At 56.4% G+C, this 57671-nt stretch carries 53 protein-coding genes and 3 pseudogenes (1 of these 56 running past the window's edge); 28 read left to right on the top strand and 28 right to left on the bottom strand.

Translation table 11 applies throughout. The features are described 5' to 3' along the window. The 5 genes from BM395_RS22190 to BM395_RS22170 form a co-directional block, all read right to left on the bottom strand. A protein-coding gene (locus BM395_RS22190; RefSeq protein ID WP_090515722.1) for a DEAD/DEAH box helicase crosses the window boundary here: on the bottom strand, window positions 1-4366 show its 5' portion. It extends 1160 nt beyond the left edge of the window; the window shows 4366 of its 5526 coding nt (coding positions 1-4366); it begins with the start codon at window positions 4364-4366; its stop codon lies beyond the left edge, outside the window. Continuing rightward, window positions 4363-5106 carry a hypothetical protein gene (locus BM395_RS22185; protein ID WP_170860637.1) on the bottom strand — a complete coding sequence of 248 codons (744 nt, stop codon included), beginning with the start codon at window positions 5104-5106 and terminating at the stop codon, window positions 4363-4365. The genes BM395_RS22190 and BM395_RS22185 overlap by 4 nt, the downstream gene beginning before the upstream one ends. 307 nt (window positions 5107-5413) lie before the next feature. After that, window positions 5414-7291 (bottom strand): hypothetical protein, encoded by a 1878-nt coding sequence (locus BM395_RS22180; RefSeq protein WP_090515716.1) that lies wholly within the window; start codon window positions 7289-7291, stop codon window positions 5414-5416. Further along, complete coding sequence (locus tag BM395_RS22175) at window positions 7275-8951, bottom strand: competence protein CoiA family protein (RefSeq protein WP_141124124.1); 1677 nt, start codon at window positions 8949-8951, stop codon at window positions 7275-7277. Before BM395_RS22175 ends, BM395_RS22180 begins: the two co-directional genes overlap by 17 nt. A 19-nt stretch (window positions 8952-8970) precedes the next feature. After that, window positions 8971-10200 (bottom strand): Druantia anti-phage system protein DruA, encoded by a 1230-nt coding sequence (locus BM395_RS22170; protein ID WP_090515711.1) that lies wholly within the window; start codon window positions 10198-10200, stop codon window positions 8971-8973. Window positions 10201-10718: 518 nt separating this feature from the next. Between BM395_RS22170 and BM395_RS22165 the strand changes: the two genes are divergently transcribed. The 3 genes from BM395_RS22165 (at window position 10719) to BM395_RS22155 (ending at window position 11663) form a co-directional block, all read left to right on the top strand. After that, window positions 10719-11012 (top strand): hypothetical protein, encoded by a 294-nt coding sequence (locus BM395_RS22165; protein ID WP_090515709.1) that lies wholly within the window; start codon window positions 10719-10721, stop codon window positions 11010-11012. Then, window positions 10976-11287 carry a hypothetical protein gene (locus BM395_RS22160; RefSeq protein WP_170860636.1) on the top strand — a complete coding sequence of 104 codons (312 nt, stop codon included), beginning with the start codon at window positions 10976-10978 and terminating at the stop codon, window positions 11285-11287. Before BM395_RS22165 ends, BM395_RS22160 begins: the two co-directional genes overlap by 37 nt. Before the next feature lie 76 nt (window positions 11288-11363). Next, window positions 11364-11663: a hypothetical protein gene (locus BM395_RS22155; RefSeq protein WP_141124123.1), complete on the top strand. Its 300-nt coding sequence runs from the start codon at window positions 11364-11366 to the stop codon at window positions 11661-11663. Window positions 11664-11821: 158 nt separating this feature from the next. Here the strand turns inward: BM395_RS22155 and BM395_RS22150 are convergent, their stop codons facing one another. Next, window positions 11822-13321, bottom strand: a complete 1500-nt coding sequence (locus BM395_RS22150; RefSeq protein ID WP_244529031.1) for a DEAD/DEAH box helicase family protein — start codon at window positions 13319-13321, stop codon at window positions 11822-11824. A gap of 121 nt (window positions 13322-13442) precedes the next feature. Between BM395_RS22150 and BM395_RS22145 the strand changes: the two genes are divergently transcribed. From BM395_RS22145 to BM395_RS22130, 4 genes are read left to right on the top strand one after another with little or no spacing between them, the layout of a single operon-like run. After that, window positions 13443-15470 (top strand): type I restriction-modification system subunit M, encoded by a 2028-nt coding sequence (locus BM395_RS22145; RefSeq protein WP_090515702.1) that lies wholly within the window; start codon window positions 13443-13445, stop codon window positions 15468-15470. Beyond that, entirely contained in the window at window positions 15467-16795 is a 1329-nt protein-coding gene (locus BM395_RS22140) for a restriction endonuclease subunit S (RefSeq protein ID WP_090515699.1), read from the top strand. Before BM395_RS22145 ends, BM395_RS22140 begins: the two co-directional genes overlap by 4 nt. Then, window positions 16795-20052: a type I restriction endonuclease subunit R gene (locus tag BM395_RS22135; RefSeq protein ID WP_090515696.1), complete on the top strand. Its 3258-nt coding sequence runs from the start codon at window positions 16795-16797 to the stop codon at window positions 20050-20052. Before BM395_RS22140 ends, BM395_RS22135 begins: the two co-directional genes overlap by 1 nt. Before the next feature lie 4 nt (window positions 20053-20056). After that, window positions 20057-21325 (top strand): ISL3 family transposase, encoded by a 1269-nt coding sequence (locus BM395_RS22130; RefSeq protein WP_090515692.1) that lies wholly within the window; start codon window positions 20057-20059, stop codon window positions 21323-21325. A gap of 15 nt (window positions 21326-21340) precedes the next feature. Here BM395_RS22130 and BM395_RS22125 read toward each other — a convergent pair whose 3' ends face one another. After that, the gene (locus BM395_RS22125; protein ID WP_244529030.1) at window positions 21341-21934 is read right to left on the bottom strand and encodes a hypothetical protein; all 594 of its coding nucleotides are present in this window, start codon (window positions 21932-21934) and stop codon (window positions 21341-21343) included. A gap of 219 nt (window positions 21935-22153) precedes the next feature. Between BM395_RS22125 and BM395_RS22120 the strand changes: the two genes are divergently transcribed. The 3 genes from BM395_RS22120 to BM395_RS22110 all read left to right on the top strand — a co-directional run bounded on the left by BM395_RS22120 (window position 22154) and on the right by BM395_RS22110 (window position 23620). After that, window positions 22154-22387 (top strand): hypothetical protein, encoded by a 234-nt coding sequence (locus BM395_RS22120; RefSeq protein WP_090515689.1) that lies wholly within the window; start codon window positions 22154-22156, stop codon window positions 22385-22387. Window positions 22388-22568: 181 nt separating this feature from the next. Then, entirely contained in the window at window positions 22569-23234 is a 666-nt protein-coding gene (locus tag BM395_RS22115) for a hypothetical protein (protein WP_244529029.1), read from the top strand. 29 nt (window positions 23235-23263) lie between these two features. Continuing rightward, the gene (locus BM395_RS22110; protein ID WP_090515687.1) at window positions 23264-23620 is read left to right on the top strand and encodes a hypothetical protein; all 357 of its coding nucleotides are present in this window, start codon (window positions 23264-23266) and stop codon (window positions 23618-23620) included. 379 nt (window positions 23621-23999) lie between these two features. On the opposite strand, the gene merR is transcribed toward BM395_RS22110, so the two are convergent. After that, window positions 24000-24398, bottom strand: coding sequence for a mercury resistance transcriptional regulator MerR (merR, locus tag BM395_RS22100; RefSeq protein ID WP_003089120.1), 399 nt, complete (start codon window positions 24396-24398; stop codon window positions 24000-24002). A 74-nt stretch (window positions 24399-24472) separates the two neighbouring features. Between merR and BM395_RS22095 the strand changes: the two genes are divergently transcribed. Genes BM395_RS22095 through BM395_RS22085 form a run of 3 tightly spaced genes read left to right on the top strand, consistent with a single transcriptional unit; the run spans window position 24473 to window position 25331 of the window. After that, complete coding sequence (locus BM395_RS22095) at window positions 24473-24823, top strand: mercuric transporter MerT family protein (RefSeq protein WP_003089115.1); 351 nt, start codon at window positions 24473-24475, stop codon at window positions 24821-24823. 12 nt (window positions 24824-24835) lie between these two features. After that, window positions 24836-25111 carry a mercury resistance system periplasmic binding protein MerP gene (merP, locus tag BM395_RS22090; protein ID WP_003150552.1) on the top strand — a complete coding sequence of 92 codons (276 nt, stop codon included), beginning with the start codon at window positions 24836-24838 and terminating at the stop codon, window positions 25109-25111. 7 nt (window positions 25112-25118) lie between these two features. Continuing rightward, complete coding sequence (locus BM395_RS22085; protein WP_003089113.1) at window positions 25119-25331, top strand: GDCCVxC domain-containing (seleno)protein; 213 nt, start codon at window positions 25119-25121, stop codon at window positions 25329-25331. A 12-nt stretch (window positions 25332-25343) separates the two neighbouring features. On the opposite strand, the gene BM395_RS22080 is transcribed toward BM395_RS22085, so the two are convergent. The 3 genes from BM395_RS22080 to BM395_RS22070 are packed head-to-tail and all read right to left on the bottom strand — an operon-like array spanning window position 25344 to window position 28990. After that, complete coding sequence (locus tag BM395_RS22080) at window positions 25344-28337, bottom strand: Tn3 family transposase (protein ID WP_003299771.1); 2994 nt, start codon at window positions 28335-28337, stop codon at window positions 25344-25346. A gap of 3 nt (window positions 28338-28340) precedes the next feature. Beyond that, on the bottom strand, window positions 28341-28751 hold the full coding sequence (locus BM395_RS22075) for a putative toxin-antitoxin system toxin component, PIN family (protein ID WP_003150546.1): 411 nt from the start codon (window positions 28749-28751) through the stop codon (window positions 28341-28343). After that, a complete protein-coding gene (locus BM395_RS22070; protein ID WP_003089107.1) occupies window positions 28751-28990 on the bottom strand; it encodes a ribbon-helix-helix domain-containing protein in 240 nt (79 codons plus the stop codon). The genes BM395_RS22075 and BM395_RS22070 overlap by 1 nt, the downstream gene beginning before the upstream one ends. A 201-nt stretch (window positions 28991-29191) precedes the next feature. On the opposite strand from BM395_RS22070, the gene BM395_RS22065 reads away from it, so the two are divergent. Further along, window positions 29192-30121 (top strand): recombinase family protein, encoded by a 930-nt coding sequence (locus BM395_RS22065; protein WP_003150544.1) that lies wholly within the window; start codon window positions 29192-29194, stop codon window positions 30119-30121. 3 nt (window positions 30122-30124) lie between these two features. Here the strand turns inward: BM395_RS22065 and BM395_RS22060 are convergent, their stop codons facing one another. From BM395_RS22060 to BM395_RS22025, 8 genes are all read right to left on the bottom strand, one after another. Continuing rightward, entirely contained in the window at window positions 30125-31153 is a 1029-nt protein-coding gene (locus tag BM395_RS22060) for a porin (RefSeq protein ID WP_090515683.1), read from the bottom strand. Window positions 31154-31300: 147 nt separating this feature from the next. Next, on the bottom strand, window positions 31301-32662 hold the full coding sequence (locus BM395_RS22055; RefSeq protein WP_028688849.1) for a purine-cytosine permease family protein: 1362 nt from the start codon (window positions 32660-32662) through the stop codon (window positions 31301-31303). Between the two features lie 646 nt (window positions 32663-33308). After that, entirely contained in the window at window positions 33309-34253 is a 945-nt protein-coding gene (locus tag BM395_RS22050; RefSeq protein WP_023662939.1) for an electron transfer flavoprotein subunit alpha/FixB family protein, read from the bottom strand. Further along, entirely contained in the window at window positions 34254-35018 is a 765-nt protein-coding gene (locus BM395_RS22045; RefSeq protein WP_023048095.1) for an electron transfer flavoprotein subunit beta/FixA family protein, read from the bottom strand. 56 nt (window positions 35019-35074) lie between these two features. Continuing rightward, entirely contained in the window at window positions 35075-36313 is a 1239-nt protein-coding gene (locus BM395_RS22040; RefSeq protein ID WP_023048094.1) for a CaiB/BaiF CoA transferase family protein, read from the bottom strand. A 26-nt stretch (window positions 36314-36339) separates the two neighbouring features. Further along, on the bottom strand, window positions 36340-37542 hold the full coding sequence (locus BM395_RS22035) for a 3-oxoadipyl-CoA thiolase (RefSeq protein ID WP_023048093.1): 1203 nt from the start codon (window positions 37540-37542) through the stop codon (window positions 36340-36342). Between the two features lie 9 nt (window positions 37543-37551). After that, window positions 37552-39093 carry a 3-hydroxyacyl-CoA dehydrogenase gene (locus tag BM395_RS22030; RefSeq protein ID WP_023048092.1) on the bottom strand — a complete coding sequence of 514 codons (1542 nt, stop codon included), beginning with the start codon at window positions 39091-39093 and terminating at the stop codon, window positions 37552-37554. Window positions 39094-39096: 3 nt separating this feature from the next. Next, window positions 39097-39882, bottom strand: coding sequence for an enoyl-CoA hydratase (locus BM395_RS22025; RefSeq protein ID WP_023628973.1), 786 nt, complete (start codon window positions 39880-39882; stop codon window positions 39097-39099). 236 nt (window positions 39883-40118) lie between these two features. On the opposite strand from BM395_RS22025, the gene BM395_RS22020 reads away from it, so the two are divergent. The 4 genes and pseudogenes from BM395_RS22020 (at window position 40119) to BM395_RS22005 (ending at window position 43302) form a co-directional block, all read left to right on the top strand. Further along, entirely contained in the window at window positions 40119-40985 is an 867-nt protein-coding gene (locus BM395_RS22020; protein ID WP_023048090.1) for an IclR family transcriptional regulator, read from the top strand. 61 nt (window positions 40986-41046) lie between these two features. Next, a complete protein-coding gene (locus BM395_RS22015; protein WP_023048089.1) occupies window positions 41047-42201 on the top strand; it encodes an acyl-CoA dehydrogenase family protein in 1155 nt (384 codons plus the stop codon). Between the two features lie 214 nt (window positions 42202-42415). After that, window positions 42416-42871 (top strand): annotated as a pseudogene (locus tag BM395_RS22010) (IS5 family transposase); the annotation flags it as partial. Between the two features lie 233 nt (window positions 42872-43104). Next, window positions 43105-43302: a tautomerase family protein gene (locus BM395_RS22005; protein ID WP_023048087.1), complete on the top strand. Its 198-nt coding sequence runs from the start codon at window positions 43105-43107 to the stop codon at window positions 43300-43302. A 39-nt stretch (window positions 43303-43341) separates the two neighbouring features. Here the strand turns inward: BM395_RS22005 and BM395_RS22000 are convergent, their stop codons facing one another. Further along, a complete protein-coding gene (locus BM395_RS22000) occupies window positions 43342-44286 on the bottom strand; it encodes a LysR family transcriptional regulator (RefSeq protein WP_023048086.1) in 945 nt (314 codons plus the stop codon). 88 nt (window positions 44287-44374) lie between these two features. Between BM395_RS22000 and BM395_RS21995 the strand changes: the two are divergent. The 3 genes and pseudogenes from BM395_RS21995 to BM395_RS21985 form a co-directional block, all read left to right on the top strand. Next, window positions 44375-45019, top strand: a pseudogene (locus BM395_RS21995) (NADPH-dependent F420 reductase); the annotation flags it as partial. Between the two features lie 83 nt (window positions 45020-45102). Beyond that, window positions 45103-45507 (top strand): DoxX family protein, encoded by a 405-nt coding sequence (locus tag BM395_RS21990; protein ID WP_023048084.1) that lies wholly within the window; start codon window positions 45103-45105, stop codon window positions 45505-45507. A gap of 291 nt (window positions 45508-45798) precedes the next feature. Beyond that, a pseudogene (locus tag BM395_RS21985) lies at window positions 45799-45973 on the top strand (transposase); the annotation flags it as partial. Window positions 45974-46281: 308 nt separating this feature from the next. Here the strand turns inward: BM395_RS21985 and BM395_RS21980 are convergent. Next, on the bottom strand, window positions 46282-47076 hold the full coding sequence (locus tag BM395_RS21980; RefSeq protein ID WP_023628975.1) for an SDR family NAD(P)-dependent oxidoreductase: 795 nt from the start codon (window positions 47074-47076) through the stop codon (window positions 46282-46284). A gap of 94 nt (window positions 47077-47170) precedes the next feature. Next, the gene (locus BM395_RS21975; RefSeq protein ID WP_023048080.1) at window positions 47171-47527 is read right to left on the bottom strand and encodes a putative quinol monooxygenase; all 357 of its coding nucleotides are present in this window, start codon (window positions 47525-47527) and stop codon (window positions 47171-47173) included. A gap of 162 nt (window positions 47528-47689) precedes the next feature. Between BM395_RS21975 and BM395_RS21970 the strand changes: the two genes are divergently transcribed. The 5 genes from BM395_RS21970 to BM395_RS21950 all read left to right on the top strand — a co-directional run bounded on the left by BM395_RS21970 (window position 47690) and on the right by BM395_RS21950 (window position 51172). Then, window positions 47690-48589: a LysR family transcriptional regulator gene (locus tag BM395_RS21970; RefSeq protein ID WP_023048079.1), complete on the top strand. Its 900-nt coding sequence runs from the start codon at window positions 47690-47692 to the stop codon at window positions 48587-48589. A 462-nt stretch (window positions 48590-49051) separates the two neighbouring features. Further along, entirely contained in the window at window positions 49052-49867 is an 816-nt protein-coding gene (locus tag BM395_RS21965) for a DODA-type extradiol aromatic ring-opening family dioxygenase (protein ID WP_023048078.1), read from the top strand. After that, window positions 49864-50535: an alpha/beta hydrolase gene (locus BM395_RS21960; RefSeq protein WP_023048077.1), complete on the top strand. Its 672-nt coding sequence runs from the start codon at window positions 49864-49866 to the stop codon at window positions 50533-50535. The genes BM395_RS21965 and BM395_RS21960 overlap by 4 nt, the downstream gene beginning before the upstream one ends. A 9-nt stretch (window positions 50536-50544) precedes the next feature. Then, window positions 50545-50877 carry an ArsR/SmtB family transcription factor gene (locus BM395_RS21955; RefSeq protein WP_223194054.1) on the top strand — a complete coding sequence of 111 codons (333 nt, stop codon included), beginning with the start codon at window positions 50545-50547 and terminating at the stop codon, window positions 50875-50877. Window positions 50878-50887: 10 nt separating this feature from the next. Beyond that, window positions 50888-51172 carry a LysR family transcriptional regulator gene (locus BM395_RS21950; protein ID WP_071576115.1) on the top strand — a complete coding sequence of 95 codons (285 nt, stop codon included), beginning with the start codon at window positions 50888-50890 and terminating at the stop codon, window positions 51170-51172. 298 nt (window positions 51173-51470) lie between these two features. Here the strand turns inward: BM395_RS21950 and BM395_RS21945 are convergent, their stop codons facing one another. Next, window positions 51471-52460, bottom strand: a complete 990-nt coding sequence (locus BM395_RS21945) for a site-specific integrase (RefSeq protein ID WP_023628979.1) — start codon at window positions 52458-52460, stop codon at window positions 51471-51473. 117 nt (window positions 52461-52577) lie between these two features. Between BM395_RS21945 and BM395_RS21940 the strand changes: the two genes are divergently transcribed. Then, on the top strand, window positions 52578-53696 hold the full coding sequence (locus BM395_RS21940; protein WP_028688847.1) for a site-specific integrase: 1119 nt from the start codon (window positions 52578-52580) through the stop codon (window positions 53694-53696). Window positions 53697-54025: 329 nt separating this feature from the next. On the opposite strand, the gene BM395_RS21935 is transcribed toward BM395_RS21940, so the two are convergent. The 4 genes from BM395_RS21935 to BM395_RS23425 all read right to left on the bottom strand — a co-directional run bounded on the left by BM395_RS21935 (window position 54026) and on the right by BM395_RS23425 (window position 57016). Beyond that, window positions 54026-54259: a hypothetical protein gene (locus BM395_RS21935; protein ID WP_023048074.1), complete on the bottom strand. Its 234-nt coding sequence runs from the start codon at window positions 54257-54259 to the stop codon at window positions 54026-54028. A gap of 232 nt (window positions 54260-54491) precedes the next feature. Further along, window positions 54492-55736 (bottom strand): ATP-binding protein, encoded by a 1245-nt coding sequence (locus tag BM395_RS21930; protein WP_023628980.1) that lies wholly within the window; start codon window positions 55734-55736, stop codon window positions 54492-54494. Between the two features lie 240 nt (window positions 55737-55976). Next, window positions 55977-56177, bottom strand: a complete 201-nt coding sequence (locus tag BM395_RS21925) for a hypothetical protein (protein WP_370694611.1) — start codon at window positions 56175-56177, stop codon at window positions 55977-55979. 401 nt (window positions 56178-56578) lie between these two features. Next, window positions 56579-57016, bottom strand: coding sequence for a hypothetical protein (locus tag BM395_RS23425; RefSeq protein ID WP_023628983.1), 438 nt, complete (start codon window positions 57014-57016; stop codon window positions 56579-56581). Window positions 57017-57098: 82 nt separating this feature from the next. Between BM395_RS23425 and BM395_RS21915 the strand changes: the two genes are divergently transcribed. Further along, complete coding sequence (locus BM395_RS21915; protein ID WP_023628984.1) at window positions 57099-57389, top strand: helix-turn-helix domain-containing protein; 291 nt, start codon at window positions 57099-57101, stop codon at window positions 57387-57389. Here BM395_RS21915 and BM395_RS23480 read toward each other — a convergent pair. Further along, on the bottom strand, window positions 57330-57671 hold a 342-nt coding region (locus tag BM395_RS23480; protein WP_212633040.1), incomplete at its 5' end, for a hypothetical protein. The two genes, BM395_RS21915 and BM395_RS23480, sit on opposite strands and share 60 nt — an antisense overlap.

Genomic DNA, 57671 nt, shown 5'->3' with positions numbered 1-57671 from the left:
CATTACCTCCAGCTTTGTTGGGATCTCGTACAAATGAGCATGCTTCGCAGTGAACATGTTTTTTAGAGTTTTTGAAAAGAGGACGAGCGCGATTCACCTCGCCGGCGGGCATATCTGCAAAAACACCTCCCGATCGGTAGGTTTTTTTGTCAATTACGATTAGTCGGCCTGGCGCGTACTCGCTAAGGGCTTTAGAAATTGCCTGCTGCGGTCGCTGAAGCGTACGGATCTCCCAATTGCCATTTGAGTTTCTCTTCCGCTCTTCGACTAGAAAGCTGGAGAGACTCGTTGGGAAGGCATAACTCGGCAACAGCCCATGGAAAAACAGGAACTCCAAAAGTTCCTTCTGCTCAACACCGGCTCCGGGGTTTTCATCTACCTCGGCTTCCTCCTCACTAATCTCATTGGACGCGATGGGTGGCGGTACATCTGAAGCGAGCTCGCGCAGAGTCGACAGAAAGCCCTCAACCGTTCCTACTAACCACTCACCAAGAGTAGAACCGCGAGTGTCCAAGTTAGGCGGTAACCAAGCCAGTACCGAGGTTTTCAGATCCGCATCTGATGCGAGAACTCGACGTGATACCCAGTTCTCAAAGCTCGCTAGATTGAGGCCCGTATCATCGGCACCATAAAAAAAGTCCTGGGTTAATCCGAGCGCCTTTAAAAGCAATGAGGTTTTTTCTGCGGGAGGATTGGTGCCCTCAGCCATCACTTCATGAAAGAAAGTCTGAACCAGATAAGCATGCACGTGCCGGCGGGCAATCTTCGCGTTATCTACCTTGACCTCAGGAGTGCGTGGTGGACCGGCGACGATGTGCTCCGGGTTTAAGAAGTAATGGCTGTCGTGTGGTCCATTTTGCGAATATGTCACCACGGTAGAGACAGAAGAACCTCGTCGCCCTGCCCGCCCGGCGCGTTGCTGATAGTTTTCGCGTTGAGGGGGCACGTTTCTCAGTGCGACCGCCACCAGTGAGCCAATGTCGACGCCTACCTCCATAGTGGTGGTGCAACTAAGAACATCGATGGGCCTATCCTTGGCGCCAACAAGAACGTCCTGGAACCTCAATTCGTACAACTCAGTGGTTGCATGGACTTTGCTTCGGTCCCGATTCGACAGTTGGGCGGTATGTTCCTCCACGCTCAAGTTTGAGAGGCGTGCTCCCGGTTCGAGCGCCTCTTTTACTGGAAGACGCCAGAAACCTTTGCGTGCAGTGACATAGGTGCTCGTCGAGGGGTCGATCGGTACTGCGCCTTCACTCCCACAGGACAGACAAATGTTTCCGCCTAACGCAAATGGCATCAGCGCGGTGCAATCTGGACACTGAGTCCAGATGTGGGAAAGATCAATCACGAGGCGCAAAGAATTAGGAGCAAGGAACCACGCACCATCGATTTCATCGGTTAGCTGCTCACGGAAAGCGACTTCCATAGCTTCATAGGTGGACGTATCCCAGCCCCAACGACTAGTGAGTGCCTCTCTCAAAGCCTTGTCAAACTGTCCCTTACTACCCCACGCGGGCTTGTAGTATCCAGCGGCCTTATAGCGGTACCCCTTATCGATTGTCGCGTCGAAGGCGAAATCCTGAAGCATGGAATCAATCCAGCCAACCGCGAGCGCAAGTAGATCCTCGCCCCCAACTGAAATCCCTTTGTCACTCAAGACCTCCTTCAGCTTTTTGAGCTTTGCTCGCGCAGGCACTACAAAGCCTACGGTCGTACCTGAAAGCGAGTAATAGCTGCCGCATAGGAGCTTGAGTAAAGCAATTCGATAACGTGCGGGGGCCTCCTGTGGGTTGAACCTATCCTCCAACGCTTGCTCCAAATCGGAGTCGCAATCACGCTCAAAGACGCTACGCGCATCCTCAATTTTCTTGGCATCCGTGCCATCAAATACAGCGAGATCGTGACCGGCTAAAACGGCAAGAAAAGCTAGATACAGCGTCTGCGTTGGTCGGGGCTCTTCCCTTAGCTTCTCCAATTTCCCGCAGGCCAGGGCTATAGACTGACGAAAAACATCAAGTTCAATATCACGAGGAATATCTCGCGCCAGGCGAGCAGCCTTCTGGCGACCGTCGGAAAAAATGAGAACTTTTCGACCGCCGTTGGGATGTCTTGCATCGTTAGCACGACTCGCCGCCTGACGGGCCATTTGAGTCCGAACCAACGTAGTAAACGGTGCTTCGCCCTTCGTAACATGGTCCATGATCTTTGACGGTTCGTCTTTGGAGCTTCTGGTCCTACGGATGCAGACAGGGCAATTATCGAAAGCTACATCAGGACCAACTGCGACCTTATCTGCTACACGGACTTTGCGGAAACCGGTTCCCACCGCTGGGCATGTCGCAGAGAGGATGCCAGTAGAGATGTGCAGCCACATGTCCCTGTGTCGACTGCGCGGGTGAGCAGTTTCCTCTACGAAAATTTCAACCGGCATAAGGTCCAGGGTTCCGCCTTCGGACAACGGCCCACTTGGCTGATGCCATACAAAATCCATTTCAGCACTGACATACCCTCGGATAAAGGCGGCGCCACAATCTCGATGGGTTAACAGCTCATAGACCCGACCATTGGACTCACAACCGCAATGACTCAATGGTTTAGTGTGAAGGCGGCCAAGAATGGTAGGTCCGCCATGCTCACCCAAGCGCTTCGAACAGTTTGGATCCACGCAAGCATACAGCCCTGGCAGTCCGCGATGAAATAGGTGCAAACGAGTCGGAAGCAGTACGCGACCATCTGAGCTTCGCTGTGCATGACTCCCCAGAGCGAGTAGTGTGTCGGTAGCTTTTTCGGCTGTTTCTAGAGGACATCCTTCAAAAAGAGTCTGGCTCAAAGTCCCTAGCTTGATCGCCTTACCTGACACCAAGGTAATAAGTTTTTCCAGTGGTCCGAAGTCAGTCAGGCTTCGAAACAGCCAGTCGCGAAATGATGAGTGATCGCCAGCATGCGGAGCTTCCCAACCAAGCTGTCCAGCAAGCGCCGCAGCGGCATTTTGGGCAGAAGGGAGATCATTTGCTGCCTCTTGGAAGGCGTCGAGATCAAAGCCCGCCAAGGCATCAATCTGTTCATGGGTAACCGTGTGCACCGAGGAACGCTGCTCGCTCGTCCCCTGAATAACTCTGACCTTGCGGGAGGAACTTTCCAACAAACCAGTCAAGTCGCGTGCAAATCGTTCACCATCCGCGACGGCAGTTCCGCCGACGCCTAGACTCGCACTGGTGAGAATGCAGCGCATGCGTTCTCGTGGGATCTCCAGTCGGGCACATAGGCGGCGAATGAGAAGCGCGACTTCAGCACCTCCAGCCCCTCTGTACATATGCGCCTCATCCAGAACGAGTATGAACTCGTTCCGGATGTCTTCTTTTAGCCAGTCTCTCGTCTGCTCGAAGATCCCACGCTCAATCGGTCTCATGAGCATGTATTCGAGCATGGAGTAGTTCGTCACCAACAGTTCAGGACAGCGTGCCTGCATCTCGTGCCGCGTCATGAGCTCACGGTCACCAGGCTGAGTTAGCAGCCGCCCCTTCCAGTTTTTTGAAATGAATTGGTTGCCGATTTTCTTCCCGGAGGCATAGGTTTTGGTCTCTACCGCATCATCCGCGTAAAAAGCATCAAGATCTTTGCTCGGCCAACGGCCAATACGAGCCAAGTCTTTTTGGATGGCCGGGATCTTGGCCACTTTTTTATAAAACTCCTCGAAGAGCGGCTTGATGAACTGCTCGTCTCGCGTGGAAGAACGCTGCCCCGGATATGGGGTCCTACCGGTATAGCTGCCAAAGCGGATCGGTGTTTTCCTACCGTTCGCCAGCAGTTTTGCTGCCTCAGGATCACCGAGTATTCGACGGATACGTGCGAGTTGGTCATTCACCAGGGCGTTCATGGGATACAGCAACATCGCCCTACAACCGGGCAAAGCAGCAGACTCAGGTCTCTCGGCGCCTTCTACTGCTAGTTTCCCAATGACCGGCATCAAAAAGCTTTCTGTTTTGCCCGAGCCCGTACCGGTTGCCACCACCAGGTCAGCAGCCTCATCGCCGAGGAATGAGGTGAGCGCCTGTGATTGGTGCTCATACGGCAGGGGGTAAAGACCAAGCCCCATCATCGACAATTTGGTCAATGCATCTGAGGCAGCCTGTGGTATTGGCAAGTCTTTGTAGGGAGTTCCCACTTTATAGACCGGCGTTGACTCTACATATGGTGTTTGAGCAATAGTTTCATTCGCTTGGAGAAGCGCGCGTCGCTCCCTGACGAGACCTTCATCGAGAATGTGATACTGAGCCTCGATATATTGTCTTAGGCTATCAGCCAAGCTGCTCGCGGTCTCATGGACGCCTGCCGCTTCAGTCAACGTGGACTTCACACTCATTGGTTCCCTCCTTCTGCGCTGCAGCGCTCATCCAAAACCACGCCTAACCCGTCGAGCGCAGTGCGCACGATGGATAGCATTTCTATAGGTAAAACGTGATACGTCACGCCAGGGTGCTGGCCTTCAGGCGTGGGTATTTGCCAACCAAGCAACAGAGCTTTCGCTTCCTGCTGGGGTAACCGACGGTCTAATCGAAGTTTTACAAAACCCTGAGAGGTCACCGCCTTAACTCTCATGGGGCGACCAGCGTGGGCGTCCAAATGAAAACGGAGCCGTCTGGCATCCTGAAAATCGAGAGACGCCATTTTGCGAATGCGCCCACGGAAATAATCCCCGATAAAATGTGAGGCCACCGGACCTGTCTGGCATTTTGAAAGAAAAACCCCTCCAGCGTTGGGCAATTCCGCCAGGGCTCCCCATCTACCTTTATCGTAAATAGCAATCTCACCCAACTCGCTGGGCACGTCGGTGAACCGCGACTTCATCGTTGCTATCAGTCGGATAGACCAAGCTTCGAGCCCTTCGGCAGGCGCACCAATCCACTCGCTAACATCCCAGACGTCGATCCAATCATTACAGGCGATAGCATCGACAAGTCGCACCCTACCTGCGGCTTGTGTCCGGATGTTGAGCGGGAGTGTCTCTATAGGACCGCCGCCTAATATCACTGCGCTGTCGTTGTCAGCTTTGATGGCATGTGCTGGTGGTGTCAGCCAGTTTCCGCCTTGAAGTCTGACCAAGTCACCCAACTCGCCCAAGCTATTCAAGACCGACAGCACACCAGGGCGAGCATCAGTATCCTCTGCAATATCTGGCCAGAGTGGTGATAGCCGCCTTCGGACCATACTGGTCAAGCTAAGGGAGGCAGCGGGCTCCCAATTGCAATTGCCAGCGAACGGTGCAGAAGCGAGGTACGACGCCGCTCGCAGACACTCGGCTATCGCAGCGATACGAAGCCCTTCACCCACAACCCTACAACGAATACCTGCCGCGAGAATTTTTCGCGTTCCTTCGTGGGACATCGCCTGCCACTTCATCTGCGTCCCCTCAGGTTTCTGCCTCGGCTTGCAACTCGGCCAACATCCGACCCGCAATACGAGCAATATCCTCAACGGGACCGGCTGCTGCCTTCGCCCAAGGGAGAGCCCACAACGTCAATACCGAATGCAGGTCCTCCTCTGATGACCCGCCGGGGATAGTCCGCAGACGTGAGTAGGCACGGTCGGCCATCCTTTTCCAAAGGTTGCCGGGGACAAACGAGCTCTCTTCGATGAGGTCCTTCAGCTCAGAGACAAGTGCTCGTGGTGAGTCATCGTCAAAACCGTCAATCTGATCCCAAGAGTTGCGCACCAGGTGGCCAAACTTAAGCTCGGGTACTTTGGCGGATACCCCACGCATAGAAAAATTATCCGTATCAAAAACCGGACCGATCTCCGCAAGCGTGCCGCCATCAGGGAACGTGGCAGGGCCCTGTGTCCACGCGGCTATTAACGAGAGACGATGGAAGCTTGGTAGTGAGAATTGGCGACGCGTAACGACGTCTCGAATCGCGGTACCATAGACCTCAAAAGCTGAACGGTTTGCTCCCTTCATCAGCAAACAACCAGAGGTTTCCGAGACCACTTCTAGACAATCAATCGCCGCATCATCGGATACTAATCCGACCGGTACACGCCACTCATGAAACGTTTGACCGCCAATAGCTGCTGCCACGGCATCCGCCACCAAGTCAGAAATCGAGCCCGAGAAATGGACCATCTGCCCCGCGGACAGCGCTGCTAATATCTGGCGGGCTGTGGCAATCGCTGCCCCTTTCATAATTCCGCAAGCCTGAAGGTTGCATGCAATCAACTCACAGGCGCCTTTGACAGACTGGATCTCTACAATCGGCCCCGGAGACTCAACTTCAAAAAGCCGAACCTGTGGTTTGGTCGGCGTGCCATTGCTTCCCTTTGCAATGGCTGCTTCTAAAATATCGATCCGGTCAGCCAAGTGACTGACTGCCGCGACGGCGTGGTTCCACTCGAGCTCCTGCGCACAGAGAGCATCGATTGATTGCTTGAGCGCTGGAACCTCCGCCTGAGTTTTGTCCCACGCGCGGCTCTGTTCTGTAAGGGCCTCCAAACTGTGCTGGAACTGATCGGCTCGCGCGTCGGCGGCGGCGATTCCTTCTTTGGTTTTTTGCCTTGCATCGCCAAGTGCGTCGACAACATTTTCCAGTCCACTGGCACGCTCAGCGATACGTTCGAGTGCAGCCCGAAATTCTTTAACATCACCCTGACTTTTTTCGACACTCAAGACGACGTCTGCAATGCCTTTAGCCAGAGTGTCCGTCTCGGACTCAAGTTTATCAATTCGCTCCGCCACCTCTTCGGCCGAGGCCTCAGCGATGTCGAAGTAACCTTCAATCTTATGCAACCGTCCCGGAAGCGCATCGATCATAAGATCACGAGCTAGCGTCGATGCTGGACGAAAACGTCCGAGTGCGACTTGAGTTTCGGGACTATCTGCAAAGCCACTGAAGTCCAACAGACGTTCCAGATTTTCCCTGGCTGCGTCAGGGAAAAGCTCTGCCAAGCCAGTTAAAAAAACGGGCCCAGCGTCCGGTGTATCCGATGAAATGTCACTAGCAGGAAAAGTTGCGCCCAATCGATTCTTTCCCCACGCCTCCCACAGTTTGGCAAATGTGCTCCAGTCGGCAGCCCCTTTTTGCCCAGGCTGAGTGTGAATGAGATGCCCGACCAAACGCTTTTGTTTTTCCTTGAACTCGGGGGGAGATCCCCGCCGGAATCCCTGGATTGCCGGCTGATGATCATAAAAAATTTTACGAATACCATGAGGAATCTCCTCAATGAATTCAGTAATCGCAATTTGTCCGAACGCAGAGATACGATCCCTTGCCTCCTGGCTATATTGGTAGCTCATACGAGACTCCTTCCCCTAGCAGATTGAGCTCAAAGCCGCGGGCGAGGACATCCTTCACCAGCGTACGGTAATTCGGAATAAGTTGTGGATGGGGTCTCAAGCTAGCGAAGATTCTAACCAGCGCATAGTCATCGGAAACCACGGCGATTGGGCCAATTGGTTGCAGTTGAACCATGAAGCTGAGCAGCCTGGATCGAAGCGAAGGACCTAGGGTAACGAAGGTCTCGCTGATAGGTCTGCTGGAAAAATCGCCGGCAACGTGCAACCGCCCGAATCCACCGAAGTTGATGTCGACATGGCATGTCGGATCGACCAGGTGCGCAATGAGCAAGGTCTGCACTTCTGGTGGAAGCAGGCGCTTATGCTGGCTGTGTTCAGGCACTGTGTCGCCGGAAAAAAGTAAGATCTCACTGCGCTGTGAGGACTTGTCGGCAATAAGTCGCCCATTACAGCCGGGTGGCATGGAGAGATACTCAAGCTCCATTGTCTGAGCTCTGGCAGCCATGACAAAGGTCCTGCATTTTTTTTGGTGCAAAGGGATGACGTGTTGTTTCAACTCCCGGTCCCTAAATACAATCTCTACAGCCGGCAACTTTTGATTTTGGTACGGCGAAAGTGTGCAGGAGATAAATTTCTCGATGTCGGGGTAGTCCGCCTTTGCGACTCGGAAATCTTGGGTGTTCTCGGTTGCCAAAACAAAGAACGCTGGCGACTTTTCAATCCCGGTGGCAGAAAGGCGCTCTCCCCCTCCGTGCACTTGCATTGTCGGCCCTTTGTCCTGCTGTCCTGGAGGCATCATCTGTGTCGACAGCAGTACCGCAGGCGACTGAATGCATTCAATAGCGTTAAGGCTCGAGTTTCTCGTAAGAAACGGCCATATCGGGGTAATGGAGGGGGCGGGTGGATTTACCAGCAGCCCCGTAAAATCGCGAAGCCATTCCATACATTCTTCAGTGGGCTTTTCTGGGAGGGTGACAAGAGCCAGGCTCCAGCCCTCCCTGCTCTGAAACCTATCGAGTACGAGTTCATCAGGAAAAACTGGAGCGGAATTTTCACACCACAAAAAAGCGTATGTTTCCCAACCTCTGAGCTCCTGCGCTCGAGGAAATCCGGTTGCTCCTTCGCGCCCTGACGCTGAAAAGACAGCAGCTCCCGAGGATGGAAGTCCCGGGCACTCGCGATCCATACTGGCCGTAAAAGTAGGATCGGCACGGTCGCTATAGGATACGATGCGATAATTTTCGACGGAAAGTTCAGCCGTCACCCGGGCCCCCTTGGCCAGACCGCGCATATCTAAGTGCTGGAGCCTTCCTCCCACGTCGATTGTGACGGTGGCGTCACATACACGGCATGCAGGTACCGCCAACTCCAGCCACCAAGCAGCACGCTGTCCCCTGGTAATCATTAAGCGCAGATCCATACGGCGTCTGATCACGGTGGTGAGAACACTACCTTCTGAGTTCTGGCCGTATTGGCTCGAGATAAAGTTTTCGCACTCTGGTGATCCCCAACCGGGCCAGTGGCCAAAGTGTTTTTTTCGTTTGGCTCCCGAGCGAAAAATCACCATCGCTTTACAGCACGGGCAAATGAACAACCCAATCCCCGACGACTGCGCAGCGGACTCTAGCTTGTTCGACAGTTTGTTAACGGCGTATTCCAACGCACTTCCCCTTGCGTCCCTAGTACGCGCAACTGTTGCCTAGCATCAATTCTCGCTTAGCCTCGGTGCGAAGAATCTGAGCTTGACTACCAAACAAATCAATCAGGTCAGTCGGCGTCCATCCTCGGTATTCCGGTGTACTCTTAGATCGCGGGATCATCCATCGATCCAACGCCAGGCCGGAAATTTCGCTTACAGACAGAAGCGAACTTACGTCAGGCCTACCCTTCCCAGACTGCAAGATTTTTGTTGCATTGGATGCAAGCTGACAGATGAAGACCTCACGTTGAATACCGTGGCGCATCAGATCATCCTTGAACCCTAATGCCGTAAGCGCAGCGCGTGTGGTCCGCAAGCGCCAGTTGGGCCCCTGCCCATAACCATGCTGGTCGGCGTATGTATGGTCGATGTGACGCAGGTAGTCACGCATCTCCATGAACAACCAATCGGGGATGTGAAAATGCCCCCAGCCACCGGTATAACCAATTGGCTTGAGATATTGAGTGCCATCCAGCTTCAGCCGGTTATAGACCGAGGATCGTCCCATCGATGATGTCGTGACGATGGACAGTAGGCGAGCCTTCTTTTCTGCCTGCGAGATGATCCCTGTCGAAGTTCCATAGGCCTTCGCAAAATCGTCGTAAATATCACGGCTACGAAGCAGGCATGCGACCAGCTTGCCTCCAAGAAGCGAGTTGTAAGGTGGGATCGCCCCAAGAACATAGGCATCCATCAAATTGACTAGTCGAGCCCCCCTGTCATGGATATCCCAGCCAATGAATTTATCTCTAACTCCCAGATTGAAAACAGGGTCACCGATCGCGATAAGCCCCATGAGCTTGCCGTTGCTTTCATCCCAAACCAGGTAACGCAGACGTCTGCCGAAGCCGTTTGAAACCGGCACAGACCAGGACAAGGCAGCGAGCCTGAATAAATCGCCCTGCCAAGTATCTGATGAAACCCGTTCCAAAACCGGAGAAATCTTCTCAGGGTTCACATCTTTGCCCGATGCAAAGAACTGCATCAGCTTCCCCCCAGCCCGCGACACGAATTTCTCGCTCGCAAGAAGTCGCTCTTCACGCTGGGCGCTGTGAAGGGTGCGGATCGCGTCTTTGGTATTACCCGGGGCTCGTAAAGCCCCCTCATCCGTTTTCGTGAAGCCTAAGGAGTGCAGATGTTCGCGCAGCTTTCTCTTGAGGTTCGCTTCCCGGGGATTGATCCCGATGATGATTGCATCGCCTTTTGGCATTAGCTGCTTCCTGCTTAATACTCTTCCTATTGAGCTCCTTAAAAACTAAGGGCTCGGATCCTCTACTAATACACGGATGGTGCTATCTTTTCCAGCGCCCTCGCTCCTGATAAAGGCAGCTAGCCATTATTTCACTTTCCAGGAAGAACTTCTCCCTATTTGACTAACTAAATCAGTCGGCTGGAGAGTTTTGACCGACAGCGCTTCACGTTGGCTGGTGAAGCTACGCGCTAAAGGCGAGCGACAAAGAGCTTGATGGTTGTTACGAAATATTTGCAACAGAGCTAGCTATTCTTGATGCAACGGCTTGGTTAGCAGAAATACACCCAAGATATCCGAAAGACTATGAGTTAAGCCTCGGAAATGAATGCAACATCTGGCGAAACGACCTACTTTGTTAAACGAAGTTATATAAAGCGGTTTTCTAATTCGCTTTTGGAATATGGTTTTTTGTGCTGCTTGGGATTTTTCAAAACAGATTTACGGTGAAGGTTCAATCTCAACCGAGGATCTGAGCTGTGAAAAAACAACTGACTGAATTGCACGACCTTCTTAAGGAGCGCTGGGACGCGGCAGGCAAGCCCCCGGGATTAACTGAGGTGTGCCTGGTGAAAATGAAGCGCTTAATCGACGGCACGCCTAAAGGTAGCGACACGTTCCGGGCAATGAACGACGCTCTTTCGCGGTTTGATGAGTGGTTTGACTGTGGGGAGCCCCCAACTCCAGCTGAACTGGTTGTGATCGAGGCTGCTCGTGACGTTATGCAGCGAGAAGTATGCTCAAAGCTAATCAAGCAGGCGGCGAAGGCATGAAGACTTTTCAGAGCCACAACGAAAAGCAGAAGCACTACGACCGGCTCCATCATACAAAGCGTATTGCAGATCTTGATGGGCCAACCTATAAGCAATTCACGAGCAGCGAAGCGATACAGCTGGTACGTCAAAGCGGTGCTGCACTTCAGATGATTGACGAGCTTGGCTTAGCCACGAACTCCGTTGACCTCAATGACAGCGGCTATATCAGAGAGCTAGATGACTTTGCGTTGCAGCAAGAAGTTTTGAACGCGAAAAACAGCCCAACCAAGTAAGGCTAGGTGCCGGTTTCGTTTGGGATTTTTAATAAGCCTTGTAGGTTGGTATTAACACCATCTACGAGGCTTTTTTATGTCTGTTGAACACGCCCGAATTGCTGCACGACTCGAATCCGTCACTGAAGCTATGCGCGATCTACACTACGCCAACTGGCTTGATCCAGACCCGTGCGACACGCCGGAATTGGCTGATGCCAAGCAACGAGCGCTCATCTGTCTGGGGGAAGTCAGTGACAAACCAAGCAAAATAGATCATCTGAAAACATTGCTCGAACGCTGGTTGAGCATTGATGATTTTGGTGATGAATCCGTGGCTCCAGCCGACTTGGTGGCTGACACCAGAGAAGTAATTACCAAATTGTCTGTTCCGTAGCCCCTGAGCCACCTGTGTTTTATCCCCTTTTGAGGGACTTGCAGAGCCCGGTTTTAACCGGGCTTTTGCATTTCTGTAACACCTAAATCCTAACAATTTCCCAGGTAGAGCATCAGCCTGACTAGAGGCTCAGTTTGGGTGTATGGCTCATGTGGATTTCAGGAAGACTCGGTGGTCTGGGTTTTTGCAGCTTTTGATGTATCCGTAGCCCAATCCCGCAGATAGCCCGGAACTATAAGTTTGTGTCGGGCTCGTGATCCCCCAGTGTAGAGGGCTGCAAACGCTTTGCTCGCTGCAATACGATCTCCAGGCCCAATTTGATTAAGCAAATCAGGCGCGAGCATCACCGCGTCGATTTCAGAGTTGCGTGCGTCGATGACCCTTCCGAGCTTTAACGGGGCCGAACCTGTTACATCGAGGCTACGCAGTGAAGCCTCGAACTCGACAGTGCTGTAACCTTTGCTGAGCATTCGGTCGATACGTTGAAAGCTACTATTTTTGCTGCCCATGTCAGCCCTAAGATCATCCCAACTCGTGTACTTGAAAATAGCACTGTGCGTTGGTCTTTCATGACCATAGTACAAGCCAACGCAATCAAGAATGAAGCGGCGAAAAGTATTGACCGAGCCAGGTAGTAGGCTGAAATTTGCGCCTGCACTACCTAAGCGCTGAAACCACTCAAATAACCCCCACTCAGAATCAACCAGTATCGTCACTTTTCCGGTTGGGACTTCTGGCGAATCGTAGTAGATAACTTTTGTCTCAATCCCTCTGTTGCCTTCGAGCGAAGCTAACTTGAGTATCGGATGTTTGTCGATGAGGGGATTTATTACATTCTCGATCTGCTTACCAGCTCGAATAGAGTGTGTGATTTCGTGTTGACGGAGTGTACTAGCTCGTTTGAAAAAAGCTCCATCGAGGCGCTGGTATGCATCGCCCAAGGTAATCACGGGTTGCATGCAGCGGTCGAGGAACGCTGCAAGTGGAGCGCTTAGGTCGTGTGCCTCGTCAACTATTATGTGGGTGAACTCGCGGCCAATCATCGCCTCATGAAGAAGCGTCATGTGCTTGATTCGGTGATACCCACGAAGCGGAAGTTGAAGGCGTGGATCTGTTGGCTCTACGGTTTGATTCCACATATTTTGCGCATACCCGACCAGTGCCATGCGACCTACAGCATCGAGGTTATATCCCTTGGGAATGTGCTGCTCTGACAGGGTAAGGTCAGTGCTGTTGCAAAAAGAGGCGACCATTCTCCCGCAGGTTATGGCTATTTGGGCTGGGTTCAGCCTGCCTATTGGTCCAAAACCTAATCGGGAAGCGATTTGTTCCGGTGGAACTTGATGGCGAGGTGATGACCGCATTCCCGGCTTGTAATAGCCCAAACAGCGATCAATTACATAATTGGCAAGATTTCCGAAAGTCATTCCTCTCACGTTCCCGGCACCTACCCTCTGCATCAGGGCTTCAAGCTGTACAGAGGTGTAAGCCAACATGAGTGGGCGAAATGATGACAGCGAATCAACTAGGCGTTCAATCATGTGGGTTTTGCCAGTACCAGCTAACCCCTGGATATGAATGCTTTCTTCCGGTTCAGCGTGAATGACGCGAAATGTCCGGTTCTGCTGGTTTGAAAGAGAAATTACGGCTATTTGCATTCTGAGGTAGGATCGCAGATTTAGCTCGGAAATGGAATTCAGCCCCTTTTGTGCAAAATGTGGTTGATGATCACCAGTTGATCATGATAGCGTTTCGTGCAAAAGGTGGTTGGAGGCCAGAATGAACGAATTTACGGGATCGGCAGCTTCACAGGCTGACTTTATTTGGAAGAACGCGGAAGACCTTTGGGGCGACTTCAAACATACGGACTTTGGCAAGATCATCTTGCCGTTTACCTTGCTGCGCCGCCTGGAGTGTGCGTTGGAGCCGACCCGCGAGGCGGTGAGAGATGCATACGCCGCTTTCAAGGATGCCGATGTTGAGCTGGACACCATTCTGCGCTCAACCGCTGAATACCCCTTCTACAACACCTCAGAATACTCCCTTGGCACCCTCGGTAGCACCAAGACGCGTCGCAATCTGGAAGACTACATCGCCCTGTTTTCAGATAACGCCCGCGCTATCTTCGAGGAGTTCGAGTTCGGCAATACCGTGATCCGACTGGAGAAGGCTGGCTTGCTATACAAGATTTGCCAGAACTTCGCCAAGATCGACCTGCACCCTGAGGTGGTGCCGGATCGGGTGATGAGCAACATCTACGAACACCTGATTCGCCGCTTTGGTGCCGAGGTCAACGAAGGGGCCGAGGACTTCATGACGCCGCGTGACATCGTTCACCTGGCGACCGCGCTTTTGCTTGACCCGGATGACGCCCTGTTTGAGGCCAGCCCCGGTTTGATTCGTACCCTGTATGACCCGACCTGCGGCACGGGTGGGTTCCTCACTGATGCCATGAACCATGTGGGCGATTACGGTGGCCGCGACAAGGTACCGCCGGTCCTGGTGCCGCACGGGCAGGAGCTGGAACCGGAAACCCATGCGGTTTGTGTGGCTGGTATGCTGATCCGCCGCCTGGAGTCCGACCCTGGCCGTGATCTGTCGAAGAACATTCGTCAGGGCAGTACGCTGTCCAACGACCAGTTTGCCGGTGAACGCTTCCACTACTGTCTGTCCAATCCCCCGTTTGGGAAGAAATGGGAGAAGGACAAAAGCGCCGTCGAAGCGGAACATAAGAAAGGCGAACTAGGCCGCTTCGGGCCGGGCCTGCCGAAAATCAGCGATGGCTCCATGCTCTTTCTGATGCACCTGGCCAGCAAGCTGGAACTGCCGAGCAACGGCGGTGGCCGCGCCGCTATCGTGCTGTCGGGTTCGCCGCTGTTCAATGGCGGTGCCGCTTCCGGTGAATCGGAAATCCGCCGCTGGTTGCTGGAAAAAGACCTGATTGAAGCCATTGTGGCCCTGCCTACGGACCTGTTCTTCCGCACCAATATCGCCACCTACCTGTGGATTCTGTCCAACAAGAAGCCGGACGAGCGAAAAGGCAAGGTGCAGTTGATCAATGCCACTGACCTGTGGACTTCAATCCGAAACGAGGGCAACAAGCGCCGTATTGTCAGCGATGAGCAACGCCGCCAGATTCTGGACATCTACGCAGCAGGGGAAACTGCTGAGCTTTCCCTGATGCTGGACTATCGCACCTTTGGCTATCGCCGTATTAAGGTGCTGCGCCCGCTTCGCATGACCCTGCAACTGGATGAGGCAGGAATGGATCGTCTGGAAGCCGAAGCCGCCTGGGAGAAGCTCTCTGACGCGCATCAGGCATTCTGGCGCGACGCCCTCAAGCCGCTGATCGGGCAAACGCAGACCTATGGCTGGGCAGATACCTTTGCCAAGGGCGCGATCAAGTCCGAGGAAGCCAAGAAACTCAAGGTCAAAGCCAACAAGAACTTGACCACTGCACTGATCAACGCCTTTGGCCATAAAGACCCGGAAGCCGAGCCAGTCACGGATGCCAACGGCAACCTGGTGCCCGATACGGATTTGACCGATTACGAAAATGTTCCCTACGTGGAGGACATTGATGACTACTTCGCCCGCGAAGTGCTGCCCCATGTCACGGACGCCTATCTGGACGTGAGCTTTACCGATTCGAAGGATGGCAAACTGGGCCGCGTCGGCTATGAGATCAACTTCAACCGCTTCTTCTACAAATATCAGCCGCCGCGCAAACTGCACGACATCGACGCAGAGCTGAAACAGGTGGAAGCGGAAATTGCCGAGCTGCTGGCCGAGGTGGCGACCGAATGAGTCACTACAAACCGTATCCAGCCTATAAGGATTCCGGCGTTGAATTAATTGGGCCGATCCCAGAGCACTGGGAAAATACTCGCCTTCGCTTTGTTGGTGAGTTCCGCAACAGTAATGTCGATAAAAAGTCATACGAGGATGGTGTCCCTGTACTGCTTTGTAACTACACCGATGTTTACTACAACGAATTTATCAGTCCCGGCTTGTCATCATTTATGGAGGCTACTGCAACATATGGTGAGATAGATGAATTTGAGCTCCAGCGTGGAGACATAATTATCACCAAGGATTCTGAAGACCCTACAGATATAGGTATTCCAGCGCTCGTCGCCGAAGAAATTCCTGGAGTCGTCTGTGGATACCACCTCACGATTATTCGGGCAGGGGACTACGACAGAGCAAGGTTTCTTCACCGTCTGATACAGTCACACACAACGAAAGCACATTTCTTTGTTGAGTCGCCGGGAATCACTCGTTATGGCTTGGGGCGAGACGCCATCGGCAACATCCCAGTCGCTCTTCCGCCCGAGCACGAGGCTCGATTGCTGGCCAATGAATGCGACCGCGAAACCAGCCGTATTGACGCGCTGATCCAAAAGAAAACTCGCTTTATCAACCTGCTTAAAGAAAAGCGTCAGGCTTTATCTACTCATGCTGTCACAAAGGGGCTAAATCCCAATGTGAAAATGAAGGATTCTGGCGTGGAATGGATTGGGCAGGTGCCGGCGCATTGGCAGGATTTTAAGGTCGCTACGCTGTTCGAAGAGGCGAACAGAGTTGGCGTTGCCGATTTGCCGATTCTCTCCATTTCCATCCATGATGGAATCACAGACAAAGAGCTGAGACCTGAAGACAGGGATCGACAGACGTACCAGATCGAAGACCGCACGAAATACAAGCGGGTACTTCCGGGTGATATTGCCTACAACATGATGCGTGCGTGGCAAGGTGCGTTTGGTGCGGTGCGTGTAGAGGGGCTTGTCAGTCCAGCTTATGTTGTAGCTCGCCCTAAACGTGATTTTATAACGCGATACATTGAGCTTTTGCTGCGCACACCGATGGCCATAGAAGAGATGCGGCGTTTCTCTCGCGGCATCGCCGATTTCCGAATGCGGCTCTATTGGGATCACTTCAGAGATGTGCGCGTGTGCCTCCCTCCTCTGGAAGAGCAAAATGCAGTTCTTGCTCACATTGAACGTGAAACACTGCGTATTGGGCAGTTGATTGATAAGACCCAGCGCAGTATCACCCTGCTCAAAGAGCGCCGCGCCGCGTTTATCACAGCCGCTGTGACCGGCCAGATTGATTTGCGAGGAGAACAATAATGCAGGCATCCGCCCATCAGGAAAAACACTTCCAGCAATACATCATTGACCGGCTGGTAGAGCAGGGCTGGAAGCTAGGCGACACCCAGCACTACGACAACGAACGGGCGATGTATCCCGAAGATCTGGAAAGCTGGATCAAGACCAGCGGCCAGCAGGAAAAGTGGGACAAGCTGGAACGGCTTAACGGGGCCAAGACCCTTGAGGTGCTGATGGCGCGGCTGGACAAGGCGCTGGAAAAGCAAGGCACCATGCAGGTGCTGCGCCAGGGCTTTTCCATTGCCGGTTGCGGCCTGATCGAGATGACCGAGGCCGCGCCGGAAGACAAGCGTAATGAAGCGGTGATCCAGCGCTATCAGGCGAACATCCTGCGCGTGGTGCCCGAGCTGAAGTATCACCCCGCTCGTGAGTTCGCCATTGACCTGGTGCTGTTTATCAATGGTCTTCCCGTGGCGACGGTGGAGCTTAAAACCGACTTTACCCAGTCGGCGGAAGCGGCGATGGATCAATACCGAAATGACCGCTTGCCGTATGATCCCAAGACCAAACGCAGGGAACCACTGCTGACCTTCAAGCGTGGCGCGGTGGTGCATTTCGCCATGTCCGATTCCGTAATCATGATGGCAACCAAGCTGGACGGGGAAAATACCTTCTTCCTGCCGTTCAACAAGGGTCGCAAGGACGAAAGCGGCACGGTACATGCGGGTAACCCGCCCGGTGAGATCAAGGCCGATGGTACCCAGGAATACCCGGTAGCCTACTTCTGGGAGGCGGTATGCAAGCCGGACGCCTGGCTGCGGATTTTCCATAGCTTTGTCTACGTAGAGACAAAGGACGTAGTGGATATTCAGGGCAACTGGTCAAAGAAAGAAACCCTGATTTTCCCGCGATTCCACCAGTGGACGGCAGTGAACCAGATGCTGGCCGACGCTCGCCAGAACGGTGCGGGCATGACCTACCTATGCGACCACAGCGCCGGTTCCGGCAAAACCAGCACCATTTCCTGGACGGCCCATGATCTGGTGAAGCTGCGCGAAGACAACGGCGACGCGGTATTCAACAGCGTGATTATTGTCACCGACCGCAATGTGCTGGACGGCCAGCTCCAGGATGCGGTGAAGCAGATTGACCACCAGTTTGGCGTGATCGCCGCCATCGACCGGCAGAAATCGTCCAAGTCCAAGAGCAAGCAGCTTTCGGAAGCTCTGTTGTCTGGAACGCCGATTGTGGTGGTCACGATTCAGACCTTCCCCTATGCGATGGAAGCCATCATCACCGACAAAGCCCTGAAAGGGAAAAACTTTGCGGTGATCATTGATGAGGCGCATAACTCGCAGACCGGCGCTACCGCCGCCAAGCTGCAAGCCGCACTGGGAATGAGCGGGCAAGGCAAGATGTCCACCATGACGGTGGATGAGTTGCTGGAACAACTGCAAAAGTCCCGCGCCCGTCCGGACAATATCAGCTATTTCGCCTTTACCGGTACGCCGAAGCACTCCACTTTGATGCTATTCGGTCGCCCGACAGACCCGAGCCAGCCGGCCTCGAACGATAACCCGCCACAAGCCTTCCACCTGTACACCATGCGCCAGGCCATCGAGGAGAAGTTCATTCTCGATGTGCTGAAAGGCTATGTGCCCTACAAAACGGCCTTCAACCTTTCCAAGCAGGTTGAAGACAGCAAGCGGGTGAGCGGCAAGGCCGCCAAACGCGCCTTGGCACAGTGGATGTCCCTGCACCCCACCAATGTGACCCAGAAGGTGCAGTTTATCGTTGAGCACTTCACCAAGAACGTCGCCCATCGGCTGGATGGCAAGGCCAAGGCCATGGTGGTCACCAGCTCCCGGGCCGCCGCCATTCGCTACAAGAAGGCGTTTGACCGCTATATCGAGCAGCACAGCGAGTACGGCTTTATTCATTCACTGGTGGCCTTCTCCGGCAAGATGACCGGCAAGCAGGTGATGCACCAGGATGACGGTGAGTTTAAGGACGATGTGTTTACGGTCGATGAGAGCGAGGAGTTCACCGAGCAGAACATGAACCCGGATGTCCAAGGGCAGGATTTGCGCTTTGCCTTTGACCGCCCTGAATACCGGGTGATGTTGGTGGCCGACAAGTTCCAGACCGGCTTTGACCAGCCCAAACTGGTCGCCATGTATGTGGACAAGAAAATCGCCAACCATGTGGAGATTGTGCAGACCTTCGCCCGCCTCAACCGGACTGCGCCCGGTAAGGATGAGGTCTTTATCATCGACTTTGTGAACGACCCGGAGAACGTGCGTCAGGCCTTTACCACCTATGACAAGGGTGCTCACATCGACGAAGTGCAAGACCTAAATGTGGTCTACGAGATCAAGGAGCGCCTGGACGAGCACGGCCTGTACGACGAGAAGGACTTGGCTGCGTTCAAGGAAGCACGCTTCAAGACCATCCGCGACATCACCCATACCAAATCGCCACAGCACAAGGCGCTGTATGCCGCCACTGCTGGAGCGACGGCCTTGTATAACGACAAGATGAAGATGCTGCGCGATGGCATGGCGACCTGGGAAGCGGCTTTTGAGAAGGCCCGCGCCAAAGGTGATGAGGCGGGTATGAAGTCTGCCGATCACCATCAGGATGAGTACGCCGAGCAAATCAAGGCGCTGATCGGCTTCAAGTCGGATTTGGGGCGTTTTTGTCGTACCTACTCCTATATCGCCCAACTGATTGATTTTGGCGACCCGGAGCTGGAGAACTTCGCCGCCTTCGCCAAGCTCTTGCAAAAGCGTCTATTGCACGAAGCACCTGAAACCGTGGACTTGACCGGCCTGGTGCTCACCGGTTTTGACATCAATGCTCGTTCAGATAACGCGGAGGACGAAGGCGAAACCCCGGTACTGCAACCGGTAGGTGCAGGCGGTGGTGGTGTGGCAGGCGACAAGCCAAAATTCGTTAAAGAGATTATTGAGCGGCTCAACAGCCTGTTTGGTGAGGCAACGCCGATTCAGGATCAGGTGGCCTTCGTGAATCAGATCTTTTCAATCGCCGGCGAAAGCGATGTGGTGATGGCTCAGGTGGAAAGCAACACCCGCGAACAGGCCATGAAAGGCAACTTGCCCGGCGCTGTTCAGCAAGCGGTGGTACGTGCTTTGTCCAGCCATCAGAAGCTGGCCACCCAGGTGCTCAAGTCTGATCGTCAGGGCATGGCCGCATTGGTTGACGTGGTGTATGACCTGCTGCGCGAAGGTCAAGACATCGACCTGGATATGGATTAAGCCGATGCTTGACCTGCTGAATCTGCCTGGCATAAAACCGGTGGATATGCGCCATGAGAGCAAGGGCCTTGTGATAGTTGCCGAGCCGGAAACGGTCGAGGTACCGCTATGCGGGGACTGCAACACCCCCATGCACAAACACGGCACGCGCAAAAACAAGTTCATGGACACGCCGTTGTACATGGAGCCCGTCCGTCTTGAAGTTCAGCGCCCACGCTTTCGCTGTGAGTCGTGCGGCAAAATGTCCATGCCGGAGTTGAGATTTCTGGATGACAAACGGAGAGCCACCAAGCGGCTGGTCGATGTCATTCGGCAACAGTGCCTGGGAACCACCTTCCATGCTTTAGCCGAGCAAACTGGCGTGGCGGTGAATACTGTCAAGAATATTGCCCACGACCTGATAAACGAACTATCGCAAACCGTTCGCTACGAAACTCCCGTTATCATGGGTATCGACGAAGTGAACCTCGCCGGTGGGTATCGCTGTGTAATAACCAACCTGGCAACCAACAACGTCTTCGATATGTTAGAGCACCGCACCCAGGAGCATCTTAAGCCATTCTTCAAGGCGCTGCCGGACGCTGACAAGGTGGAATGGGTCTGTACTGATATGTGGCGGCCCTTCAAGCGTTCATTTGCTCAATACCTGCCCAACGCGAAACTGGTGATCGACAAATTCCACGTCGTTAAAATGGCCTCCGAAGCACTGGAAGTGGAGCGCAAGAACTATCAGGCTCAGTTAAGCAAAGAAGACCGGATTTACGTGAAAAAATCCATTCGCTGGCTCACCCTGAAGCGGCCCGGTAACCTGACGCCCGCAGAACAAAAAGCGCTGGAGGTTGTGAAGCAGGCGATCCCAGAGCTTGCCGTAGCCTATGGTTTCAAGGAAGCCTTCTTCTGCATCTACGATGAACCCGACAAGCAGAACGCTCAGAACGCCTTTGAAGCCTGGGAGAACAGCTTGCCAGACCAAGGGCTAGTGGCATTCAAGAAGCTGGCCAAAACGGTTCACAACCATTACGACGACATCTTTGCCTACTGGGATGCACCATTCCCGATCACTAATGGTTACACCGAAGGGCTCAACGGTCTGATCAAGATGTCCAACCGGTTAGGTCGGGGTTACAGCTACCCCATCATTCGAGCAAAGACGCTGTACTCCAAAGAAGCCCGAAAGGTCGGTAGTGGTATTCGAGCAGGTCACGGCAAGGTGGAATATGGGCCGCACATTCCGACGCTGTTGAAGCAGGCAGAGAGCGGTGAGCTGGATTAACGCGAGAGAGTTGCATCAGAGAACCCAACCAATGTTAGATTCTGGCGAGGCAGCGGAAAACAGAGAAATCCAACCAGAGGCTGCATTGGACCTGACCTCGAATCCAGGGTCAGAATGGATGACTTCCAACCCTAGAATGCAAATAGCCGAAATTACTTTGCCTGTTTGAGTTTCAAAAGAATGCTTGAGTGGGTCGATCAGCTGAGTATGCGTAGCGCTGAAATTGAAATCCCAGTGCCCACCCTTAAGAAACTCTTTGGCTTCAAGCGATTCTTTATCAAGAAATCGAAGCCCCAAGCGGGGCATCAGCGCTAGGCCACTTTCAAATAAATCGCGTTTGAATCGACCTGCAATGAGTTTAGAAAAGGTTCCCTGTGGATGAGACTGGCTCAGTTCTGTGCCAACTGAAATCAATTCGGCCAAGGTCTTCTCAACGAGCATAATGCTCCCTGCCTTACCGACAATGCTCGGTAAGTTCAGAATTACAGCCACCGAAGCTACTTGCGAGACATCCCATTGATCAAGAACTTGGAGGGCAGAACTGTTCTGATCTACCAAGATGTCGGCCTGAGAAGCCAGCAGCGGGATAAAAAGAAATTGGTCAGTCACGCATTTTCTCGCTGGTCTGATAGTCGTTGAACATGAACTGCAATTGTAAAAACTGCTCAGCGCGATCAAGTTTATATCAGGTATGCCAAAGTCCAAGCATCATCACTACCACCACCTGCTACCAAAGCGCCTTGCTACGCCCTTCCCACCGGCAAACTTGGGATTCCAAACCCATGCCTTAGATTGAGATAGCCAATCTAATTCGGGAGCACTACTGCTATGCGTACATTCCTAAACGACCAAGACATTGATGCCATGTCCTTAACCGAGCTTTCAGCGTGGTACGTCGAAATGGTTGGTTATGACCCGCTTGAAGAAGACCCTAGCCTAGAACCGGCTGAGTTCAGGGCCGACTGTAAAGAATACGCCTTGATCATGCGTTGTGGCGGGCTCGATACACCTGAGTATCAAGCTATCGAGGCTGCACGCAAACGTGCCTCCTGCTCGATATAGAAGGTTCTGAAGTCATGCGGGATGGGGTTTGCCTGTATGATTAGGCCACAAACGAAAAAGGCCCACCTTTCGGTGAGCCCTTTCGTATCGCATGTCTCTAGGGGGAGGCGTTAGCCAACAAGTCCCAGAGCTAGTGAGGTAATCGTATTGCCCAAACACGTTCTAGTCAAGGAGGTTTTGCTTGTTAGATTCTGCTGCTGAAATACGGGCCATTGAGGCTGTGCTAACTCCAGAACGACTCAGTTCGTATTCTAGTGCGATGGGCATTCAAAATACTCGACACACTTTAGAGCTTTACGCTTGGAACGCAGCCATATCAGGTGCTTTCATGCTTCCGCAGCAGATTTGTGAAGTTGCTGTACGAAACGCCGTTTCAGAAGCTCTTGAAAAGGTTTATGGCCCTAAATGGCCATGGACACCCGGTTTGGAGCGTAGCTTACCCGACCCGAAATATGGCTTCAGCTTGCGGAAAGAGTTGTTTACAGCACGCAAAAATATTCCTATGGGAAACACGAATAAGATGATCCCTGAATTGAAATTTGCCTTCTGGATCAAGCTTTTTACCCAACGCTTTGATCAGCGTCTGTGGAATCAGCATTTGCGGGATTCATTCAGAGGCCTGCCTGCTGGTTTATCAATCGAACAATGTCGGAACATGATCTACAAAGAGCTTGATGAGATTCGCGGAATTCGAAATCGCATTGCTCATCATGAGCCCATTTTCAACCGCAATCTGGATGCCGATTTCACTCGAATGATGAGTGTAGTGACTTGGCGATGCCCGCATACCGCTGCGTGGCTCAACGAGCTTGAAGCTGTTAGGTCACTTTTAGCTCAGCGTCCGTAATTATTTTTATATGAAATGCAGGAAAATTCATGTTTGCAGAATTGGCTTCTCTCGCCTACTGGGTGCTTCTTTTCGGCTTTATTGTCCTGACTTGTTACGGCATATGGAAATTAGTCGAGACAATGAGTTTCAAAACGTGGGGCATGGTCATTCTTGTTTGTCTAGCGGCGCTCTTGCTGGGCATGCCGGTTGTTGGCGCATGGGCTGATCATCTGCACGATTCTGATAGTTCAAGCTCGATCATATCTATAATTGCAATCTCACTACTCAGCTTCATTCCTGTTGCATTTTTCTTCAGTGCGCTTTTTTCAAGTGGTGAGTCGTTCACAAAGGCAGAGGTGGAAGAAATCGTAGCTGATGCCCTTGAAAAGGATCGCGCCGCCTAAGCCTCCTATGGCGATTCAGCGTGAGTGACCTAGAAGCTATGGTGACTAAAGCCAGAGAAATTTTACCTTTCTGGCTTTCAGCCCTCACATCATGTGCAGTACCTCAATGCTATCCAACCCTCGCCCTATGGCATGTAAGCCCCGCCATTTGTAGGATCGCAGATCAGTTCAAATCAAGGGCTACGCTGAGCTTCGAGTATGCGGAATCGCGCAATGCTTTGTTCCCGGCAAAACCGACCCCCAAGCGAGGCTTATCGAAATTTCGGGTGTTGATGTAGAGGTTATATTGGGGTTTGGGGAGCAATGGAACCAAAAACCAACGTAAGCTCTGAATCCCACCGTAAAGGGGCTTTCCGATCTCCAGCTCACCCGCCAGGCATTACTCTCTGATCAGTGCCTCGATGATCGGGCAGATCGTTCCGCCGTCTCCCGCATCACATTGCTGCACCAGTTCGCCTAACAGTTGCTGCATGACGACCAAGTCGGCCATCTTCTGCTCGATCAACGCGAGCTTGCGTGCAGCCCGTGCTCGCGTTTCGGCACAGGCGCACGACTCATCCAGCGTCAGCAGTCCACCGACTTCCGAGAGCGTGAAACCCAGCGCCTGAGCCCGCTTGATGAAACGCAGTCGCTTCACCATGTCCACCGGATAGCGCCGATGGCCACCCAAGGGTTTGGCTGGTTCATCCAGCAGCCCGCGTCGCTGGTAGTAGCGGATCGTCTCGACGTTCACCCCGGCGGCGTCTGCCAGCTTGCCAATGGTCAGCTCTGTGGCCATCACTTTCTCCTTGATTCCGTACTTTGGTACGGAGTTTAGAATAGCACCTAGGCAATCAGGCTCAGGAGATGGGAATGGGGATGCAACTCACCGGGAAAGGCTCGCTGGTCGCGAGTTCGCTGACCGCCATCGGTGCGTCGGTGTGCTGTGTCGGGCCACTGGTGCTGTTGGCACTCGGTGTCGGCGGTACGTGGGTGGGCGCTCTGACCATGATGGAGCCACTACGCCCCCTCTTCATCGGGTTGACTCTACTGTTCCTGGGATTGGCATTCCGCAAGCTCTACCTGGTGCCACAGGTTTGTACGCCAGGTACACCCTGCGCCGATCCGCGCACGCTCGTGCGACAGCGACTCGTGTTCTGGATCGTCAGCGTGCTGCTGCTCGGCCTATTGGCCGTGCCGTGGCTCGCCCCGCTGTTCTACTGAAGGAGATTAACCATGCGCAAACTGCTGATCGCCGTGCTTTTCGCCTTGCCCTTCGTGGCGCTGGCGGCTCCCCCGAAAACCGTCACGCTCGACGTGCAGAACATGACGTGCGGACTCTGTCCGATCACGGTCAAGAAGTCGCTGGAGAAGGTGTCCGGCGTGAGTGACGTCCAGGTCAATTTCGACCAGAAGACGGCGACCGTCACCTACGATCCCGATAAGGCCCAGCCCGAGGCACTGACTGAGGCGACCGCGAACGCGGGATACCCCTCCACAGTGCAGAAGTGAGGTCACGATGAGCGCCATTGTCCTTGAGTCCGTGCTGACTTGCCCGCGCTGCGGCTTCGCCAAGCCGGAAACCATGCCCACGGACGCCTGCCAGTTCTATTACGAGTGCAGCAACTGCAAGGCGCTGCTGCGCCCCAACCCAGGGGATTGCTGCGTTTTCTGTTCGTTCGGCTCGGTGAAGTGCCCGCCGATCCAGCAGCAGCTTGGGTGTTGCTCATAGCGTTTAGGGGGATCACAGGTCGTCGTCTGGATTACGCAGTGGCCGCAGCTCGCCGCGCGCAACTTCTTCCGGTACCGCAAAGGAATACCGCCCGAGCATGTTGATGTGCTCGTAGATCAGCGGCGATAGCCGGGCCAAATCCTCTTCCAGCACTGGATAGCCGTGCTGCTTGAGCCGTTCCACGGCCGCCGTCATGTAGAGGGTGTTCCACAGCACGATGATGTTCACCACCAGGCCCAGAGCACCGAGCTGGTCTTCCTGGCCTTCGCGGTAGCGCTGGCGGAGCTCGCCGCGTTTGCCGTGGAACACGGCGCGGGCCAGGCTGTGCCGGCCTTCGCCTCGGTTCAACTGGGTCAGGGTGGCGCGGCGCTTGGACTCGTCGTCGATATAGGTCAACGTGTGCAGAGTCTTTTCGATCCGCCCGAATTCGGCCAGCGCCTGGGCCAGCCGGGTGGGTCTATCTCCCGTTTGCAGCGTGCGCATGATGCCAGTCGCCGGCACCCGGCCGAGTTTGAGCGAGCCGGCCAGGCGCAGCAGGTCGTCCCAGTGCTCGGCGATCAGGTCGAGTTTGACCGACTGGCGGGCCAGCCCGTTGAGCTTGCCGTAGTCCGCGTCCGGGCGCGTGCGCCAGAAGCGGGTACCGCCGACATCGGCCAGCCGCGGACTGAAGTGGTAGCCAAGTAGGCGGAAGAGCCCGAACACCACATCGCTGTAGGCCCCGGTGTCGGTCATGATTTGCGTCGGCTGCAACTCGGTCTGCTGTTCCAGCACGACCGCCAGCAACACCAGGCTGTCGCGCAGCGTGCCGGGCACGGTGATGGCGTTGAGGCCGGAGAATTGGTCGGAAATCAGGTTGTACCAGGTGACACCCCGGCCGGTGCCGAAATACTTCGGATTGGGGCCGGCATGCACGGTGCGCACCGGTACGACGAAGCGCATGCCATCGGCGGAGGCGACCTCGCCGCCACCCCAGACTTGGGCCAGTTCCAGTTGGCTTTGCGCTCCGACCAGGATGGCGTTAGCCGCTGACAGGGTGTCGTCGCGGATATAATTCTGGCTGACCCAGGACAGCCGGTCACGGCGCAGCGCCGGGTTGTCGGTGCGGATCAAGGGCTCCAGGCCGGTGTTGCAGGCCCCGCCCAACAGCACCGCGCAGAGGCTGGTGACCAGGTTGTCGGCGCGTGCATTGCGTTCGGAGACATGGGTGAAGGCCTCGGAAAAGCCAGTGCGGGCGGCGATTTCCAAGAGGATTTCCGGCAGATCGACACGCGGCATCAGGTCAGACACGGCCGCCCGCAGTTGCAGCAACGAGCAGGGCTCGTCCAGCTTGTCCAGCGCCCCGAGCGACAGTTCGGTCTTGCCCTCGGTGTTCTCGCTCAGTTGAATCGCCGGGTTGTCGGGCAGGCGCGCGGCTACTGCCAGCCAGGTTGCATCCAGCTCGACGGACAAGGCGTCCAGGGTGGTTTTGGCGTCGATGGTCAGGCCCAGTGACCGGCAGATGATCGGTCGCGCCGCCAGCCATTCGGCACCGTCGAGCAGGCCAAGGCGCGGGTCGGCATAGCGCCAACTGGGCGAGACGAAGACATCGCGGCGGCGCAGGGCCGTGCGCAGCGCATCGAGCGTGCAGAACACATAGGCACCCATGTCGAGGGAGCCATCTTCGCGGGTGATGTGCTTCTGCCAAGCCTTGGCCACGATCTCCTGCGGCGCGTCATCCTCTGGCTTCCGGCGCGGCAGGTTCAGTTGCAGCCACTCCAGACTAGCCGCCACGCCCTTGCCGGCCGGGCTGAAGCCGAAGCGGATGTGCTTGAGCAGGTCGGGCAGGAAGCGGCGCACGCTGCGGTAGCGCGCTTCCAATGCAAGAAAATAGACGTCATCTACCGGGCGGATCAGCGCGTTGACCTCTTCCAGGGCCTTTTCCAGGGTGGTCCTCGGCAGGTCGTTGAACAGCCGGGCGCGCACGTTGTCATCGCTGATCGAGCTGTCCAGCACGACCTTGCACGCGGCGGCGAGCGTCGCGGCCGACCGATCCAGGTCTTTCAGGCTGCGCATGCGGGCTTTCTTGTCGGCCTTCTCCGCGTTGCTGAACAGGTCGCGCAGCAAGGCCTCCAGGACTTCCAGTGCGTCGTCGTGCGCAGTCGCCTCCAGGCAGAGTGCGAAGGCCACCAGTGTCGCCATCCGCCGCGACGCCGGCAGCCGATTAATCGCGGTGACCTTGGCCGTGTTGGCGAAGCGGGCCAGGGCGGCGATACGGCTGGGAGGGATGTGCGCCGCCGCCGGCAAGGTGATGCCGATGCCGCGCACGTCATCGAGCCGGCGCAGTGCCCGAATCAACGCGGGGCCACTGACCATGACCGGGCCGGAGCGCAATTGATCCAGCCGGGAGCTGCGGTTGCCTTCGGCCACCGTCAGCAAGTCTTGCAGTTGCAATCGCTGTTCCTCAGTCACGCTGCGGCCCAGCGTAAACCAGAGGCGTTCTTCGACCCGACTGCGCAACTGGGCGATAAAGCGCTCTAGTTGAGACACACCAGGCAGGAGGACTTTCTGTGTGAACAGCCACGAGGTGGCTCGCTCAAACAGCACTCCCGGCCGGTCGGTGCCCGTCCAGCAGAGGGCATACAGCCAGCGGCTCAAGCGAAAGCCGATGCCCGGATCGGTGAAATGACGATAGCCAAAGCGGTTCTGAATATCGGTGGCATGTATCCAGCGGCGATGATCGCTATAGCGCTGGAGGCAGTCGGGGTCTGGAATCGCCAGTTGTCGGCAAAGCACCTGCAGGACTTCCACCGGCACGGCGGCGGGCTTGTCCGGCAGAACGCCAACGAAGCGGACGGTGGTCAGCAGAACGGCATAACCCAGACGGTTATGGTTACCCCGCAGCACCTGGATGGCTTCACGGTCTTCATCGCTCAGGTGGAAGTAACGTTCCAGCTCTTCACGGCTGGGCGAATCAACATAGCGGCCAAAACCGTCGCGTTGCTCTTGAGTCAGAAAACCGACCGGCATTGATCACAGCACCTCGACGCAGAACACGGCGGGCGTGACGATCCGCGTGCGTTCGATGTGCCCGCGTTGCAGCAGGCCGGCGCGGCGATCACCGGTTACCAGGTAGTCCGCATCGCCCGCCAAGGCCATGGCCAGCAAAAACGAGTCATCCGGATCATCGGCTTCGACCTCGATGGTCAGGCGCTCCAGTACCACAGCCCGTTGCAGGTTATTGATCATGGCGCCCACCTTGGCGGGCTGTAGGATGGCCTGAAGCTTGGGATAGCGGCTGGCTCGACGAATTTCATCGAGTTGCATCCGCGAGGTCACCACCTCGAAACGCGCCGCCCGCCAGGCACGGTAGATCGCATCGGGCGCGCCATGTGGCGAGATCAGGGCGCTGAACAGGATGTTGGTATCCAACACGACCCGCATCAGCGCTTACGTGCCCAGTCGAGCGCTTCGTCAACCGCGTTGGTCAATTCTGCCTCACTCAGATGGGCGTTAGCGGCCTTGGCCTGCTCAGCGCTCAGCTCCAGGATGTGTGCCCGTACCGCTTCTTCGATGAAGCGCGACAGGTCGCCCTTACGGCCGCCGCCCTGGCTGGCCAGAAACATCCGAAGCGACTGGTCGGTGTCGGCCGAGACGGCGACATTCCAGCGAATGGTATTCATAGCGTTCTCCGCTAATAGGTGTTTGTGTGTTTATACGCCAATCACAAAGGGCGATGCAATGGTTCGACAAAACGAAGGTTTTGCCGAACTCTATCGAGGAATGGCTCGGTTCGTTAAGCTCCCCGCGCTACGGTTCAAATAACTGGTACGCTTAATCAAAGTTCAACTATTACTAACGTAGTCGAGTAAACAGTACTTTTGATGAAGATCGGTTATGCGCGAGTGAGCACTCGGGATCAGAAAGCCGACCTACAAGTCGATGCCCTGAAACAGGCCGGGTGCGAACGCATCTACCAAGACATCGCCAGCGGCGCGAAAAGCGCCCGGCCGGAGTTGGACAAACTGCTGGCCAACGTGCGGCCGGGTGATGCCGTGGTGATCTGGAAGCTGGATCGCCTTGGGCGTTCCCTCAAGCACCTGGTCGAGTTGGTCGGCGAGCTGGCAGAGCGCAAGGTCGGCTTACAGAGCCTGAATGACCCCATCGACACCACCCACGCCCAAGGCCGCCTGGTGTTCAACCTGTTCGCCTCGCTGGCGGAGTTCGAGCGCGAGCTGATCCGCGAGCGGACTCAGGCGGGTCTGTCGGCCGCACGGGCGCGTGGCCGGATCGGTGGCCGTCCCAAGGGCCTGCCAGCCAAGGCTGAGGCCACCGCCATGGCGGCCGAAACCCTCTACCGCGAAGGTCGCCTGAGCGTCAGCGCGATCGGCGAGAAGCTGCACATCTCCAAGAGCACGCTGTACAGCTACCTGCGCCACCGTGGTGTCGAGATCGGCGCGTACCAGAAGAGCGCCAGGTCACGCGACCAGCAGCCTTCGGCCGCGTCGCCGGCAGAGCCGCCCGCCGCCGAGCGGGTGGCCACCGTCACCCTGCGCCTCGCGGTGGTGAATAACAGCAAGTTCGTGCGCGGCCGGAAGCGGGCCACGGAGAACATTGAGCGCTACTGCCTGGAGCCCTATGGCATGAAGCGGCTGGATGCCGGCCACTATGAGTTGACCATTCCGTATCGGAGCGACGATGAGCTGGACAAGAGCGTGCATGACCTGCTGACCGAGATCAGCCAGGAGGCCGACATGCGCAACTGTTTTGTCGAGATGGGCGCCTGGGAAGAAGACACCGAAAAGCGTTGGTAGGGCTTACGTTGGTTTTTGGTTCCATTGCTCCCCAAACCCCAAGCTGGACTCATCCTTGTCGAACAGGCTGTAGTTACCGTAAACCTTGACACCAGAGAGCCACCCGAGTGAGCCAGGAATGTCATAGCTGAGGTCGGCTACATAGAGGTTACCCTTGGCGGCAACGTTAAAGGTGCCGTCGAAGCTGCCGAAGCTAACCAGCTTGTCTCTGCCGGGATTCTCCGGGCTCATGTCCTGGCGAGTGGCTTGCAGTTGCACGCCCCAGGGGCCATTCTTGCCCGAGTAGTGGACTGCTAGGGCATTTCGGCGGCCGCTATCACGACTGTCCTGGTTCTGCAGCGTCGAGGTCAATGCCGAGGCGCCGATCTCCGACTGCCAGCTCCCAAGCTTTAGGTTGCGGGCCAGACGCCCGACTAAGATGTCGCGCTCGTGGTTATCGCTGCCGTCGACGACGTAGTCATCTGCCGTAGCAACACTGGTTGCATAGGTCCGCCCGCCGCGGCTTGTACCTTGACCCTGATCAGCCGGGCTTAGGTAGTAAGCGAGTTGGAAGTTCCAGTCATCCTGCTGCTGGATGTATTTAACACCAAGGTTCGCAATGTCTTCCAGGCCGATCACGCTGCCCAAGGTCAAGAAGAAAGTGCTGCCGGCATAGGGCAGCAGGCCGAACGGAATCTTGTTTAGTCCCACCTGAATCTGACGCGACTCATCGAACTTGTAGCCGATCCATGCATATTCGGCGAAGGCGATGTCACCGATCTTGTCGGTATAGTCGAAAGGGTAAGCGTCGCCATAGAAACGGTATTTAGCCGCGCCGATCCAACTATCGGAGTTGTAGGTAGCGGTGAGAAAGGCAGTATCGAAACTCAGCTTCTCGATATCCCGGTCGGGGTCGTAGTCGATACGCGCACGCACGGCGCCGCCAATGTCCAAGTTGTCATTGATAGCCACCGCACCTGCGGGTAGCGCGAGCGATGCCAACAATGGAAGTAATATGAGAGTTGCTTGTGGGTGCAGGTTGATCATTTTCATGAATTGGCTCTTAGCATTGTTAGTCTTTTTTTCAGCTACGCAGCACTAAGCCGCTGCGGTGTTGCGGCTTAGTTTTGGATCGGGTTTGGTAGCTGCAGCAAGTTGCCGGAGCCGAATACATCGGCCCGGTGGGCGCCGATATTGGTTTCAGCTGCAGCTGGTGCGGACAAACCAGCTGCGTTTGGCGCTGTTGAGTAGCAGCCAGTAGCTGGCGAACGCGCAGACAAAGGTCACCGGCGCTGAGAAGGTCGCCAGCGTTGCTCCGCCGAAATTCAGCAGCACTATCCCCAGGCCAGCGGCAAAGAACCAGGCGATCAAGCCGCACGGGTTGAAGGCGTTGACTCGTTCGAGAGCGAATTCAATATTGCCCTCGAACAGCTGGGTATATTTCGGCGAGAAAATATGCGCCAAAGCGATCGCTACCCAAGCCACTACAAAGATGCTCTGGTATGCCAGGGCTTGCAGAATGTAGCTGAACACATTGAGCAACATCATTGTGTAGACCACGATGCCAACTACTACGGCCCATGCCATATAAGGCACAGCCGCCAAGCCAAAACGGCCGAAGAACGCATGCATGTTGCTAGCGGCCATGAAGAAATTTGCGGTATTGATACGGGTCTGGCTGACCCAAACGAACAACAACCCCCAGATACCCATCAGCTCGACAATGGCCAGCACCACCGAGACCTCAGACAGGCCGCCCTCTGTGGGAATGGTGGCGGCGAGAAAGATGCCGACCAGACCGTTAATAAGAAAGGTGAAGATATAGAATGGTAGGCCGAAGTTAAATTTAGCGTGGTAGCTGGCGTCCTGCTTACGACCGAAGCGTGCGTAGTCCCAGGTGTACATCATGAGAATCCACACTCCCATGAAATAGGTGAAACAGTCCCACCAGCCATTACTTACTGGCCCGCTCTCAGGCCCCATTTCCAACCAGGCAGAACTGTAGCCGTATTCACCGACGGCCATCGCTACTACGGCAATCAGACCAATCAGGTAGAGCGGCAGCAGCACGCCATTGAACTTATCCAGCCAGGTCTGCACGCTACCGAACACCAGTGGCACGCTGTATAGCACCACTATTAGGTAGGCTTGATTGAGCGTGATGTCGGACACGTAGTGTTGGATAGCAATGGCGATCACCGAGCCTTCAAACACGCTGTAGTAGATCGCCGTGGCGAAGAAAATCAGGGTGGCCAGTGCTGCGCCGGCGCGTCCGAATAGCACCCGGGAGAAGAGTGCGACCGATAATCCGGTCTTAATGGCGTAGCGGGCAATGACCCCGTTGATGGCCGCATAAGTTACGACCGACAAGAGTAAGCCGATTATGGCATTCATCGTACCAAAGCTCATTGCCAGGGTGGCGGACACCACCAGCCAAAACATAGCACTGCAGATGGCCCACCAAGCCATCGTCAGTGAGCCTTTGCTCATGCGGTGTTCTTCCGGAACCGCGACGGTGCTGTAGTCGATACTATCGACCTGTTTTTTGATGTTTCCGGCCATGGCTCTTCTCTTGTTTTTGTAATGAGTGGAGTCATGATCATAAGTACTTCAGGCGGGCGACCACTTGCTGCTGAGCGCACTCTCTTTTGTCATACCTGAAGCTTCTTGCTCTCTGGAAGATGGCCCACCCAGACGAAACTCCTCCAGCGGAAAGCGATGAGAAAATCTCTCAGGCTGTCCAAGTCAGAATAAAAGACCTCAATGACGCTATGGCTTACATCTCTTTCCGAGAGAGCGTTATTAGCGAGCGAGTCACCTAACAACACCTACACTCAGCGTGATAGCCAGACAGACAACATAGCGCTTAAACGTTTCAAGCCAGTAGGACTACAAGCAAAGCACTCAATGACGGGCTCGAGGCCGATTCAATCTCGGCACAACCACCCTAAGCCAGCAACCAGCACTACATGCTACAAGAAGTCAAAACCGGGTACAAAACCGGGTACAAAGAATAACGAAAACAACCAGAATGCCTAAGCTCAAACGCTCAAGCATCAGACTTACCGCATAACGTGTAAGTCAAAAAATTGTCTTTCCCGCACGTCAACTCTATGTTTCAAATGCATTAGCCCTGAAACCCGCACGCCACTTGAGTATGCACGCATAGCACAATTCTATAGGTATTGCAACACATTCCTTTAGGGCTTCAGATCACTTGCTGCAACTGCGGCACGACCTCGAACAAGTCACCCACTAGACCGTAATCCGCCACCTGAAAAATCGGCGCCTCTTCGTCCTTGTTGATTGCCACGATGACCTTGGAGTCTTTCATCCCGGCCAGGTGCTGGATGGCACCGCTGATGCCGACGGCGATGTACAGCTGCGGCGCGACGATCTTGCCGGTCTGGCCAACCTGCATGTCGTTGGGCACGAAACCGGCGTCGACCGCAGCGCGCGAAGCACCGACGGCGGCGCCGAGCTTGTCGGCCAGGGCATACAGGTGCTTGAAGTTGTCGCCGTTCTGCATGCCGCGACCGCCGGAGACGACGATCTTGGCCGCGGTCAGTTCCGGACGATCGGACTTGGCCAGCGCCTCAAAGACGAAGGCCGAGATGCCGGCGTCGCCGCCAACGGCCACGGCTTCCACGACAGCACTGCCGCCTTCGCCGGCCACCGGATCGAAACCGGTGGCACGCACGGTGATCACCTTCACCGCCGCCGAAGACTGCACGGTGGCGATGGCGTTACCGGCGTAGATCGGCCGCTTGAAAGTGTCGGCGCTTTCCACGGCGATGATTTCGGAGATCTGGTCGACGTCCAGCTGGGCGGCGACGCGCGGCAGGATGTTCTTGCCGTTGCTGGTGGCGGCGGCGAGGATGTGGCTGTAACCCTTGCCCCCTGCTTCTTGAACAAGAGCAGCTACCAGCGGCGCAACGTTTTCCGGCAGCTGATGGGCGAAGGCGGCGTTGTCGGCCACCAGCACCTTGGCCACGCCGGCGAGCTTGGCAGCCGCTTCGGCGGCGGCGCCACAGGCGGCACCGGCAACCAGGAGGTGGATGTCGCCACCGATCTTCTGCGCAGCGGCCACGGTGTTGAGAGTGGCCGGCGCCAGGGCGGCATTGGTGTGTTCAGCGATAACCAGGATAGTCATTTAGATTACCTTCGCCTCGTTCTTCAGTTTCTCGACCAGTTCCGCCACCGACTTGACCTTGATGCCGGCCTGGCGGGCAGCCGGCGCTTCGACTTTCAGGGTCTTCACGGTGGACGCGGTGGCAACGCCCAGGGCGTCCGGGGTGAGCACCTCCAGCGGCTTCTTCTTGGCCTTCATGATGTTCGGCAAGGAGGCGTAGCGCGGCTCGTTCAGACGCAGGTCGGTGGTGACGATCGCCGGCAGGTTCAACGCCACGGTCTGCAGGCCGCCGTCGATCTCGCGGGTCACGTTGACCTTGTCGCCCGCCACTTCGACCTTGGAGGCGAAGGTGCCTTGGCCGAAGCCGGTCAGCGCGCCGAGCATCTGGCCGGTCTGGTTGTTGTCGCTGTCGATGGCCTGCTTGCCGAGGATCACCAGCTGCGGCTGCTCCTTGTCGACCACGGCCTTGAGCAGCTTGGCCACGGCCAGGGAGTTCAGCTCGTCAGCACCCTCTTCCTTGACAGCCTCGACCAGGATGGCGCGGTCGGCACCGAGGGCCAAAGCAGTACGCAGCTGCTCTTGCGCCGCCGTCGGGCCGATCGACACCACGACGATTTCACTGGCAACGCCCTTCTCTTTCAGGCGTACGGCTTCTTCCACGGCGATTTCGCAGAAGGGGTTCATCGACATCTTAACGTTGGCGAGATCGACGCCGCTGTTGTCCGCCTTGACGCGAACCTTGACGTTGTAATCGACCACACGCTTGATCGCTACGAGGACTTTCATAAAGGCTCCATGGGAAAAATTGCCCCGGCAAGCTGGCTGGCCGGGGCATGGCAGGTTCAGCGTTCACCAAGCTGTTCGATGATGCCTTGTGCCTTCAACTCGGCCAGGCGCTCATCATCGAGACCCAACTGGCGCTTGAGCACCTCATCGGTATGCTCACCCAGCATCGGCGCGGGGCGCAGGTACTCGACCGGTGTGCGAGACAACTTGATCGGACTGCCGACCGTGACGAAGTCGGCTTTCAAGGGATGGGGAATGTTGACCAGCATGTTGCGCGCCAGTATCTGTGGTTCGTCCAGCGCCTGGGCAATGCTGTTGATGGCCCCTACCGGTACGCCCTGCGGGTGAATGCGCCCTACCCACTCATCGGCGAGCCCTCCGAGAAAGTGACGCGACAGGATGGCAACGATCTCCTCGCGGTTGCTGACTCGGTCGGCGTTGCGCGCGAAACGCGGATCTTTCGGCAGCTCTGGCAGGCCGATGGCGTCGCACAGTGCGACGAACTGTGAGTCGTTGCCGCAGGCAATGATGAAGTCGCGATCACTGGCGCGAAACACCTGGTACGGCACAATGTTGGCGTGGGCGTTGCCATAACGCCCGGGCGGCTTGCCGGAAGCCAGATAGTTCTGGCTCTGGTTGCACAGTGTGGCGACCTGAACATCCAGCAACGCCATATCGATATGTTGACCAAGCCCGGTCTTTTCTCGGCTGAGCAGCGCAGCTTGGATAGCCACCGTCGAGTACAGGCCGGTCATCAGGTCCGCGAAGGCAACGCCTACCTTTTGCGGGCCGCCACCGGGCAGATCGTCGCGCTCGCCGGTGATGCTCATCATTCCACCCATACCCTGAATGATGAAGTCGTAACCCGGTTCTGCGGCGCGCGGCCCGGTCTGGCCGAAACCCGTCACCGAGCAATACACCAGGCGTGGATTGAGCGCAGCGAGGCTAGCGTAATCCAGCCCGTACTTGGCCAAGGAACCGGCCTTGTAGTTCTCGATCAGTACGTCGCAACTGGTAGCCAGGGCCCGCACCATTTCCTGCCCCTCGGGGCTGGCGATGTTTAGCGCCACCGACAACTTGCCGCGATTGGTGGACTGGTAATAAGAAGCCTCGCCGGTGGACTCGGCGTTCTGCCCCTTCATCCATGGCGGCCCCCAGCCACGGGTGTCATCACCCGCGCCCGGCCGTTCGATTTTGATCACTTCGGCACCCAGATCGGCCAGAGTTTGGCCGCACCAGGGACCAGCCAGAATGCGGCTCAAGTCGAGCACGCGATACCCAGTCAAAGCACCCATTTCATTTCACCTTTGCTTGCGCGCACTTACACACGCTCCATCACCATGGCGAGGCCTTGGCCCACGCCGATGCATAGGCTCACCACAGCGTAGCGTTTGCCGCTCTGTTGCAGCGCGCGAGCGGTGCTCAGGGCCAGGCGCGCACCGGATGCACCTAATGGGTGGCCGACGGCGATGGCGCCACCGTGTGGGTTTACCCGCGGGTCGTTGAACGCAACACCCAGACCTTTCAGGCAGCCCAGCACCTGGCTGGCGAACGCTTCGTTGATCTCGATAATGTCCATATCCGCCAGGCTGAGCTGCGCGCGAGCCAATGCCTTATGAATAGCCTCCACCGGGCCGACGCCCATAATGCGCGGGGCCACACCCACGGCGGCGGCCGACAGAATGCGCGCCATCGGAACCAAGCCGTGCCGTTCGCCCGCCGCGGCCGAGCCAATCAGCAATGCCGCCGCGCCATCGTTGACGCCTGATGCGTTGCCGGCGGTAACCACACCACCTTCGGAGAGAGGATTCAGGCGAGCCAAAGCGATCAGGTCCGATTGCGGGCGCGGGTGCTCGTCCTGCTCCACCACATTGGGTGGCGTCTTGCGCCCGGTGGGCACGCTGACCGCGAGCAGTTCTTCCTGAAAGAAACCTGCGCTACGTGCGGCTTCATAACGGGCCTGAGAGCCGGCAGCAAAGACGTCGGCCTCAGCACGGGAGATGCCGTACTCCTGAGCCACGTTATCGCCCGTTTGCGGCATGCTGTCGTTGCCAAACTCGGCGACGATCTTCGGGTTGGGAAAACGGGCGCCAATGGTACTGTCGAACACCGTCAGTTCGCGGCTATAGGCCGCTTCTGCTTTAGCCATGACAAAGGGTGCACGGGACATACTCTCCACCCCGCCGGCGACAAACAGTTCGCCTTCGTTACAGGTCACTGCGCGGGCGGCATCGATCACCGCCGCCAGACCACTGGCGCACAGGCGGTTAACTGTCTGCCCAGGTACGGTCACGGGCAAGCCTGCAAGCAGTGCGGCGTGACGCGCGATGTTGCGGCTGTCCTCCCCTGCCTGGTTGGTATTGCCCAGAATCACGTCCTCGATGGCTTCGCCAGGGATGGCGTGGCGAGCGAGCAATTCGTGGATCACATGGGCGGCGAGGTCGTCTGGGCGTACCGAAGCGAGTGCGCCGCCGTGGCGGCCAAATGGCGTGCGCAGTCCCGCGAAGATGTAGGCGTCGAGCATGGGAAAATCCTAGCGTTGAGGTTCAGTCGGGAGTGGTTCGTTGTGACGCAATGAAAGGCCCAAGGCGGCCCGTCGCCGCAGCCAGGGACCCGGCCGATAACGGGGATCGCCCGTCAGTTCGGTCATGCGTTCAAGAGTGGTGAGCAAACGCTTGGGCCCGACACTATCGCCCCAGGCCAGCGGACCTTGCGGATAACCAAGACCACGGCGCACGCCTTCATCCAGGTCATCGACACTGGCGATACGCTGCTGAACGATATCGCCCGCCAGGTTGACGATCATGGCCAGTACCCTTTGGGCCACAAAGCCGACACTGTCATTGATCACACTGACGCCCACGCCATCGCGGCCCAACAGCGCATGGGCGGCATCGCGCATGTCGGCATGGGTAGCGGGATTTAGCATCAGCGTGCGGTAGCGGGCGATATCCAGCAGCGGGTCGATGCACACCGTGCGCTCAGGATCGGTGCCAAACAGGCCGACGGCGCCGGTGGCATCCAGACCGTAAGGTGCCAGCAAACACAGGGCCTCGCTGCTTGGGACCGTGCCCTCTTCGACCCGCGCGCCCACCTGCTGAAGAAGCTCGGTGAAACGTGCACGATCCTCGGGGTTTTCAGTGCCAAGCCAAACCGGCGGAAATGCTTCCAGCGCAGGTACTGCCTGTGCGGCGGGTGGATCGATCATCTGGCCGTCGGCGTATCGGTAAAACCCACGCCCGACCTTGCGCCCGACGTAGCCGGCATCCAGCATCTGGCGTGTTAGCGCTGCAGGCCGATACCGCGGTTCCTGGTAGAACTGGTTGTAGATCGACTCAATGACTGGATGGGAAACATCAAGAGCCGTCAGATCAAACAGCTCCAAGGGCCCCATGCGAAAACCCAGACCCTCGCGCAGGATACGGTCTACCTCGGCGGGTTCGGCTACGCCTTCCTTGAGAATTTGCAAAGCCTCAGTGCTATATGCACGGCCGGCGTGATTGATGATGAACCCTGGTGTGTCCTTCGCCCGAATACCCCTATGCCCCATGCGGGCAGCCAGGGCTCGGAGGCTGTCGCCTACCTGCGGGTCAGTCGCCAGACCATCGATGACTTCCACCACTTTCATCAGCGGCACAGGGTTAAAAAAATGAAAGCCAGCGATGCGTTGGGGAAGTCGGCAATTGCGAGCAATGCTGGTGACGGAGAGCGATGAGGTGTTGGTAGCCAGAATGCAGTCATCGGCAACCACGGCTTCCAACTCGGCGAGCAAGCCCTGCTTGGCGTCGAGGCGCTCGATAATGGCTTCCACTACCAGGTCGACGTCGCTCAGTTCCGTAAGGGCGCTCGCCACTTGCACGCGGGAGAGCGTGGCCAGCGCATCGGCGTTGGCAATCTTGCCTTTGTCGACCAGCTTGTCCAACGTGCCTTTCAAGCTTTCGCGGGCGCCCTGCGCAGCGCCTTCGCGACTATCAAACAGCGTGACGCGAATGCCCGCCTGAGCGGCGATCTGAGCAATACCTGTACCCATGACTCCGGCGCCAACAACCGCCATCCGGTTAATTTCACGTGTCATCGCTCATTCTCCTGAGAAGATCGCTTTGCGTTTTTCCAGGAAGGCTTGAGCGCCCTCTTTCTGGTCGCTCGAATCGAATAGCAATTGGAAGGCCTTGCGCTCCAACACCAGCGCGCTCTCCAGCGGCAGGTCAGCACCGGCCAGCATCACTTCTTTGATCTGCGCGACGGCTAGCGGCGGCAAGGCGGCGATTTCAGTGGCCAGCTCTAGTGCACGGACAATGGTCTGCTCGTCGCCCACCACTTCACTCAGCATGCCCATGGCCAAGGCTTGCTGGGCCGAGACCAAGCACCCGGTAAGGGCAATGCGCATTGCCTGGAACTTGCCGACCGCGCGGATCAGACGCTGAGTACCGCCGGCGCCCGGCATCAGGCCGAGTTTGACTTCTGGCTGGCCAAAGCGCGCCGACTCGCCGGCGACGATGATGTCGCAGTGCATGGCCAGCTCACAGCCGCCGCCAAGGGCGAAACCATTCACTGCAGCGATGACCGGCTTGGGGCAGCGGGAGATGGCTTCCCACAGCAGCTCGGTATGGCGCAGGTACATTTCAATCGGGCGCGCTTGGGCAAACTCGCGGATATCGGCTCCGGCCACAAAACAGGTGTCACCGCCGGTAAGTACAATCGCCCGCACCTGCCCATTGCGAGCCAGTGCCCGAAAGTGCTCGGCGAGTTGTTCACGCACCGCGCTATTGAGCGCGTTCTTGGCTTCTGGCCGGTCGATGCGTACGACGGCAACGCCGTCTTCTCGAATTTCCAGGTTCACTACAGATTCAGGTTCGTGACTCATACCCACCTCTAAACACGTTTCGCTATACGAAATTGCATTTCGTATTTACGAGATATCATAGGTAGGGTCGCGAATTCATGTAAATCAGAAATCTGAACTATTTTATTATTTCTTTATTAATCAATATATTATCTATCTAAAAATGAGCGTTTTGCATTTCATCTCGGCTCAAATATAATTTCGCCTGACGAAACGTACTTTTATTTGCTTGCAATTTCCAAAAATGAGGTTCTACCATGGCACGCAACAAAGCGGATCAGCAGAAGGCTGAGAGCAGCACTGGAGCGGATGAAATCGCTTTACTGAAGATGGGCATGCTCGACCCGGCCAGTGCGTCGAGTGAGGACGAAACCAGCGGCCAGTTCGTGACTGCGCTGGCACGTGGGCTGGAGCTGATGCGGTGCTTTACCCCGCGCGACAACGTGCTGGGCAATCAGGAACTGGCGCGGATGACCGGGCTACCCAAGCCGACCGTGACGCGCTTGACCAACACCCTGATGCGCCTTGGCTGCCTCAAGCGTGAGGTGCACTCGGGCAAGTACCAGCTGGATGTCGGTGTGCTGGGGTTCGGCTACGCCATGCTGTCGAATCTGTCGATTCGCTCGGTGGCGCACCCGCTGATGGAAGAGCTGGCCAATCACGCTCAAGCCGCAGTGGCAATGGCGGCCCGGGATCGCCTGCAGATGGTTTACCTGGACGTCGTTCAGGGCCAAGGCAATACCACGATGCGGCGGCAGATCGGCAGCTACTTGCCACTGGCGCAAAGCTCGGCGGGACGCGCATGCCTGGCGGCGATGCCAGAGAGCGAGCGAGAGTTTCTCCTCGACCACATGCGCCAACGCGAAGCAGCACAGTGGCCGGTGATCCGCAAGGGCCTGGATCGCGCGTTTCGCGATTACACCGATTACGGCTTTTGCCTATCGATCGGCGAGTGGCACCGCGACGTCAACTCAGTCGCCGTGCCGCTGTTACACCCGCAGTTCGGGTTACTGACCTTCAACTGCGGTGGACCGAGCTTCCAGCTTCCACGGGACAAGCTCACTGACGATATCGGGCCTCGCCTGATCAACATGGTTAACAACATCGGCGCCGCCGCTCGGTAACCCTTCAGGGTGACGGTGCACCGTACTACATCGGCCCACTTCCGGGCCCAGAGGAGCGCACATGATCCGTGATACCGAAACCCTGCAGATTCTGCTGGATTCTCTTCGCCAGTTCGTCGGTGAGGTACTGATTCCTCGGGAAAACGAGGTGGCTGAAACGGATGCGATCCCTAAGGACATCGTCGATCAGATGCGCGAGATGGGCCTGTTCGGGTTAACGATTCCGGAAGCCTATGGCGGCCTGGGCGTGACTATGGAGGAAGAGGTAAACATCGCCTTCGAGTTGGGTCGCACCTCACCGGCTTTCCGTTCCTACATCGGCACCAACAACGGCATTGGCTCAATCGGCATTTTGCTTGACGGTACAGAGGAGCAGCGCAACCAGTACCTGCCGCAACTGGCAAGCGGCGAGCTGCTCAGCTCGTTCTGCCTGACCGAGCCAGATGCCGGCTCCGATGCGGGCTCGTTGAAAACCAATGCTGTGCGTGACGCTGACAGCTACATCCTCAACGGTACCAAACGTTACATCACCAACGCGCCACACGCGGGCATTTACACGGTGATGGCCCGTACCAACCCGGAAATCAAAGGCGCCTCCGGTATCAGCGCCTTTATCGTTGAGCGCGGCACACCCGGCGTGTCGCTGGGCAAGACGGACCACAAGATGGGCCACAAAGGCGCCCATACCTGCGACGTGATCTTTGAAAATGCGCGAGTGCCCGCCAGCCAGTTGATAGGCGGCGTCGAAGGCGTTGGTTTCAAGACCGCGATGAAGGTGCTGGATAAGGGCCGCCTGCATATCGCTGCACTGAGTGTCGGCGCAGCCGAACGCATGCTGGACGATGCCCTGCACTATGCGCTGGACCGCAAACAGTTCGGCCAGCCCATCGCGGAGTTCCAACTGATCCAGGCGATGCTGGCTGATAGCAAAGCCGAAATCTACGCGGCCCGCTGCATGGTGCTGGATGCCGCGCGCAAGCGCGACGAGGGCAAGAACGTCAGTACCGAAGCCTCCTGCGCGAAGATGTTCTCCACCGAGATGTGCGGTCGTGTCGCCGACCGCTGCGTGCAGATCCACGGTGGCGCCGGCTACGTCAGCGAGTACGCCATTGAGCGCTTCTACCGTGACGTGCGGCTGTTCCGTATCTACGAAGGCACCACACAGATTCAGCAGGTGGTTATCGCCCGTAACATGATCCGCGAAGCGCAGCGGTGACACGGCACCTGCTCTGACACCAGTTGGGCTCCAGTCGCGCCGAGACTCAATAGCGCCACATCCTGGCTTCAAGGTAGTTGTTCGACATGAGTGCGTGTTCCACTGGTGTGGTCCCGAAAGCCTCAGCCTGCGAGCTTCCCGTCAACCTACCCCCAGATGAACTGCGGGGTAGCTGCACGAAACTGGAATTCCAACTACGCCACAGTAGGTCGCACAGCACAGTGCAGGCGCTGCCAGCGGCAACGATGAGGCTATAGGGAAAAGTCGAGCTGGCAATACCAGCAAGATTCACCTGGCGGTGGACGCCCACGGCTTGCCCATCGAGTTTGAAATCACAGGTGGCCAAATCAATGACTGCACTCAGGCACCCGCGTTGATTTCCAAGCTCCCGGCGGCAGAAACCATCGTCGCGGATAAGGGCTATGACAGCGAGAGAATCCGGGAGCAGGTTGAGCTACAAGGGGCCAAGGCCGTGATCCCGAGAAAGCGTAACTCCGTGAAAGGCAACGCGGATCTGGACAGAGGTCTTTACCGCAATCGGCACCTGGTGGAAAACGCCTTTGCCCGGCTGAAGCATTACCGGGCGGTGGCATCTCGATTCGACAAGCTCAAGAGAAATTACGAGAGCGTGGTGGCCATGGCCTGTGCCTTCCTATGGCTACCCATGTGAAATGGCAACAGCCCCTAGCGGTACTTAGCAACTGTTGATCGCCGGTGCGCCGGTAAATGGCGGGCTGATTGGAGAAATAATTTCTACATATAGGCGATTTACAGCGTGTTTATCGCCTTCTGTATCTCTCCTATTCTCTCTCGACTGCTCTGCTGCATTGATTGGCTGAGCCCGGACTGACCGCATGGTTAGCCCTAATCGCGCTAAACCCAACCTGAATAGAGGATCACTCCATGCCCGTTGTACGAGTCAGCTGGTTCGAAGGAAAAGACCACGCCGCGAAGGAAGCTGTCGCTGCAGAAATCACCCAGAGCATCGTGAAAAACACCGGTACCGATGCCAATTACATCTACGTCATTTTTGAAGACGTGGCGCCATCGGATTGGGCCGGTGCAGGCAAGCTGTTCGGCGACGATCCGAAGAAGACCTAAGGTCATTCGGCGTTAATGGCCAGTGGGCTGCAAGGAGTGTTACATCTTCTTTGCAGCCCGGGCTTGGCTCTTTTGTGCTGGGTAGCCGGACTCCCAGTCGACCTGCTCAAACTGTTCGACCAGAAAATTGATAAATGCCCGCACCTTGGATGCCAGGTGTTTGCGGGTTGGGTAGACGGCATAAATACCCAGTTCTACCGAGCGATACTCCGGTAGCAACTCCACCAGATCACCCCGCCGAAGATCCTCACTTACCATAAAGCTTGGCTGCAGCAAAATGCCGCCAGCAGTCAACGCAATAGATCGGCATGTATCACCGTTATTGCAGCGAATGACCGAACGCGTGTTGACCTTATGCTCGCCATCGGGCCCGGTAAAACTCCATTCGTTCCCACTGGAAAAGTTGCTATAGGCAATCACCCGGTGCTCGGCCAGGTCTTGCGGCACTTCTACTGGTGCATGGCTTTTGATGTAGCTCGGGGCTGCACACAGGCGCATCCGCGTGCTGGCAAACCGGCGCCCCACCAGTGAAGAGCTTTCCAACCGGGCGATGCGCACCGCGACGTCATACCCCTCCTCCACCAAATCGACCTGGCGATCGTTCAGGCTGATATCCAGCTCAATCTTCGGGTTTTGCTCCAAAAAGGCAGTCCACAGCGGCGCCAGGTGCAACACACCAAAACTCACCGGCGCATTGACCCGCAGCACGCCGGCAGGCTCATGGTTGCCCGAAGAAACAGCGCTTTCCGCCTCCCCCATCAACGCCAGCACTTCCCGCGCTTGCTGGTAGAAAACCCGTCCTTCTTCGGTCAGTGATAAGCGTCGCGTGGTGCGTTGCAGCAGGCGTACGCCCAGGCGTTCCTCCAGCGCATTTACATGCCTGGAAACGGCGGCCTTGGACATTTCCAGCGCATCGACGGCACCGACAAAGCTGCCCTTGTCGACCACGGCGCAAAACACCTGCATCTCCAACGCGCGATCCATTATTGCCTCACTTATCGGAACTATAAGTCACATTAAATCATGTTTATCTCGTAAATCGAATCTTTAAACTGGATCCCATCACACACAGCACGAGGCAAAAGACATGAACATTACCCTTATCGGTACCGGCAACATGGGCTCGGCTTTCGCTCAACAGTTGTCCCAGTTTGGACACCATGTTCGTATCACCGGCCGTGATCTGGACAAGGCGCACGCCCTCGCCGCGCAGCATCAAAACGTCGAAGCATTCGCCGCTGATCAGGCCCTTGGCCAGAACGAAGTGGTGATCGTCGCCACTGCTTACCAGGACGCCTTAACCGCGCTGAAAAGTCTGGGCAGTCTCGAAGGCAAAGTGGTCATCGACATCACCAACCCGCTGACAGCCGACTACATGGGTCTGACCATCGGCCACAGCACCAGTGCAGCGGAGGAAATCGCCAAGGCGCTGCCAGGTGTGGAGCTGGTCAAGGGCTTCAACACCCTGTTCGCCCAAGTGCTGGCCAGCGGTCCCACATTTGCCAACGAGCAGCAAGGCAGCGTGTTCCTGGCCAGCGATAGCGCACGAGCCAAACAAACCGCCGTTGCTCTTGCGCAAAGCCTGGGTTGGAAAACCGTGGATGCCGGCGGTTTGGTAAACGCGCGTTATCTGGAAGCGTTGGCCGGGTTGAACATCTACCTCGGCTATGGCGCAGGGCTCGGCACGCAGATCGCGCCGGTCTGGCTCAATCGTTAATTCCCACTTACCCAATGCCTGGCGCCACGGCCGAAACAGCTGTGGCCCCGGGCAACCCACACTCCCCGTATTGGAAAACACCCATGACCGCCGCTAGCCGCACCCTCCCCTATGCCGCCCTGGTACTACGCCTAATCCTTGGCGTGATGTTTCTCGCTCATGGCCTGACCAAGCTGCTGGTGTTCACCCCGGCCGGCACAGCAGGTTTCTTTGAGTCCGTTGGCTTCTCCGGCTTTCTTGCCTATCCGGTCATTGCCTTTGAAGTGGTCGGCGGCCTGTTCCTGATCCTTGGTGTACTCGCTCGCTGGGTAGCGGCCCTAGCCACCGTGCAACTGCTGGTGGCAGCAAGCGTGCACTTCGGTAATGGCTGGAGCTTCACCAACGCCAATGGTGGCTGGGAATACCCGGTCTTTCTGGCATTCACTGCACTGGCCTTGGCGCTGCTGGATGACGGAGCCTTCGCCTTGAAACGTTCAGCACGTAACTAACCGCTCGCTGCTTTCGGCCAGGTTGCCTTTGCCGGGTTCTCGCCAAACTTGGCAAGGGTAAAATCCAGAAAGCTTTTCAGCCTTGGTGTCATGCCCCGGTCCGGCGTACGCAGCACATGAAAGGGTCGAGTGGGCATGGGATATCGAGGCAGTTGGACGATCTATCCGCTTGGCTTTCAAGTCTTAAATAAACAAGGTAATCCCCCGGCTTAGCCGAGGGACTCCTTGAGGTTGACCGTGTGATGCGGTCATCAGGAACCTTCTATCTCGACCAAGAGATAGGGGTACCCAATGAGAGATTACCAAAGCCTTGCTCACACGAAGTGGGACTGTAAGTACCACGTTGTATTCATCCCGAAGAGGCGTAAGAAGGCGATCTTCGGAGCGATCCGCAAGCACCTGGGGGGAGGTGCTACATGAGTTGGCGAGGCAGCGTGAGTGCCGGATCGTGGAGGGTCACTTGATGCCAGAGCCGAGCCCGAACGATAATTTCAAGATGGAGCCGGACTAATGCGACGCGTCGTTCAGCCGACGCGTATCCGGACTTTCAATCCGTAATTCACTAACCCACCGACTTCAGTCGGTGGTTGTTTAGTGCTACCACCGGCGTAGACGAACTGATGATTGATGCGCGCATCTACGACCCGACGGCGCGTTGCCGTTCGTATCAACTGGCAGCGGAATCGATTGGAGATCTGCTCACTCACTGACAGCGTGCGCGCCGGTGACCTTCAGGTCACCCGTGCGGAACACACGTGCCAGGTAGTCAAGGGTTCAGAGGATATCGTCCACCACGCCGCCATCGACCCGCAGCGCAGCGCCGCTGGTGGCTGACGCCTGGGTGGAGCAGATATAGACGACCATATTGGCGACCTCATCGACCGTGGCCGCACGTTGAATCAACGAGGTGGGACGGTGGGTCATGACGAATTCGGCAGCGACGGCCTCCAAGGATTTGCCGGAGCGGGCAGACTCTCCTTTGAGCAGCTCAGCCAAGCCATCAGACAGTGTCGGGCCTGGCAGCACGCTGTTAACGGTTACGCCGCTGCCGGCCACACGTTTGGCCAAGCCACGCGACAACGCCAGTTGCGCCGTCTTGGTTACGCCGTAATGAACCATATCGGCCGGGATATTTCGGGCTGACTCCGAGGAGATAAACACCACCCTACCCCAACCTCGTTGGACCATGGCTGGAACCAACGCGCGGCTCAGGCGAACACCGGACATTACGTTAGTTTGCCAATAGTCTTCCCAGCAGTCGTCATCGGCCTCGAAGAAATCGGCCAAACCATAGATGCCGGCGTTGTTGACCAGAATGTCGATGGTGGGAAGCGCAGCTGTAAGAACGCCAACGCCGTCGGCATTGCCCAGATCAGCCGCGACTCCGCTGAAGGTGGCCTGCGGTACCGCTTCGCTCAAACGTGCCAGGGCTTTTTCGACCGAGCTGTCACTCCGCCCGTTGATGATCACGATAGCGCCGGTGAGCGCCAGGCCATGGGCAATGGCGAAGCCGATGCCGCCTGTGGAGGCAGTAACCAAAGCGGTCTTGCCGGCAAGATTGATGTGCATGCGTATTGACCCTCTAGCGCCAGGTAGTACCCGGCAGGTTAGATCGGTTGCTGAATAGTCAGCGGTCTTGTCCGCCGGCTACTGACTGGCGGTGTCAGGTCCGGGTAAACCCATCAAACGGATTCATGTACACCGCGCCAAAGGCATCCAGGTGCTTGCGCGTCGGCGCGTCTGGGTTGCCATAAACTAGCAGGCTGGTGATTTTCACCAGCTCGAGAAACTTTTCGCCGAACGGCGCGAAGGTTTCTTCAATATGGTTAACGACAGCATCGGCACGGTAACGCTCGATAATGTGCACCTCAGTGCGAGCCTCGTTGACGCTGTATTCGTACATCAAGGTGCCAGGCTCTTCGCTCGTAGCGGCGACAATCTTGGCAACCAGCGTTTTAAATTCAGGGAAGTCTTCCGGAGCCAGGCTTAGGGTAAAAATGCTGATGACTTCGTCTTTCATGGGGCGTCCTCACAGAAGTAAATGACCAACCCCATGCGATAGATGCAGAGGGTTGCTGAGTCAGCAGCCATGCTAAGGTAGAGCAGCAAGCTGATAAACAACCTTGAAATCACAGATAGGTAGCGTAATTTGCTACCAACTCTTGCGCCTAGGAAAACGGCAATGACCTCCGAAGATTCCTTCAGCGGCATCCATATTTTTCTCGCCACCGCCCGCTCTGCGACCTTCACAGAGGCAGCCGAGCGCCTGGGGCTGTCCAAGTCGGCCGTAGGTAAGGCGATTGCACGGCTGGAGGCACGGGTGGGTACCAGCCTGTTTTATCGCTCGACCCGCCGCTTGTCCCTGTCTCCGGATGGCGAGGCCTACTTCACCGTGTGGTCCAATGCGCTGGAGGAGATCAAGGCCACCGAGAGCAACCTCGGCAACAAGTTAGGCGTGCCCACAGGGCGCTTGCGGGTGGACATGCCGGTCGCGTTCGGTAAACAGGTGGTACTGCCGGTGCTACTGGAGATGAGCAAACGCTTCCCGCAGTTGCAACTGACCTTGACCTTTAGCGACCAACTGGTGGACCTGACGGAAGAAGGTATCGACCTGGCCATTCGTTTTGGCAGCGTCGACAACGTCCCCGGCCTGGTGGCCAGACGCCTGACGTCACACCGCTGGGTAACCTGTGCAGCGCCGGGTTATCTGGAAGAATATGGTACGCCGTTGACGCTCGAGGACATGGGCCAGCACCGCAGCATCGTCGGCTATCGCCGCGGCAGCCTAATGCCCTGGAAAATGGCCCAGGCCGGGCAATCCTTGAAGTTCTCGCCACCACCGACCTATCAGTTTGACGATGCCGAAGCGATGATTGAAGCCACGCGAGCCGGCCTCGGTATTTGCCAGATGCCGCTCTGTCTATTTGAAAAGGACATCGCCCAGCAGGTTGTTGTTACGGTACTCGAGCCCTTTGAACCGGCGCCTGTCGAGGTCCACGCACTATGGTCGAAGAGCAATCATCTGCGGCCCAAAATTCGTTACCTGGTCGACGAGTTATTGAAGCTGTATGGCCACAGCTAACGGCAGAACGGACAGCTACTGCGCGACCTTGGCGCGGGGTTGATCAACGCCAGCCCCATTAACTCAGGGTGCCACTCAGCAGCCATAGCGATGAGCGCGGACTGATCTGTAACAAAGCCAGGGAGCCCCCAAATACTAGAGCCCGCCGACCAGGGATCTACTCACCAACCTGCGTTCTGGCCAGGCGCAGGGGGCAATATTGGCACCTTGATGTGTAGCTCAGCGCTCCGGCTGGCAGCGGCCTGAAGAGTCGACAAGTGACCGCCAATTATCCCGGTTTTCGAGATAGTTATTCACCAATATCTGAGTTTATCTCCAAAATCGAATCTATAAACTTTGAGCCATCCCCAGCCAATCAGTGCGCTGTGGGTAGGCAGGTCAGTGAGCGGCGCACACGCTTTGCAACGCCGATCAGTCCACCTCTTGCTGCTGCGGCCCCAATATCTAAGCAGGATTTCAACCATGAGTCTGGCCTATCCAGTGTTGTTCGTGTCCCACGGAGCACCAACCTTTGCCATCGAACCCGGCCAGGCCGGGGCACGCCTGGCTGAGCTAGGCCGAGCGCTGCCACGGCCTAGCGCCATCGTAATCGTCTCTCCTCACTGGATGACCCGTGGGAGCGTGCGTGTAGGCAGCAGCAAGGCGCCGGAAACCATTCACGACTTCGGAGGCTTTCCGCAAGCACTGTATCGCCTGCAATACCCTGCAACCGGCAATCCTGCATTGGCCGAGCAAATCTGCAACCTGCTTTCCCGCAATGGGATTGCCGCAACTACCGAATCGAATCGAGGCCTGGACCACGGCGCCTGGGTGCCGTTGCTGCACCTATTGCCCACTGCGGATATCCCGGTGGTCCAAGTGTCCATGCCCCACCCGCTCAATCCATTGGGTGCCTGGCAGCTTGGCCAGGCACTCAAGCCGCTGCGCGATCAGGGCGTGCTGATCATTGGCTCCGGCAGTCTGACCCATAACCTTTATGAGTTCCGTAGCAACTACGGCGACCCGGCTGAGTACGTAGCGCGTTTTTCCGACTGGATCCGTGACGCCCTGCAAGCCGGTGACCTGCCAGCGCTGCTCGCCTACCGCCGCAATGCCCCGGAGGCCGAGCGTGCGCACCCCAGTGAAGAACATTTGTTGCCGCTATTTCTGGCGCTCGGTGCCGCAGGCGAGCACTACGCCGTGGATGTGCTAGAGGGCGGTGTCGCCGACGGCGTACTGGCTATGGACAGCTACCTGTTCAAAAGCCCAACCGCCACTCAGGAGATTACTCAAGCATGAACCTGCCACTAGCCATTTCAGAACTGCAGCAAGAACCGCAATCCGGCCTTGTCTATCGTCGGGTAATCCGTGCTGCTGCCCCTCGTGCACGTCTCCTGCTATTGCATGGTGTAGGCGGTAATGAAACCAATCTGGCAGGCCTTTCCGGCTTTATCCCAGAAGGAATTGAAATATTGCTGGTACGCAGCCGCCTGCAAATCGCAGCTGAGGGCTTTGCCTGGTTTCAGGTAAATTTCACCAACGAAGGCCCGGTGATCGTTGAAGAGCAAGCGGAAACCAGCCGCCAGAAACTAGTGGAGCTTGTAACTGCCTTACCACAAATGCCTACAGTGATAGCTGGCTTTAGCCAGGGCGGTATTCTCAGTGCAAGCGTCGGGCTTAGCGCCCCTCATTGCGTGCTAGGCTTTGGCTTGTTCAGCGGCAGAATTCTCCCTGAGCTGGCACCACACATTGCCAGCGCTCAAGCATTGAGTTCGCTATCGGCGTTTATTGCTCATGGCTATGGTGATAACAAGCTCCCCGTGTCTTGGGCACAAAAAGCGGATGCCTGGTTGCACCAACTGAACGTGCATCATGAAACATACCTGTACGACATGGGCCACGAAATCACCAATGAAGAAGTGGAAGATTTCATTCAGTGGCTGAAGCCTGTATTGAACATCGCCTGAGCGACCTTGATGGTGAACTCCCGCAGTAAACTTACGGAAGTGGATCTACTTCTTAAAGCGTTAGCCAGCCCCCAGCGCCGGTTGATCCTTGAGTGGCTCCGTGACCCAGAGAAACACTTTCCGCAGCAGGAACATGCATTCCTGCTCGGTGTGTGTGCCGGCCAGATTGAGCGCAAGTGCAAGTTGGCCCAATCGACCGTGTCCGATCACTTGCGCACGCTGCATCGCACAGGATTGATTACTTGCCAAAAGCTCGGCCCGATCCATTTTTTTCAAACGCTGCGAATACACCATCGAAATGCTGGTGAAAACATTGAAAGCGATGCTGTAAAGGGGATTTGAGAGCTCTGCCATGACTATTCGCGAGGACACATTTGCATCCATCGATCTCAATTTATTGGTGGTTTTTATGTGTATTTACAAGGAACAAAGTATAACGTTAGCAGCCAAGAGTCTTGGCGTAACACAGCCAGCCGTAAGCAATTCGCTGGTCAAGCTACGTGACAAATTTAATGATCCGCTCTTTACTCGTTCGGGCAGGGGTATTGTGGCAACACCGAAAGCGAAAAAAATTGCTTCTGAATTATGTCCAGCGATGAGACTGATTACAGCCACACTAGCATCGAACTTTAGATAATCCTCTTTGCAGCAGAGCACTATTGGCCTGCTCTAACCTCTCATGACTGGCGGTGTCAGGTGGACTGACAGATGACTGGAGTCTATGTCGCTGGTGGCATCATGTTATGCCGACGCAAGCTGAACATTCCTGTCTGTAATTGAGCAATCATCTGATGGCGAACTCTCATGGTTTACCGTCGCCCTTTCGATACGTATCAATAACACCAGCCACATCAAGGCCAAAGCCCAGCATTGGGTGTAATTGCTCCGCGGAAACAAAGCAGCCATCACCGGAAGTGCTGAATGGCTTGAGGCGGTCAACTGCCCGGCAGTGCAATTGGACGAGGCAAACTCGACAAAGCCTCCGCCTCCAGGCCTGGCACCATCGGCCGCAGTTGCCCGGGGAAAAAGCCGGTGCTGTCCACATAGAGCAGTACCGACTTGGCATCGCGCCAACCGACATAGCCCATCAACGCCTTCTGGTCCCAGCCACTGCGCGTGGCCCAGGTGGCAAAGCCACGGCGTAGGGAGTGGCTGCTATACAACTCGGCGGGCAATCCGGCCGCTTTCAGTACCGCCCGCAGCAGCGGGATGACGCTGTGCGGGTGCAGGCCCTGCTCGCGCAGGTGACCCCAGCGGTCAATGCCGCGGAACACCGGACCGCGGGCGATGCCGGCGACACAGATCCAGTCGTTGTAGGCCTGCACCGGGCAGAGGCGGGCCAGCGCCGGCGCACTGTAGGTCTGTCCCTGGTTGTCACGGTCGCCCTTGCTCCACGGCAGGAACAGCTGCATGCCCTCCCCCGGCCGTACCTGGATGTGCTCGACCTGCAGGCGGCACAGTTCGTCGCTGCGAAAGGCGCGCCAGAAGCCGATCAGCAGCAATGCGCGATTACGCCAGCAGCGCAACAGCTGCGGCAGGTCGCCCTCGTCCAGTGCTTTCTCGCCCGCCCGCTCCAGCCACGCCACGCACTGCTCCAGTTCGCGCAGCTGCAGCGGTTCGGCCTGCTTCTCCGGCTTCGGGTGCAAGGTACGAATGCCCTTGAGGATCTGACGAACCAGCGGGGTCTTGGTCGGATCCGGGAAGCCCTGGCTGACATGCCACTGCGCCAAGGCCGCCAGGCGCAGCTTGAGGGTGTTGCTGGACAACGTGGCGGCGTGATCGACCAAGTAACGCACGATGGCATCGCTGGTCGCCGGCAGAAAGCCGCCCCAGGCGACCTCGAAGTGCTCGAGCGCTTGCCGGTAGCTGCGCCGGGTGTTGGGGCGGGTACCGGCCTGCAGGTACCGCTCGATCTCGTGGCTCATCGACGCACATCCCCTTGATGTACTGGTGAGCGACTGCCAAACGACGAAAAAATCGCCTCACCTTGGATAATTAAAGATTATCCGACCTTATTTATTGGATAGTGGAAATATAATACGTTGGACGTATCATATATTACTGATCAGATGCCGTTGATCGACGAGCCCACCCTAGACCCCAGTAGATTGGCGTTGAAGGCTCAGGAGGCGGCCGCAGGCTTTGTTGCCAGCGGCACCGCCGAAAACACGGTACGGAGCTATCGCAGCGCCCTCGCCTACTGGTCGGCTTGGCTGCACCTGCGCTACGGCGTTGCGATGGGCGATGCGCCTGTACAGTCGACTGTAGTCATTCAGTTCGTGGTGGATCACCTGGCGCGCCCACTGGCAAATGGTGCATGGACCTATCTGCTACCGCCGACCATCGATGCCGCGTTAGTCGCGGCACGTGTGAAGGCAAAGCCGGGACCTCTGAGCTACAACACGGTATGTCATCGGCTTTCGGCACTGGGCAGGTGGCATCGCTTCAACAACTGGGAAAGCCCAACTGAAGCACTGGCAGTGAAAACGCTGCTGCGAGATGCGCGAAAAGCCCAGGCGCGCCAGGGGGTAGTTGTCCGCAAAAAGACGGCAGCTGTGGTGGAGGCTCTGGAGGCCATGTTGGCGACCTGTACGGATGGCATTCGCGGTACTCGTGATAGCGCCCTCCTCCTGATGGCGTGGAGTGGCGGCGGGCGTCGTCGATCCGAGGTGACCGGCCTGCAGGTCGACGATGTGCGCAAACTGGATGAAGACACTTGGCTCTATACGCTGGGCGTCACCAAAACAGACACCACGGGATCCCGTCGCGAAAAACCTCTGCTGGGTCGCGCTGCACACGCGTTGACGGCTTGGCTCATCGCCGCGCCCGCCGATACCGGTCCGCTTTTTCGGCGCCTCTACAAGGGCGGCAAAGTCAGCCCGTTCGGACTATCGTCTGATCAGGTAGCACGGATCGTTCAGCGCCGCGCCAAATTGGCTGGCCTCGACGGCGACTGGGCCGCGCACAGCTTACGCTCGGGCTTTGTAACGGAAGCGGGTCGCCAGGGGGCCCCATTGGGTGAAGTGATGGCCATGACTGAACATCGCAGTGTCGAAACCGTTATGGGCTACTTCCAAGCCGGAGTGCTGCTGAGCAGCCGCGCCTCGATGTTGCTTCAACCCCTGCCCGCCCCATCAGGCCCAACCAACCAGCCTGACTAGCGGTCGACGCACCGCGTCGGAAAATGCCGCGCACGCGTGTCCTATTGAGAGGTGGAGCTCCTGGTTATGAGTCCATTGCACGGTAGCGGAATTGATGCGCAACCCCAGCTGGGCACTCGCAACTCCGGGTGTAACCAATACATGACCGCATGGCGACGCCCAAGCAGCCAGCATCTCAGCATGCTTCGTCTACTCGGGTAGTTAAGCAAACAGCTGGCGGCCCTGCGCTAGACAGCGAAGGCTCCGTCGCAGGGGCAAGATAGTCAAGTGCTTACCAGTCGCTGTGGCCTGCGCTCGCCTTATGAATACGCCTGGTCGGCAGGTGCGCTTCAAATACCCACACTGAAAGTCTTACCAGACTCGACCCTGTGCTTGCTGCACAAGTCGCGAAGCTTTTTTTCCGAACCGTCAGGATGAATTTGTACGAGCACGCCATCCTTCGCCATTATCAGTGAATGCCCTGCGGCAACCGCACGCAGATACGCAGCATTAGTGGCGACGGCGGCCAGCTTAGGAATCATTGCCTCTAGTCGGTCTATTTCATCATCACTGAGTTCGCTCATGCTCTGTTCTCTGCTCCTGCCAGCCTGATGTCGATGCTGCCCGTAGAAAAGATATCCATGAGCGACCCTACGCCCCGATCACAGGTAAGTCGATCCCATTTTTGACGCACACAGTGAAGCCTCGACTTAGCCGCTCAGCACTCCACAGCGTACGTGCAAATTCGAGTCGATGTGACAGCAGCCTTGATGTGAACAAACCATCGTAGCCGTAGCAAGATGAGTGCATTCGCTTCTAAGCATCTGAGCCCTCTTCAGGTGGACAAAAAATGCCGTCAGCCCTTGGAAGGCTAGACCGCCAGCTGTCACCGGGCATGATCCGGCACATGTACAGATCGAACAGCGGCGCGGTAAAAGCGGCGCCGTTGTGGGGCGGCGACCAGATCATCCCTTTGCTAATCAGGGAGTTGCGAATTGAGGTGAGAGATCGGCTTGTACGGCCCAGGGATGCCGCAATGTCGCCCGAACGATGAGGCCCCTCCCCAAGCGAAGCCATGGCGCGCAAATAAATGTGTTCTGCCACGGTCATTCGGTCGAGTCTTACCCTAAAAAAACCTTCGTCCAGAGCAGCAATAACGTGCCCGGACGCCTTCTGGACGTCTGCAAGCGTGATGTGGTTATTCTGCCCTGCGTCCCAGACATGACTGCCCCACTCTTGAATGAAATAAGGGTAGCCGCGTGTGAGGTGAGCAACCATGTCGGCCGCTTCTGAGTCTACAGTCACGCCCTCGGCCTCCGCTGGTTTTACAAAGGCCAGACGCGTCTGGTGTGGCTCCAGCGAACCGACCTCTAGGTAGTCGAAGAGGCGCTTCGCGTGGTTTTTCACATGTCCAGCAGGGTGTCGGAGTTGTGGGAGGCCTGCACCGACGAGGGCAACCGGCAAGATCAATCGCGAGACGCGATGCAGCGCTGCGATAAGCGCGGCGAGCTGTTCTTCTGCTACGTTTTGCAGCTCATCCACGAAAATAACAAGGACGGTGTGAGCTGCTTTGGCGGCTTCACCGAGTTTAGTCAGCAGGGTTGTAAATTCCTCCTCGAGATCACCTTTGCCCGCCAGAGCTGCCTCGGCTTCGTAGTCAATACCGACCTTGAGATCGCTGAACTTCGGCTCCAAAGCCTTGGCAAAACCGGCTAAGGCTCGCAGTCCAGTTATCGCTGCGTTCTTGGCAGGTACGATACAGCTCAGCCGCAGCAAGGCGAGACGGAGCTGTGGCGCGAGTATCGCTGGCAGAGAGCGATACTCGGATGACTCAACGTAGACGGCGAGATTGCCCGAGGCTTCGGCATCTCGCAGCATCTGGTTCAACAGTACTGTTTTGCCGACACCCCGCACCCCAACCAGGATTACGCTTTTGGCAGGTCGGCCCACGCGAATTCCCCCGATCGACTGACGGACCCGCTCGCGCAGTTGATCGCGACCTGCCAGCTCAGGTGGAGGCGTACCAGCGCCAGGGGAGTACGGATTGCAGACGGGGTCCATATGCACCCGCGTTAATAGGAATAGCGAACAGCGGGAATGGGCCGATAAACAGCTAAATCCAAGCTTTTCACCCCGCCATCACCTGCATACCCGAGACTCGGCAAATGTTGGTCCAGCTGGAGTTACCTATCAAGCCAAGCTGCCTCCGTCATTGAAAAAAATCATCGCGAGCGACCCGTCCGAAATTGCCTAAGTCTTCGTCGACGTCGATGAACATGGTATTCACCATCCGCGCGCTCTTCAGGTCGGCCATTGTTCTGAAAAAAAGGGTTCGCAGAGATGGACCTCATAACGCTCACCATCATGAACCGAGCCGAATCCCCAACTGCCCTGAAGGGTCCCAAATTGCAACCCATATCCTTCAACACGCGTACTATCGCCGCAAACATCACAAAGGACGTCACTGACGCATTCGAACTGTTCCGCCGCTGTGATTTTCATTGAGAGGCTCCTTTGGGTCCAGTGAATCAGCTTGCTGCAGCGAGCCTGCGACCCGCCAGCATCACTCCGGTAACCGCCTGTACGGTCAGGCGTCGCCAACGCCTGGCACAGGCGGACCACAATGAGCCCGGATCCCGCCCTATCTCGCCATGCGTACCTTTCGGCATGGCCTGTTGTACGGTCGGCAGATCGAGTTAATGGCGGACGCCATTTTGTGCAGCATTTGCGGCGCAGATAAGACCGCACTTGGGGCAGTGCTGATCGGCGACAGACGATCCAAGCTATCCGTTCTGGACGAACTAGCAAATTGCATGTGCGCGATGCGCGCCACTGATGCCATGGCGCTGACGTGGGCGTCTTTAGCACTCCTTCAAGGCTTGCTCCAGTCAGCGACCCCTCCTTCAAACAAGACGCATCGAAGAGCAGTAAATTTGTTGCTTTGCTGCAGCCAAGGTGTGGCGGCAGTCTCTTTGAGAGTAGGTATGGCCCGAGGCCGTCTTAAAGTCGTAACCCATGACTCGCTCGTCCTGATCATAGACCCTAACGAGCTCTATGAGCATCTCCATCGTCCAATTACCGGATCCATTCAGCCGCGATGGCAACACCACCTGAACTGCCTCAATCAGTGTTCCTTCAGCGCGTTTCACTAGCATCTGCTCGAACTCATCCTCCGTTGGAATCAAGAGCATCGTCCTCCATGCGGCTGCCTTCTGGCGGCGGTTAATCATCACGTAAAACCAAGGGCGATGATCATCGAGCTCGACGAATCGCCACATCTGGGAGTCGTCTCCAAACAGCGCTGGATACATGATTTCAGCGCGCTTGTACGTAATAAACATCAGCACACCCTCTTTTAAGCTGTATATAGCATAGCTCCAGAAGCACTAAAAAGGCTTCATCGTTCCTTTTGCGAGACAGCAAATGGAACTGAATGAAGCGCTTGGTTTGGTGATCAGGAATCTACGTATTTCGAAGGATATGCCTCAGGAAGGGCTTGGGCCTAGTCAGAGCTATATCAGTGCGATCGAGCGCGGCAAATGGAAACCATCGATTGAAAAGGTTGAGCAGATTGCTGAGATCATTGGCATTCATCCCCTAACGCTTCTGTTCCTGGCTTATCAAAGGCAAACACCCGAACTAAAACCCGAAGACTTACTGAAAAAAATCCATCGAGAAATCACGAGCTTGAAGGGTTGCCTGAGACTTGAGTAGGTTCGACATGGAATCGAATCGGCAACCGATCCCAAAAAGCATTTGATCGCAACGTCGCCAGTTGCTCTGCTGCCCGGCGCGCGGGCTTTCTTGCTCGCAATCAACAGCGAGCATGAATTCAGTCGCGAATAGCCACTGCATGAATTCGAGTGATAGACCTCGCCCATCGCAACAAACATCGATGACACGTAAGCGCTCCATAAACCCCGTCCTGGCGGACGGGTTTGTTTTCAGGAAGCAGAGGCAGAAGCTGGCGAGCAGTTCCACGGCAGCAGCGCTTCG

Origin of the sequence: Pseudomonas marincola (assembly GCF_900116605.1) — a bacterium.
Taxonomy (GTDB): domain Bacteria; phylum Pseudomonadota; class Gammaproteobacteria; order Pseudomonadales; family Pseudomonadaceae; genus Aquipseudomonas; species Aquipseudomonas marincola.
Note: the sequence above shows the minus strand (reverse complement) of the source record. Positions and strands in the feature narration are given on the sequence as shown.

Bases quoted from the DNA above. Each gene is read 5' to 3' on its own strand.
- BM395_RS22160 (WP_170860636.1), top strand. From the start codon at position 10,976: ATGCTCAAAGCTAATCAAGCAGGCGGCGAAGGCATGAAGACTTTTCAG.
- BM395_RS22180 (WP_090515716.1), bottom strand. From the start codon at position 7,291: ATGAGCTACCAATATAGCCAGGAGGCAAGGGATCGTATCTCTGCGTTC.
- BM395_RS22075 (WP_003150546.1), bottom strand. From the start codon at position 28,751: ATGCGGGTCGTGTTGGATACCAACATCCTGTTCAGCGCCCTGATCTCG.
- BM395_RS21960 (WP_023048077.1), top strand. From the start codon at position 49,864: ATGAACCTGCCACTAGCCATTTCAGAACTGCAGCAAGAACCGCAATCC.
- BM395_RS22035 (WP_023048093.1), bottom strand. From the start codon at position 37,542: ATGCTCGACGCCTACATCTTCGCGGGACTGCGCACGCCATTTGGCCGC.
- BM395_RS22085 (WP_003089113.1), top strand. From the start codon at position 25,119: ATGAGCGCCATTGTCCTTGAGTCCGTGCTGACTTGCCCGCGCTGCGGC.
- BM395_RS22005 (WP_023048087.1), top strand. From the start codon at position 43,105: ATGCCCGTTGTACGAGTCAGCTGGTTCGAAGGAAAAGACCACGCCGCG.
- BM395_RS22170 (WP_090515711.1), bottom strand. From the start codon at position 10,200: ATGCCAAAAGGCGATGCAATCATCATCGGGATCAATCCCCGGGAAGCG.
- BM395_RS22015 (WP_023048089.1), top strand. From the start codon at position 41,047: ATGATCCGTGATACCGAAACCCTGCAGATTCTGCTGGATTCTCTTCGC.
- BM395_RS21915 (WP_023628984.1), top strand. From the start codon at position 57,099: ATGGAACTGAATGAAGCGCTTGGTTTGGTGATCAGGAATCTACGTATT.
- BM395_RS21980 (WP_023628975.1), bottom strand. From the start codon at position 47,076: ATGCACATCAATCTTGCCGGCAAGACCGCTTTGGTTACTGCCTCCACA.
- BM395_RS21945 (WP_023628979.1), bottom strand. From the start codon at position 52,460: ATGAGCCACGAGATCGAGCGGTACCTGCAGGCCGGTACCCGCCCCAAC.
- BM395_RS21990 (WP_023048084.1), top strand. From the start codon at position 45,103: ATGACCGCCGCTAGCCGCACCCTCCCCTATGCCGCCCTGGTACTACGC.
- BM395_RS21955 (WP_223194054.1), top strand. From the start codon at position 50,545: ATGGTGAACTCCCGCAGTAAACTTACGGAAGTGGATCTACTTCTTAAA.
- BM395_RS21975 (WP_023048080.1), bottom strand. From the start codon at position 47,527: ATGAAAGACGAAGTCATCAGCATTTTTACCCTAAGCCTGGCTCCGGAA.
- BM395_RS21930 (WP_023628980.1), bottom strand. From the start codon at position 55,736: ATGGACCCCGTCTGCAATCCGTACTCCCCTGGCGCTGGTACGCCTCCA.
- merP (WP_003150552.1), top strand. From the start codon at position 24,836: ATGCGCAAACTGCTGATCGCCGTGCTTTTCGCCTTGCCCTTCGTGGCG.
- BM395_RS22030 (WP_023048092.1), bottom strand. From the start codon at position 39,093: ATGACACGTGAAATTAACCGGATGGCGGTTGTTGGCGCCGGAGTCATG.
- BM395_RS22140 (WP_090515699.1), top strand. From the start codon at position 15,467: ATGAGTCACTACAAACCGTATCCAGCCTATAAGGATTCCGGCGTTGAA.
- BM395_RS22000 (WP_023048086.1), bottom strand. From the start codon at position 44,286: ATGGATCGCGCGTTGGAGATGCAGGTGTTTTGCGCCGTGGTCGACAAG.
- BM395_RS22050 (WP_023662939.1), bottom strand. From the start codon at position 34,253: ATGACTATCCTGGTTATCGCTGAACACACCAATGCCGCCCTGGCGCCG.
- BM395_RS22120 (WP_090515689.1), top strand. From the start codon at position 22,154: ATGCGTACATTCCTAAACGACCAAGACATTGATGCCATGTCCTTAACC.
- BM395_RS22020 (WP_023048090.1), top strand. From the start codon at position 40,119: ATGGCACGCAACAAAGCGGATCAGCAGAAGGCTGAGAGCAGCACTGGA.
- BM395_RS21965 (WP_023048078.1), top strand. From the start codon at position 49,052: ATGAGTCTGGCCTATCCAGTGTTGTTCGTGTCCCACGGAGCACCAACC.
- merR (WP_003089120.1), bottom strand. From the start codon at position 24,398: ATGGCCACAGAGCTGACCATTGGCAAGCTGGCAGACGCCGCCGGGGTG.
- BM395_RS22080 (WP_003299771.1), bottom strand. From the start codon at position 28,337: ATGCCGGTCGGTTTTCTGACTCAAGAGCAACGCGACGGTTTTGGCCGC.
- BM395_RS22135 (WP_090515696.1), top strand. From the start codon at position 16,795: ATGCAGGCATCCGCCCATCAGGAAAAACACTTCCAGCAATACATCATT.
- BM395_RS21970 (WP_023048079.1), top strand. From the start codon at position 47,690: ATGACCTCCGAAGATTCCTTCAGCGGCATCCATATTTTTCTCGCCACC.
- BM395_RS22045 (WP_023048095.1), bottom strand. From the start codon at position 35,018: ATGAAAGTCCTCGTAGCGATCAAGCGTGTGGTCGATTACAACGTCAAG.
- BM395_RS22110 (WP_090515687.1), top strand. From the start codon at position 23,264: ATGTTTGCAGAATTGGCTTCTCTCGCCTACTGGGTGCTTCTTTTCGGC.
- BM395_RS23425 (WP_023628983.1), bottom strand. From the start codon at position 57,016: ATGTTTATTACGTACAAGCGCGCTGAAATCATGTATCCAGCGCTGTTT.
- BM395_RS22055 (WP_028688849.1), bottom strand. From the start codon at position 32,662: ATGGCCGGAAACATCAAAAAACAGGTCGATAGTATCGACTACAGCACC.
- BM395_RS22065 (WP_003150544.1), top strand. From the start codon at position 29,192: ATGAAGATCGGTTATGCGCGAGTGAGCACTCGGGATCAGAAAGCCGAC.
- BM395_RS21935 (WP_023048074.1), bottom strand. From the start codon at position 54,259: ATGAGCGAACTCAGTGATGATGAAATAGACCGACTAGAGGCAATGATT.
- BM395_RS22040 (WP_023048094.1), bottom strand. From the start codon at position 36,313: ATGGGTGCTTTGACTGGGTATCGCGTGCTCGACTTGAGCCGCATTCTG.
- BM395_RS22025 (WP_023628973.1), bottom strand. From the start codon at position 39,882: ATGAGTCACGAACCTGAATCTGTAGTGAACCTGGAAATTCGAGAAGAC.
- BM395_RS22060 (WP_090515683.1), bottom strand. From the start codon at position 31,153: ATGAAAATGATCAACCTGCACCCACAAGCAACTCTCATATTACTTCCA.
- BM395_RS21925 (WP_370694611.1), bottom strand. From the start codon at position 56,177: ATGAAAATCACAGCGGCGGAACAGTTCGAATGCGTCAGTGACGTCCTT.
- BM395_RS22070 (WP_003089107.1), bottom strand. From the start codon at position 28,990: ATGAATACCATTCGCTGGAATGTCGCCGTCTCGGCCGACACCGACCAG.
- BM395_RS22150 (WP_244529031.1), bottom strand. From the start codon at position 13,321: ATGCAAATAGCCGTAATTTCTCTTTCAAACCAGCAGAACCGGACATTT.
- BM395_RS22095 (WP_003089115.1), top strand. From the start codon at position 24,473: ATGGGGATGCAACTCACCGGGAAAGGCTCGCTGGTCGCGAGTTCGCTG.
- BM395_RS22145 (WP_090515702.1), top strand. From the start codon at position 13,443: ATGAACGAATTTACGGGATCGGCAGCTTCACAGGCTGACTTTATTTGG.
- BM395_RS22130 (WP_090515692.1), top strand. From the start codon at position 20,057: ATGCTTGACCTGCTGAATCTGCCTGGCATAAAACCGGTGGATATGCGC.
- BM395_RS22155 (WP_141124123.1), top strand. From the start codon at position 11,364: ATGTCTGTTGAACACGCCCGAATTGCTGCACGACTCGAATCCGTCACT.
- BM395_RS21950 (WP_071576115.1), top strand. From the start codon at position 50,888: ATGACTATTCGCGAGGACACATTTGCATCCATCGATCTCAATTTATTG.